The organism is Aliivibrio sifiae (assembly GCF_002954705.1).
Taxonomy (GTDB): Bacteria; Pseudomonadota; Gammaproteobacteria; order Enterobacterales; family Vibrionaceae; genus Aliivibrio; species Aliivibrio sifiae_A.
The window spans coordinates 1,164,627-1,222,297 of the sequence record NZ_MSCO01000002.1; the positions used below are offsets into that span (position 1 = coordinate 1,164,627).

A 57,671-nucleotide genomic window follows, 5' to 3' on the forward strand; every position below is an offset into this window, starting at 1 on the left:
GGCGCAAGTTTAACCGAAGTGATTTTACTTAAATCTATCTTCAAAAACCAAATGATTGCGGCATTTCTAATAGTAATTTTAGGTATGGCAGTAAGTGCTGGTTATTTATATCAATTTATCTTTTAAACTAAAAAGCTGTTTACTGATAACAATGTCTAATCCTTGATATGAAAAAAGCCGTCTTCAAAAAGAAGGCGGCTTACATTATTGTTGAAATTTTAAATAATTAGTTAGGCAAAAGCTCTTTCCCCTTGAGACACATCAGACCATGCTGTTGTTATCGCTACACGAGATTGACTATTGAGATTGTCGATAAAACCATTGTCACCAACCTGGGGCTCAAAGCCACTCATGGCTTGCACCAGTGCATCAATCGCATTATCAGATAACGAAGTATATTCTCGTTCACCTTCAATATTTTTCTCACCCATCGCTATAACGACTTGTGCACGATTATCATTGAAATAACCATTGAAGGTTACAGAACCGATGTGTTCAAACTTCGCTTGGTCAGTATCGCTCACAGGATCACGCAAGATAGACAGTTTTAGATCATAGCCACTGCGTTCTAACCACAATTTCTGCCAGTCAATCCCATTGAAAACAATGTTGTCTTCGCTGCGAATGTCTTCAACGAGGTTGTCAATGACGTCACCACTTACAACAAAGCTATCTACACCAGTGCCGCCCTTAAAGGTATTTTGGAATCCACCAAGTACCATCATGTCACTTCCTTCTCCACCATTGAACTGGCTAAACTTAGAAAGCGCAGCAGCAATTAGGTGATCATCACCTTCGCCACCGTTGAGCACCGCGTTATAACCCATTAACTTAACAACATCATTGCCGCCACTAGCATTGATACGGTTGTAATTACCAAAGACATTGGCGAAGTCATTACCAGCCCCCAACTCAACTTGGTTAGTATTACCAATCGTAACTGAGTAGTCTTGGTCGCCGCCTGTATCAACACGGTTATAGTTACCAGATGTGACGACATAATCACGGCCAGTTCCAGTGTCAATCTCGCCACCTTCACCAAAGACAAACGACTCATCATCACCCCCGCCCAAGAACACGTGATTGATTCGTCCAGCAACGACGGCAGTATCATTTCCTTCGCCACCGAACATCATATTTTCACGTCCCATTAGCACGCCCATATCATTGCCTTCACCGCCGGTAAAGATATTAGATGTTCCTGTTGCATAGTAGACATCATCACCTCGACCACCCCAGAAGTTATTGTTATCTCCTAGATACGCGCCGAGATCTTTACCATCACCACCCCAATTGAAGTTGTAATTACCTAAAGAAACGTTGATGTCTCCATCGCCTTGCAAATGGCCGCTATTACGAAGGAAATCAAATATTTTCTCCTTCATATTCAGTAGATCAGCCGTCAGGTTTTCTTTTAAGTTTTCCACCAGAGACTTCATTTCTGTTTGCTTATTTTCACTGAAAATAGTCGCAAACAAATTAGGTAGATTTAGCGAATTAAAACCAAATGCACGGTCTTCTTTAGCAGAACTATCTGCCGTTATTGCATCGCCGTTATCCTGAGCTCCAGTAACATTAGTGCCATTAACAGAAACGGATGAATTATCTTCTTCCTCTTCCGGTGCTTTTTCTTTCAAGCCGTGTGTTTCTGCGAACGTCTTAATACCGTCAGCACCCATATTGACGCCCGACTCTAGGCTGTCTAGCAACTTGGCTGGGTCAACGAAGGCTTGTAATTGATCGCCACTAAACTCACCAACAACTTCCAGCATTTCTTTTAGGATTGCGACACCATCTACTGATTCGCCTGTACGAGACACAATATGTCCTGCTGCTGTGTAATCCACACCGAAGATATCACCTAACGTCGTCTCTGTACCTACATCGGCAAGTTGGCCTAGGAGCTTGTTTTTTAACTGACGAGGAAGATCTTCGGGGCTGTAAGTAAACGTTGTTTTAGCTTGCCCCGTTGTAGAAAATTGTTGAGTCATAAGACCAAACAACGAACCCAAGTTGGTATCAAGAATCGACTGAATATTATCACCGAACATAAAGTTCCAGTTACCCGTCGTCACTTGAATATCAGCACCTTGGCCACCAACAGCAAAGTTAAACGTTAGCTTCTCATTCGCTTGACGGAACTTATCTGCACGACTCATTTTACTTGAGTCAGAGTTATCACTTCCGCCTAACCACTGGTTATATTGCTTGTTTAACGTCGCTTCAGCGTCATTTTTCAAGCCACGGCTACTGCGTTCATTTTGAGAATCCAAATCAACCAAGCTTGTGTAATCAACACTGCTACTCTGATCTAAGCCAGACATATCTTTAACGAACTTTTTAGCCCCAGATAATGTCCACTGCTGCTCTTGAGCGGCTAACCAATCTTGACCTTCACCTGAACTCGCTATGCTTTTTAACACACCGGAGATTCGAGAGGCGCCGTCAAACGGATTAACCAGAGGAGGCGTAGGAATTGATTTATCCATCATCACAATAAGATCGTTACTTTGCCCTAAATTGAAGCTCACGTTGCGATTACCGATGAACATCTGTGCGCCTTCTAGAGCTTGATACCCACCAATATCAAAGCTGTGTTTACTTTCCCCATCACCAACATGAACCATCACATTGTTGTCACCAAAAGCTAGAGATTTAAAGCCACCTGTACCTACTTTAATACCTACGTTCGAAGTACCCCAGTTAACCGCGGTAAACTCACCATCACCAACATTGACTTGAATATTGCCAGAATAGCTGAGCTTATTACTGCTACTATCAGATGAAGTGGATTCAGTCTCATTCTTACGTTTTTCTGGGGCATTAAACACCTCGCGATTATTGCCAATCGCACCGTTTTCCGAATCATCAACATCTCGAACACCCACGCGAGAAAGATTGATATCGCCTTCTGCTATGCCATTCCTGATACGCTCATCTTTTGTTGTCACTTCACCTTCTTCATTCCAACTAAGTGTGACTTTATTACTTTCAGCCTTCTGTACCCAATTACCATTTTCATCACGGGTATGTTTACGACCAGTGACATCAACTGCAATATCTGAGCTACGAACAGAAACATCGCTGCGAATACCATTCGTATCCATCGATTCAATAAACAGTCTTCCGAAGCCTTTCTGTTTATCATCACTGATTAACGAACAACCCACTACACTAATATGCTCAGGTTTAGTGTTCACATTTTCCGCTTCGCTAAACTCTTGATTGAATTTAGCCAGTTTCACGGCTAACTCATCGGCGCTGTAACCACTTAAATGCGTATTATTGTTTTCAGATTCATTTCGGCCATGCCCAACCAATTGCCAGCGTAATTTTCCAGATAACGTAGACGGGTCACCGTAAACCACACGATAGTTACCGTCTGAATCGAGTTGTACAACCACGCTGCTATCAGGGTGTTTTCCTGCTAGATTTTCCGCAGCTTTAGCAACCGAAGAATCATTCTCCATTTGAACAATTATTTGGCCATCAAAGCGAGTATCACCCCCATCAGATTGCGGAGATACAGCAATACGTTCCCAACGGTTAACGTCTTTGTTTTTAACCGTTTCATCCGAGCCATTTAAGCTCACTTGGAAATCAATCTTAGGTTTATTCACCGCAGTTGTGTCTGGTTTTGGTTCTTCACCGTCGCGAGAAAGATCGCTTTTGGTGCCTTTTAGTACTTCGCTTGCATCAGCTGATACGCGGTCTGCGTCAAACAAACCAGATACGATTTGTTCAGCGTATTGGCTCATTAAGCGATTACTCGCCTCGTGTCCATAGAAGGTTTGCTCACCGGTTACGTTAAAGCCAGATACCGCTAGCTTGGCACGAAGCTTCTCACCTTCACCGCCTAAACCTTCATTATCCGTTAAAAGCATGATCGGTGTATCTTTCGATAAACCTTTCAAGTTTTTCTCTACGGAGAACTGGCCATTAACCGCCTTAGACAAAGCTCCAACAATCCCTGCCGGATTCGCCACTTCATGTGCAGTGATCGCTTTGGTCATACTTGGCATTGGTCTATCCAATAACAAGCCAGAGACCGCTTGACCATTTTGTGCAGCAAAACGCGCGAGATCGGCGGCAATTGGACCGCCCATTGAGTAGCCGTGAATAATAATGTTACTTGGATCGATACCCTTATCATTCACGAGATACTTGAACATAGTGCGGGCATCTTGATAGAGACCTTTTTCACTCGGCCCACCATCACTTTCACCATACCCACGCATATTGACAGCCAACATATCAATATTTTGCTTGTGATAATGATTGCGAATTGCGCTCGCTTGCTCTTCTGAAGATGAACCAGAACCATGTAGAAATAACACTACTTTGCCATTTCTTTCATTATCTTTGCCTTCAGGTGCTTTAGCCCCCTGATGGAAGTAACCAGACAGGCGACCAGCTTCACCTTTTAGAGTCACTTTTTGAGATTCGCCTTTTTCGACGGCAAGCCCTAGTAATGTTTGGGTGATATCACCAACCTTACGACGAGCATCTTTAGTTCCGAACAATTCATTGTTTAGGAAACGAGTTAACGGACTTAGAGACTCTTTGTCTCGAGGTGGCGTACTATCATTTTCGATTGCAACTGTTTCACTCTGCTTATCTTTCCCAGATAGAAAATCAAGCTCTTCCGTTTCTTTACGATTCTGCTTTTTAACCGTAATTTCAAGCTGCGCTTCTTGCAGTGCTTGACCAAAGTTAAATAATTCTGTTGGAGTCCAAACACCAAACTTAGGTCGCCATGTATAACCTATTAACTTATCGGCACCACCAGCTTTAAGCACTTTCGCCACGGTACTCGAGCAATTTTTTGTTAGCAACTGGTAACGTGCATCAGGATCGTTACTTAAGCGATGCCATTCTGCTTGCATAGCTGAAGAGTCCAGACCTTCTAGGTTAATACGGAATACCCGACCTTGATCCGCTTCGCTCATTTGGAACGTTTCAATCTGCTCCAATGATCTTTCAGCAAATTGGCGAATCACATTCTCGATACGTTTTTCCATCATCGCGGGGTCGCTGGTTGCTTGCGCTTGTTTCTTTAATTCTTCAGAAAAACGGTTCGCAACGTCCGCCATTTCGTAACTGGTGTCATTCCACTGTTCAACAAAGACTTGAGACACATGTGGAGGAATACCTGCAGATTCCAACATATCCGGGTTCATCAATGCTGCCATTGCGTACGCTTCAGACACATCTTTAAAAGACGCATCAATACCTTTGACGGCCTTGAGTTTCTCGATAAAACGTTTCAGCTTCAGAGACCCATCTTTCAAGCCAAACTCATCGTTTTCTTCAGATGCCATATCATGTTCAAGCGTGCCATTTTGATGAGCAGGTTGACTCAAATCGCTCCAACGGAGCTTCAGATCCGGTTGGTCTTTTGTTGCTATATCGAAGAGGCGGCTAATATTGGATGACTTACTCCCCAAAGGCCACCAACTAACGTAATTTTTCTTGTTAGAATCAACAGCAGATTGACCTTCCAGTTGTGTTCTTCCTTGGCCAATTTGCAACGCAGCATGACCAAGAGAGCTGTGTTTACTTGGCTTCCAAATGAACATAGTACCGCTGACAGGAGAAAGATGTTGCTCAATCGCTTGGTGAACTTTGTTTAGTCCCGCGATATCAATGCCTTTACCATCCTTAGCCAATTCATTAGGCGAAAAATCAGTAAATACAGTATCCGCAATCACTTGACCATACTCTTTGCTTACAGTTGCTTTCACTTTTTCTATTGCCAAACTGCCACTGTCAAGCTTATTTACGTCCGTTAGATTTTCTTTACCTTTGGTAACCAGATCACCATTACTATCAACATACAAATGCTTATTTAATTTCAAGTTGGCATTTTCAAGCTGGCCATACAGATGACTAAAACTACCTTGTGCTTTAATTATGTTCTCAGAAACAGCAAGAACAGAGACTTCATCTACACGTGCATTTACTTGACTAAGTAACGAGTTAATAGCTTCAACTCGACCGGAATCTGGATGACCTAATACGTAACCTTCAGCCTGTTTTTGCAAGTTAACCAGTTTTTCTACTGACTCAAGTTCATAATCAGCATGCTCTAAAGTGCTCGCGTGATACTTAGCCAGAGCATCAATCACCTTCTGGTAACTTTCGCCGCGGACCTTACCGCTAACACTGGCGGTATCCAGAAGATCAGAAACAGACATAAGTTCCGTTTTTGCACTGTACTTCCACTCACCGTCTTCTTTTTCAGCAAGAACTCGAGTGTACCCTTTTTGGTGTGAGATCACCTTGTCATCGACTAGAAAGAGTTCACTTGGCAGTTGGTCGAAATTGTCAAAATTCGCTAGGATAAATCGTTCGATAGATTTTAACTTAGCTTTATCTTCTGGGTCATCGACAATGATTGTTTTGCTCTTATCATCAGTTCCCGGCCAAGAGCGCACCTCAAAGCCTACGTCGCTTTCTTGTATTAATAAGTTACGTTCAGTGCGAAGTGAATAAAACGGCAAAGAGTCACGCAACATATTGTCAATAGCGCTCAAGTTAACATCAAGGTCGACTAATGTATCTGCTTTGTACCCATCTGGATTATCGGCAAGAAGTGCGGCTTGTCGCTTAACATCTAAAGCATCAAAACGCATTTTGACCTTGATACCAGCGTCGGTCAGTCGATGACCAATGCTTTCTACAGACACGCCTTCGTATTCTGATACAGGTTTGTCAAGCAAACGAATTTCGCCAACTAAGCCTTCACGCTGCAATTGACGTAACGCCGGAAGCTCCACATTCCAGAAATAGTTCCCAAGACGCATGCCACCTTCCGCAATGACATACACATCATTTTGTGCAGCCGTCGCATAGACTGAACTCCAAAAACCTGTATTGCTGAACGTTGCTGCATCAATTGACGATTTCAATTGATTTTGCTCGGCGTTATCTGGGTCAAGGAACAGGCCGCCCCAACGCATTAAATGCTTGTTCAGGTCGATTGCAAATGCGTTGCCTTTAACATCGATGTCGTACACGACCTTTTTGCCATCAGTCTGGGCATTGTCGAGAACGTCTCGGTATTGCTTGAAGTTTTTACCAGACCAGAAAGAAACAATGCTTTTCTCTGCGTGTGGCGCTTCAAAACTATAACCATAGCTCTCAAGCTTAGTGAGAAACTCAACGCGTTTGTCCCAGTCGTAATCGAGCGTCGATTCAACAAACAACGTGGCTAATGCTTGTGCTTGATCTTTCGGTACTTGATTGTCGGTGTGTTCGATGTAACCGCTCAAAGATTGAATCATGCGCTGCTTGACTTCATCAGAAACATCAGCATCGACACGTTCAAAGCCAGGGACTGGTACATACTTGTCCGTCGCAACGTCATTATCGGTGTCTAACCAGCGATAGAGATTCGCCACTTTTTCTGCGCGAGCAGTGACAAGCGATTCAACAGAGTCATGCGAAGCTTCACCAAGCCCTACTAAATTCACCCCAGAAATGCGAACCTCTTTTCGAACCACATCCTGAGACGCAGTAGTGTCTACCACAATACTGTCAGCGTTTACTTCAGTGAACATTGAGGTGATGGTGCTACCACTGTTCTTACTGCGAATACCTGCGTTAATTTGCAGACGATTCACAGCGTTTGTCGCCCCTTCCAGCGCTTCCAGCTCTTGCTCGGTCAAGCCATCACTGAATCGACCATCAGCGTTTGTTTGACTGTCGGTGTTAACATGACTGCCCGTTTCGCCAGCCCCTTCCACGCGATGAGCGTTACCCGAAAGACCGCTGCCAGCCACGCTTTGACGGTCTGGACGATCGTATTCGTTTTGCTTTATTCCTTTCGCATCATCCTGTGCTTGATTGACAATATTTTCAGCATTCATCGCATCGAGATTGCCACGCGATTGCGCGTCGTTTGCTGCGCTGTGTGCGTCAGATTCGGCCTGTTTCGCGTCGTTAATTTTCGCCACAGCATCGACTAGAGCATCGGCAATGTCTTGCTCTACTCCTGCTCGATTTTGCTCACCTTTTGCGACACCTGCTTCAGGCTTCGCAACGGATTCTTTGACTTTGCTGTTATTGTCAGACTGCGTCTGCTTCGCCGCCGCCATCTTGTCATTGGCGAGCTGCTTAGCCTCGTCGAGCTGGCTTTGAACGCCATCTAGAAAACCACTGGCAAAATCGTTGCGCCATTGATCGCCTGACTCGCCAGTATGCGTTGCTTGGCCATCAAGCACATCAAGACCTTGCGCCAGTATCGTCAACTCGGCGGTCACGGCTTCCGATTCTTCTCTTACCGCCTCACGTTGAGCTTGACCATTATTTTCTAAGACTTGTTGGTCGGTCGACTCCAACTGACTTTGTGACCCCGCGACAGCATCGATCAGTTTCTGCTTTTCTTGTTCAAGACGTTGGCGATCCGCTTCTGCGCGCTCTTTATCTGATAGGGCATTCTGCGACGATTCCGATTTCGCCACGACATTATCTAGGATATAGCCCTGCCCATCATTGTGGCCTGTGCCTCTAAATTCGATTCGGTTACTGCCAGCATGTGCGGTCAATTTTAAGGTTTTTTGCTGCCAAGCAGAGGCATCACCAGACGATGAGAAGACGACTTCAGCGTTCCAAAGCACTTCAATGCCTTCGTTATTCGATAGACCTGCACGTTTTGCAAAATCAAAGCTCACTGCAATGACTTCACCTTCTGTAAGATCGGTCAAATCTTGATAAAGACTGGTATTGGTGTGGGTATCAAGCTCAGTGACTCGTGTGCCGTGGCCTTCGCCATACACGCCATACACGCTACCCGAGTAAGACGCTTCAACACCGTGTGTCGATTGCCAACCACTATCACCTTGTTCAAAATCACCATTCACAATCAGATTCGGAGCGTGATCAGAAGCGCCGTCAATGTTGAGGTCATTGTCCATCTCGTTGAGATCTGGGGTATCCACCTTAGTGACACTGCCTGTTAGGCTATCACCCAAGCCCGAGCCCACTTCTTCAATGGCATCCATTTGGAAACCATCCAGCTTGGTGATTTCTGGCGTTGCAATCGCACCACGACCGATGCGCGTCCCTAATGACGATGCTTCATTACCTTGAATCAAGTAATTAATCGCTTGGCTACCACCTACACCAAGTAATGATTGTTTGATGTTATCAAACAGTGCGAATAGCTTGTTGCTGCTGGTATTACTTGACGCAACCGCTAAACTGTAGAAATCTCCGTTACCAACTTTGACCGCCACGTTATTTTGTGCGTAAGAGGCATTGATGTTGAGACCGTCACCGAAGTGGATATTGGCGTTGGCTTTTCCTTTCATTACTGAGACATTGAGGCCATTACCCACTTTCGTGTTGAGATTGTATTTGCCCCAAGCCACGTTAACAGAAATACCAGTACCCACTTTGGTGTTGATGTTAGCATCACCGTAGGCAGCCGTAACACTCAAACCATCACCGTACGTGGTGGTGACATTGGCTTTGCCTTTCGCAACGGTAACCTGCATCCCATCACCAACTTTAGTAACGACGTTGCCTTTACTCCAAAGGGCATTGAAACTGTCACCATGACCCACTTGAGTCACAATGTTGGCTTCACCTTTTGCCAACACCACGTTGCGGCCATTACCCACTTTAGTAATAACGTTCGCTTTACCCCAAGCTCCAGTGTAGTCGTCGCCATTGCCCACATGAGTAATGATGTTGGCGTGACCAACCATTGCAGCAAGTGTGGTTCCATTACCCACTTTTGTTGCAACGTTGCCCTTGGCTAGCATCAGCGCCACTGACATGCCGTCACCAATGTGAGTGAAGACGTTAGCTTTTGCCACCATTAGGGCCAAAGCATCACCGTTGCCAACTTTGGTAAATACGTTACCCACGCCGCCCATCAGTGCCCAAGCATTCCCTTCACCCACCTGGGTGAAGATATTGCCCGCACCAATCATAGCTGCAATAGATGTTCCATCACCCACTTTGGTGAAAACGTTGCCTGCAGCACCCATCACACCAAGAGTTTGACCATCACCAACATGCGTCAGAACGTTGCCACCCCCAAGCATAATGCCTGTAGTGTCGCCGTTGCCCACCTTGGTTAGAATGTTCGCCCCACCAATCATGACGCCAGTTGTCGAGCCATCACCAACATGTGTAAGTACGTTAGCGCCTCCTCCCATAACGGCAAACGCATTGCCATTGCCTTTTTTGGTTAGGATGTTTGCACCACCAAGTGCGACTGCGGTCGTATTTGAGGCCGTATCATCACCGCTAATATGAGTAATGATATTGGCACCACCAAGCATACCCGCCGTTAGATCACCGTCACCCACTTTAGTCATGACATTCGCACCACCGACAAGTACAGAAGCAATATCACCCTTACCAACCTGCGTCATGACATTAAAGCCACCAACCGCTAACCACAACCCATTGCCAGATCCTATTTGGGTATGCGTGTTGTAGCCGCCTAGCATAGTCAAACGACTATTACCGTTACCTTTGTGAACTGAAATATTGCCATAAGCAAGTAAGTGAGCTAGGTACTCGCCGTCACCAATACGAACCAATACATTGACCGCGCCGCCTGCGTAGACATCCATTTTCCCTTGCTTGCTCTGATGGACTAATACGTTAGCCAAGCCAGCACCACGGAAGGTGAGATCGCCTTCATCGCCACTTTTAACAATAACGTTAGCCGCACCACCACCAATAAATTCAGTATCACCAAACTTAGAGCTGTGAAGGATAACGTTCGCAATACCTCCGCCATTAAAGTAGATATTACCGCGTGTGACATTGGATTTGATAACATTACCCCCTCCCATGCCAGTAAAGCGCACATCTCCTGAACTTTCACCACTATCAGCCGCGGATTTGATCAATGATTGTTCACTGTACTCATCGATATCTGCAACAATTTCGCTGCTACTTCTCATCGCATTCACACTGTACTGCAGATCACTCAAAGAGTAGCCACCAATGCCCATTGAGTGATATCCATTTGCAGACGAAATATCCTCATTGGCCAAATTTCCGGTGCAATTACCTTCTTTGTACCATGATCGAGCCAGGTACTTTAACTCGCCAGTTTCTGAATCATTCGCAAGTTCAACCTCGACAATTTTTGTATAAGAGCCAAGTGCTTTCGCATACACATACGTGTTTGGTTTTCTTTTTGACTTTACACCGTTTACATCAACGGTTGTGCCATCTTTATAAATGGCATGCCCCCCCATTTTTGCATCAGACAAAGTAACATCTTCTGCATCAATCAGTGCTCCATTAGCATAAGTGACCCACTCATATTCGGTAAGATTTTTTTCAACCGCATGAATCATTACAGCTTGCTGATGCTCAAGCTTAAGATCGGAAAGAGTGTAGCCTCCATTGATCGCATTGGACTTAAAACCACCCGAATAAGACACATCTAAATTAGCTAAACTTTCTAAATGATTGCCTTTCTTAAACCACGCTTCAGATAAATATTTGAGTTCCCCAGTTTCAGCATCGTTATAAAGACGAATTTTGTTGATTTTGGTATAGCTGCCATCAACGATGGCAAACAAATAGGTATTCGGTTCTTGTTGTGATTTTATCGCTTCAACAGAATGGAACTTATTGCCATTAGCAATTGATGTTCCATGCATCATCGCAGTGGTAAGTAGTACCTCATCGGCATTAGCATATTCAATACCTTGTGCATTGAAGTGATTACCAGATCCTTTTCGAGTTATTTCGTTATAAGCACCTGTTCCAGAAAAATGGATGTCACCATGCGCCACATCCGAGTAGAAGGTGTTGTAACCTCCAATACCCTCAAATCTAATATTTCCTCTCGTTTCTGCATAAATATCATCCGCTTGTCGCGTACGTTCAATGCGATTTGATGCACCCGCCCCCTGCAAAGTGATATCACCGACTTTACCTTTGCGAACGAGATGGTTATCGGCACCAGCACCACTGAAAGTGATATTACCCGTTTCCACTCGCGAGCTAATACTATTAGCTGCACCAACACCATCGAATGTCACATTACCGCGAGAGCCCTTATATTGATTAAACCAAGTTCGATCAAGCTTGTTACCAGCTCCCGCACCTGTGAAGGATAAGTTACCTTGATTTGTTTCATGCCATAGACTGTTGTAGCCACCAGCGCCACCAAATGTCACATTACCACTTAGACCTTTACGGGTTATCCCGTTATATGCAGCAGCACCGCCATAATTTACGTCACCTCGATTACCTAAATGGGCAATAGAAACTCCGCCAGCAGCACCAGCGAATGAGACATTTCCATCCCCACGTTTATTAATACCTACATACCCTGCAGTACCTTTTACATTGAGGTTACCAATAGAGTCTTCTACTCTTAGGTATGCCGCACCACCCACTACCGTATCATTGCCTTGACCAGTATAAACCGTCGCGCCAATTGAACCGACAGTGACATGGTCATCACCTCCACGAGCATGTATCTCTCCGCAAAAACCTATAGCAACAATATTATTGTTACCATCATTGGCGGAATAGTTCCCTGTAAAGAAGTATTCAACACTTCTCCAAAATGGTTTTCCCATAAAGTGTCACTCTTTTTATTGTTTAAATAGAAAACCACTGTATTTTTCTGATACAGCGATCATTTTGAACATCGACCTTGCCACGGACAGTGCAAACTTTCTGCCCCTTCCACGGAAGGAATACACGCCGTCGAAGGTCATTTACGACCTCTCGACCATGCCCGAATGGCGCAATCATCTCTGGAATATAAATATGCTGACCGGACCGCCAGTCGGATAAAGAAATTTCTCGAGCCCCTGATAGCAATGCATCTCGACTCTGCTCAGACAAAAACGCCCAATTACAAAATGCAATTGGGCGACCTTGTTCATCTTCGTAATAGCAAAACTGGTTTAGCTCAAACGCAGGCATAATACGTTGCTGCCATTCAGCAACAACGTATCTACGATGAAGAGGCGAGTGCTGACTTAACAGCATCACCCCACCAATCAATTTTTGAATTTGCGCTAAGGTAAGATTTGCTGATTGATGCGTAATAGACATATGCTCTATCTCACCGAATACAGCTATTTATTAGCTTTAGAAGCTCTCTTCTTTGGCGCAGGTTTTTCTTCTGTTTGTACTTCTTCAACCTGGTCAACACTAGACTCACCTGAAGATAAAAAACCTGCAGCAACTAGCTTATCAAATTCAGCTGACATGCGAGGGTCTTCGAGCATGTTTTTAACCATTGAAACCAGATACATGAAACCAGAAGCTGGCATATGAACCACTTGTTTAAGTTCAAGGTCATCATCATTTTCAGCCATTACACCGCTAGCCATATTTTTTTGATCTTGACCTACGAAATAAAGAGAAAAAACACCTTTATTGTAATTAACACTAGATACTGTTTGAACAAATTTCTCTGTCATAAATTCCTCGACTTTTTTATATTAGAGAGAGTAGGCACTATTTCCAGAAAGAGAAACAATCCCAACAAAAAAGGGCTCAATATTAGAGCTAATACTTTAATTATATTTTTATTGCTTGTGTGTTCTGTTTGCTACTTTTATTCACTAATCTATTTACAGTTTTATTTTTTGTTCTACTAACTGTCTTACTTTTAGGAGTCTACATTCTAAAAATAAAACTATCAACATTAGTTTTATATAAAAATAACGTAAACATTTAATTTATTAATAACCATGACCTCATCAGGCATATAAATAATTAAACCATTGAGTTAATTATACTTAATAACAATTAAACACCAATAACCAGACATAAAAAGACTTAATTTTACTTAAATAGCCTTATTTTCTATTAATTAATCTTATTTAGTTTTAATTAAAGCTAGTTATCATAAAAACAATCAAATAAAACAAACAATCAAAAATAATTATTAATATATTTGTAATCAAAATTAATGTTAATTCGTAGTTGAACGTTATAACAAGCAGTGATAGCATTCTGAACTTTAAAAAATACTGTGTAATATTGGCTAAGAAATATAACCATGACAAAAAATGAAAGCTTAACGCTGAAATGCATACAGCTTTGCTTGAGTATTATTAGTGGAAATAGAAAGAAATATAAAGATAGCACTAATATAGATAAAGCAAACACCTTCGAAGATGAGCTAGGCATAATACAAAAAGAAAATAAGGTTAGAATATCCATAAAACAATCTACATTCAAAGAAATAGATAAAGTAAAAACACCATCAATTTTATTTGATATTCAAGGGTCTCCATTCATTCTAGCAAAAGCAAATAAAGATCAATGTTTAATACAAAAACCGAATAAAGAAGCTCCGGAAATCGTCACCTACAATCAACTAGGTTCAATTTGGAATAAAAAATGGATTGAAATAAAACAATCTCAGTCTCGTTTTGATATAACTTGGTTTATTCCTGAATTTCTACAACACAAGAAAATACTATGTGAAATTTTATTATTTTCGTTTGTGTTGCAGATTCTCGCCTTAATTTCTCCTCTCTTTTTCCAAGTTGTAATGGATAAAGTGCTTGTACATCAGGCTTGGTCAACTCTTGACGTTCTCGTTTTTGGACTTGTTGTGACGAGCATTGTAGAGGTAATACTACGCGGTTTACGTGAATATCAATATACGCATACTGCCAATCGTATTGATATTCAGCTTGGACTAAAACTGGTAAAACATTTACTTGGTCTTCCACTAATGTTTTTCAAAACACGTCAAGTGGGAGCCATCGTCACGCGGGTTCGTGAATTAGATACAGTCCGAGAATTTTTAACTGGCTCAATGCTTACTTTAACGGTTGAGTTTTTGTTTATATTTGTATTTATTTACGTAATGAGTTTACTTTCGGCCCCCTTAACTTTGCTCTTTATCGCAACTATTCCCCTTTATCCATTACTCGCTTGGTGGCTAACTCCCCGAATGCAATCGGCGATAGAGAAGCAATTTACACACGCAGCTGCAAATACCTCATTTCTAACTGAGACCGTTGCTGGCAGTGAAACTCTTAAAAGCTTAGCCGTAGAGCCCACATTCACTCGTCGCTGGGATGATCAGACAAAAAATATGGTTTCTACTGGATACGTTGTTCAACAACTCAGCAATCGTTCAAGTCATGTAGTTCAGTTAATACAAAAAGTGACGAGCGTCTGTATTCTATGGTGGGGTTCCACAGAAGTGCTGTCATTAGAGATGACTATCGGCCAATTAATCGCATTTAATATGATGACGAACCACATCGCTCAACCTTTATCACGCATGGTTGAGCTGTGGGGTCAGTTCATTCAAACCCGTGTAGCACTAGAAAAATTAGGAGATATGCTCAATCTGCCTGTAGAGCAACATACTGGTGAAGATATGGTGACCATCCAAGGAGCTATCTCGTTCAAAAACATTTTATTTCGCTACCAACCGGATACTCCCCCTACCCTCAATGACTTATCACTGAATATCCAAGCAGGTGAAACTCTGGGAGTCGTGGGAACATCAGGATCAGGAAAAAGCACCTTAGCTCGATTACTATTGCGACTATACAGCCCAGAAAAAGGGGTGATAACCGTAGATAACACCCCACTAAACCAAATCAGCATTCAACAGCTACGACAACAAATCGGCATCGTACTACAAGAAAACTACTTATTTAACAAAAGTGTTTGCGAGAACCTTGCTCAATCAAAACCTGAAGCTAGTTTAGAGGAGGTGATTGAAGCCGCAAAACTTTCAGGAGCCCACGAGTTTATTATGAAACTACCAATAGGCTACGACACGATATTGGCAGAAGGTGGGCTGTCTCTTTCTGGTGGGCAAAGGCAGCGAATAGCGATTGCACGAACACTCCTTTTAGACCCAAAAATTATTATTTTAGATGAAGCGACTAGCGCTCTTGATGATGAGTCACAGACATTGATTCAATCTAATATGGCAAAAATTGCTAAGGGCCGCACGGTTATCACTATCGCTCATCGATTATCCACAGTACGAGATTGCGATCGAATTATCGTTCTTCACCAAGGGAGTATCGTCGAGCAAGGTTCCCACCAACAATTATTAAAATTGGATAAACAATACAAACAATTATGGCAGCTTCAACAAGAACTCAAAAAAGAAGAATTAACCTCATGAACAACATAGTTATACGATTATTGAATAGGTTTAAAACAAACAAAACAACAGAAAGCCATTACGAATTTTTGCCCGCACATCTCGCTTTATCACGTCGCCCACCATCACCGTTTGCTCGTATAACAGCCATCACTCTCAGCACAGGTGTCATTGTTATATTACTTTGGGCTTATTGGGGAAAACTGGACGTCCAAGCGACGGCGACGGGTCGCTTCGTTGTCCATGGTCGCTCACAAGTCATTCAGTCTTATGAACAAAGTCGAGTTCTCATCATCCACGTTAAAGACGGTCAACGTGTTAAAAAAAACGAACCACTTCTTACGCTTGATACCTTAGGCATTAATCAAGATATTATGCGTTTGATCACTCAATCAGAATTTCAAACGAATGAGCTCATCCAATATCGAACGTTAAACAACGACCAGCCCCTATCTCAAGACCTCATGTTTATAACATTGCCAGAGGAACAGCGAACGTTAATCAAGGAAAACCATTTCAGCGAAAAGCGCGAATATGAGTCAAACCTTTCCAGCATCAACGCTGAAATGCAGGTAAACACAACATCACAGGACGCTCGCCAAAGTGATATCAACGCCTTAATTAAATTGAAAAAAAACATTAATAAGAGACTCGCAGCACGAAAAACACTAAGTCAAAATAAAGTCATTGGACAAGTCGAATATCTAGAACAGGAAAAAGAACTATTAGAAACAGAGCGTCAAGTTTCTCAACAACGAGCAGAATTAAAAATTTTAAAATCACAATATTACAGCCTCGAGGAAAGACGAACCAATTTCACAGCACAAAAGCAAAAAGAATGGCTCGAAAAACAAAAACAAGCGAAATTGCAATTAGTAGGATTAGATCAAGAACTGTCTAAGATTCGTGAGCGTGAACAATTAGAGATCATCCGTTCCCCTGTTGATGGTACGGTTCAACAGCTCAGTATTTACACGCTAGGAGCAGTGCTTCAACCCGCACAAAACTTAATGATTATTGTACCAGAGAATGTCGTACAGCAAGCCGAAATACAAATTCTTAATAAAGACATAGGGTTTGTTTATCCTGGACAGTCAGTGATGATCAAAGTAGATGCGTTTCCGTATACCCGCTACGGTACTATCGAAGCCGAACTGTTAAGTATTTCTCGTGATTCAACTACAGATGAACGCTTAGGGCTCGTTTTTCCAGCCCAAGTTAAACTCAAAAATAATAATATATCAATTAATGGCCAGCACGTTGAACTAACACCAGGTATGTCCGTCGTTGCCGAAATAAAAACAGACAAACGTCGCATTATCGACTATTTACTTAGTCCGATACGTGAATACCAAGCTGAATCGCTAAGAGAGAGATAAGTATGGATACAATATCACCAACAACAAACGACGCTTCTGTCGCTCTAGATAACTACGGAATCGAAGCCGTTGTTTATGCTGGCAACCATTTTCACAAAAAGTCGACAAGTACACAGCTTAAACATGCATTAGGTGTAAATCATGCCAATTTAAGTGATATGGAAATAAGAGAAGCAGCAGAACACATTGGCTTAAAAAGTCAGGTAACAAAGGTACAAGTAAGCGACCTAAACACGCTTCCTTTACCTCTTCTCATTGAAATCGACAGTGGTTGGAAGGTACTCACCAAAACAACCGATGGTTCTTCTTTTTTATACGATCCAGCCACTCAATCAGAACAACCTAAAGAAGTCAGTTCGAATAACCACTTATCGACTTATAAAGTGATTCTAGTAGTCGATGAAAGACTAAGCTACAAAGAAGTCAAATTTGGTCTTAGTTGGTTTACTCCATCTATCTGGCGACAAAAGAGTCAAATACGTGATGTGTTCTTCTATGCCATTGCACTTCAAATATTCGCATTAGTAAGCCCAATACTATTTGAGAATGTCATCGACAAAGTACTGGTAGGACGAAGCCTATCCAGCTTGCATGTACTTGCAATCGCCATGCTCGCATTAGCCATCGCGGAGCCTGCATACAGCTACTTACGCAATACCGTTTTTGGCCATCTTGCTAGTCAAGTTAATGCCGAATTATCAGGGCGGCTTTATCGTCACTTAGTCGGCCTACCGCTCACTTACTTTAAACAGCGACAAACAGGGCAAATAATTGCGCGAGTTCGTGAAATGGCACAGATCCGTCAGTTCTTGACTGGTTCAACGTTAATGCTATTACTCGATTTGATTTTTGTGACGGTTTTTATCGCCGTCATGTTTCATTATGCCAGCCCCCTGACTTGGTTAGTTATAGGCTCATTAGTCATCTATTTCTTATTTTGGCTTATCGCTGGCCCCTTAATAAGAAAGAAAGTAGAGTCAGAATACGAATCAGATGCAAACGCCACAACCTTTCTAACCGAAGCGGTGACTGGCATTGAAACAATCAAAACTACAGCAACTGAACATCGATTCTTACATCAATGGCAACGTATACTCAGCCAGCAACTAAACCGCAGTTTTGAAGCTAAAAAAACAGGATTAATTGCAGGGCAAAGCATCGCTCTTATCCAAAAAATCACAGCGGCATTACTGCTGTGGTGGGGAGTCACCGCAGTACTAAATGGAGAATTAACACCAGGACAATTGGTCGCTTTCAATATGTTAGCAGGTCATGTAACTCAGCCCGTTCTTCGACTGGCTCAAGTTTGGCAAGATTTTCAACATACTCTCATCGCCTTGAAGCGAGTGGGTGATATCCTTGACGAGCCAAAAGAAAACAGTAAACAAGGATTGGCTTCCGTCCCAGAACTCGATGGTGGCATAGAATTTAGCAACATTCGTTTCCGTTACCATGAAGATACTCCGGAAGTGTTAACCAATCTATCACTCAAGATTAAACCAGGTCAATTTATTGGTATTACAGGGCCATCCGGCTCAGGGAAAAGTACGCTCACCCGCCTGCTGCAACGCCTGTATGTACCTCAACATGGTCAAGTATTAGTAGATGGAATGGACCTTGCTATAGCCGATCCTACCTCTCTACGTCGCAATATGAGCGTTGTTTTACAAGAAAGTATTCTTTTCTCGGGAAGCGTAGCTGACAACATTCGGCTAAGTAAACCACAAGCTTCTGACGAGGACGTTCGTTACGCTGCACAACTTGCCGGTGCTCTAGAATTCATTAAAGAGCTTCCTCACGGTTTTAATCAACCAGTTGGTGAGAAAGGCGCTTCTCTGTCAGGTGGTCAACGTCAACGTATTGCATTAACAAGAGCCTTATTGGTAAACCCTAAAATTTTGTTACTTGATGAAGCAACTTCTGCTCTCGACTATCACTCTGAAGCTGCCATCATGAGTAATATGGAAGAAATCTGTCGAGATCGCACCGTAATTAGTATTGCACACCGCCTTAACACCATTCGTCATGCTGATAATATTATTGTCCTTGATAAAGGCCAAGTATGTGAAAGCGGAAGTCACAATGAACTGCTCGAGAAAGACGGACTTTATGCCAAGCTCTGGAAGCAACAAATAGGCGCTTAATTGAAAAGCAGATATCGTCAATGACACAAACAACAATTTCAACAGCGCTTGAGTTAGGCTTTTTGCAAATAATTTGCAACAAGCCTACTATTTTCTTTTCTAATGAAGCCAATTTACACAGTACATTCCATACTAGGTTATCCCATTAAGTGCAGCATTAGCGTCTTGGGCGGTAATGGCATTTCTAGTTGTAATTCTAGGCATGGCAGTAAGTACTGGTTATTAATATCAATTTATCTTCTAAAGATTAAGCACCTCAAAAAATAATACGCAATACTAACAAAGCCATATCACTCAATTTGATATGGCTTTTTGTCTTTAACATCATCTATTTCTTGATAAAACTTTGATGACACTAACGGTTACTCTTTCTTAATTCCAATTTCATTTCGTTTTGCACTACACTTCGTCTTCTACTTACTTTAATCGAGAAGAGGTACCATGAAGATCTTAACTATAGACAAAGACACGTATCGTAAAAAAACTAACTTGGTCATGGTAGGTTTTGTAGGCTGCCTTGCCGTATTAGCCATTTTATTTGGTTCGATTCTTATTGCGTTATTTGGCTCAGAAGGCATTACTGAATCAGGTTCTACTGGCAATTTTCACCTGAATGTTCTTGGTGTTATCTTAGCTGTCATAGCAAGCTCTTTTATCATGAATAAAGTCAAAAGCCATCCCTATTTTGATGAGATAATGTACGTATGGAAATTAAAACAAGTCCATAATCGTATTTATCGTAAGCTGATAAAAATTAAAGAAAAAGCGGCAAGAAATGATCATGATTCACTGTTGGTCCTCGCTTTCTACTACACCACCCAACAACAAGTATTCACCTTAGATAACAACACGCTTACCATTACCGCGGTTCAAAAAAGCTTAAATGAAGTATATGAACAAGCCGCAGAGATGAAGCTTACGCTTGATCTTGATGAATTTGATACAGACTTACTCGATAAGTACTAATCATATTGTATGAAATCTCAATCTTGACCTATGTCAAATGGTTACAAGCTGTGTTTTAATTCCTAATACTTATCGAGAGTAGTATCAACACATAATAAGGAACGACATGGAAATCACTAATGTTAGCTTCATTGGCTTAGGCGTAATGGGCTACCCAATGGCTCGTCACCTGCAAACAGCAGGTTTCTCAACAACGGTATATAACCGCACTGAAGAAAAAGCAAAACAATGGGCTGCGGAATACCAAGGCCAATCTGCATCAACGCCACGTGAAGCCGCTGAAAAATCAGACATCGTATTTGTTTGTGTGGGTAATGATGACGATGTTCGCAGTGTGATTTATGGTGAAAATGGCGTACTTGCAGGCCTAAAACCAGGCGCTATTTTAGTTGATAACACCACCACATCAGCCACTCTAGCGGTTGAACTGGCGAAAGCGTGTGAAGCACAAGGTAACCAATTTATTGATGCGCCCGTTTCTGGTGGTCAAGCTGGTGCTGAAAACGGTGTATTAACCGTAATGTGTGGCGGCAATGAAGAAGCATTCAATACAGCAAAACCTGTGATTCAAAGTTTTGCAAAAGCGATTACCCTTCTTGGTGAAAATGGCCAAGGTCAACGCTGTAAAATGGCGAACCAAATCTGCATCGCTGGCGTATTAAAAGGTCTAAGTGAAGCGCTTATTCTTGCTGAAAAAGCCAACCTAGATATCGATCTAGTCGTTGAAACACTAAAACACGGTGCCGCAGGTTCATGGCAGATGGAGAACCGTGCAAGCACTATGGCGCAAGATAAATTCGACTTCGGTTTTGCCATTGATTGGATGAGAAAAGATTTAGGTATTTGTTTAGATGAAGCAAAAGCAAATGGTATTAAATTACCACTGACAGAAGAAGTCGATCAGGAATACAAAAACCTACAAGAACAAGGTTTAGGTCGAATGGATACGTCAGTGCTTATCAAGGCAATTAAAGCAAAAGTGTAACCCACAAAAAACTATATTAACGTAAAGGGTGAAGATAATTGTCACCCTTTTTTATTGTAAACTCACCACTCAATCTCCCTCGTTTTTCTCCTCTTGTCATGAGCTTACCTAAACTTGTGATCTAAGATTACTTTTGTTTACCCTACTCATTTTTTCCTTTTCTTCTCTCTCGTCCTACAGACCGTTATTGCCTTCACATTTTTAACTTATCAAAGACCATGAATACCTTGGATATCGTTGCGGTAGATAACATTTATCTATGTGATATGCATTTTTTCTATGGCTCGCCTTTATAAATTGCATTTCACCACCTACCTCCAAAGTCCTATGATTATCTCAATGAAGTTAGCCTTATAAACAGGTCAACATGTATCGCAGGAAGCACTCTAGAGAGACCGCTTAATACTAAATATAAGCTGTTGATACCATTAAATTATACCAACGTGATTTTATCGGTTTAAAACTCTATCCCTTTTCAGGAGCAATAAAATGATTAAGAAAATATCGCTTGCCGTTTCAGCCGCCCTACTATTAAGCAATACCGCAATGGCAGCAGAAAACATTGTTATCGGTGTAGAAAAAAGCTACGTACCTTACTTCACCGAACTGGCTGAACAGTTCAACCAAGGCAAAGATTTTAAAGTAGAAGTAACTGCAACAAGTATGTTTGATTTACTAGCTGCACTGCCAACTCAAAAAGGCAATATTGCTGATATTTTCATGATCCCAAATGACCGAATTGGTGAATTAGCGGATCAACATTTAATTGCACCAACCAATTTCACTGTTAACGGTTATACCGATGCAGCAACCAACGCATCAACCTATAACGGTCAAACCTACATGCTTCCAATGTCTACAGATACAACATTGTTTCTATACAACAAAGACATGATAAAAGAAGCACCAAAAACACTGAAAGAAATTCCACCATCAGAGTGGGCTGCGAAGTTTACTGATTTCTACTTCACTGGCGGTCTATTTATGTCTAATGGCGGCTACATTTTCAAAGACAATAACCCACAAGACATTGGTTTAAATACACCAGACGCAATCAAAGCAGGCTTAGCGGCTCAAGGGTTATATAAGAGTGGTGTGAGCCATTGGACACTAATGCAAGATGACACCGTGGCTTATGACATCATGATGAAATACTTCATGGAAGGTAAGTTAAAAGCAATTATCAACGGACCATGGGCTATTGCTGATATTGAAAAAGCAGGTATCAACGTTGGTGCTGCACCAATTCCAAGTTGGGATGGCAGTCATCCATATAAAGCCCTAACAGGCACAAAAGGGATGACCGTAAATGGTTACAGTGATAATCAAGAAGGTGCACGCGAGTTTATTAAATTCCTAGCAACGCCTGAAAATGCAAACAAATGGTATACAGACACTCGTGAAGTTTCACCTAGCTTATCTGTTAATTACAAAGAAGGCTCTCTACACAAAGCTATCTTTGATGCGACAAACATCGGCCAACCTATGCCAAGCATTCCAGAGTTCATGAAAGTATGGGGACCAATGAAAACGGGTCTTGCTCAAATCGCACAAGGTCAAGATGTAAAAGCGGTACTAGACGCAGCCGTTGATACTATCGAAATTGATATCGAAGACATGTAATCCCCTCTTATTCGATTTCAATTTATCTGCACGATGTCGAGAATATTCGGCATCGTGCAATACAAAGACATGACATATCTACACAACAACTAGATAAATAAGTAGGTTATTTACATGAGTCAACAGTTTGTATTCTGGCTTTCTATGCTGATTCCAGGTAGTGGACACCTTGCACTACGTCGAATGCGAGAGGCTTTATTTGGGTTCTCTATATTAGCCTTAGAGATATTGGTATTTATTCAATTCACCCTTCCTAACTTCCGTCTTTTAGCTGTCGAACAACCGAATGGAAAAATCACTATTGGCGCAGAACGCTTTGTCGATGATTCTTTCCTTATCATGGTAGGTTCAACCGTTGGCGCAATGATGATCTTAGTCTTTTTCGCATTGCATTACGCTTTTGCTCGCGATGCAAAAGACGTAAAACGACAAATAGATGAATCTGGTTTTGCAATTACCTTTACTGAGAAAGTACGCGGATTATCACACGAAATCGTACCTAATCTAATTACCGCACCTAAATTCATATTGCTGTTTGTGTTTGCTCTACTGCCTGCGATCGTTTCCATTGTCGTGGCCTTTACTAACTTCAAACGCCCTGTTTTACCACCAGCGTTTCTTATTGAGTGGAAAGGCTTCACCAACTTTGAGCGTTTATTTACTAACGAACGTACTGCTGCTGCATTCCAAGAAACCTTATCTTGGACATTAACTTGGACTTTCTGTGCTTCTGCCCTGACGATTGTTCTAGGTACAGTTCTTGCCGTTGTCGCTAATAATAAACACATCAGAGGGAAAAAATTCTTCCGTACTGTGTATATTTTACCTTGGGCAGTTCCTGCTTTTTTAACTATTCTTGTTTTCCAACTTTTCTTCTCAAAGATTGGTGGAATGAACACCATGGTTATCCCGTTTTTCACAGGTAACGAATACGATGTAAGCACAGCTATTGGCTTCTTCCTAAACGCAGATTACGCCAAAATCACCATCATCTTAATTCAAGCATGGTTAGGCTTCCCTTACGTATTTATCTTGGTGACAGGCGTATTACAAACTATCCCCGATGACTTATATGAAGCGAGTGCCATCGATGGTGGTAATGCATGGACCAACTTCTTCGACATCACTCTACCCTTGATATTAATAAGTGTTGCTCCGGTATTTATTACTCAATTTACCTTCAATTTTAATAACGTCACCATCGTTTACATGTTAGGTGAAGCAACAGTTCAAACGGTGGGCTCAATCTACAAACCACTCGATACGATTTCATCTCTTGGTTTCCGCTTAATGATGGATGCTAAATACAACGAAGCGGCGGTATATACCTTAATCACCAGTACTGTTGTTGGTGCCGTGGTCTTGTATTCATGGTTGAAAGCGGGTGCCTTTAAAAATGAGGAAGTGATGTAATGGACAAAGCAATCCCTTTAGCACGCCAAATCAAAGCGAAACGTTTTAATCGTCATGTCATCACTAAGAACATGGGTGTGGCTTTTTGTTATGCGTTTTTGATCTCGATGGCAGTGATCATTCTATACCCGATATTAGTGACATTAATGAGTGCGTTTAACGTCAGTAACTCACTGTACTCTACGTCGTTCTTCCCTGAAAATTTCAGTTTAACGGAGAACTTTGTTCAACTTTTTAATGATACGCCTTATTTAAGCTGGTATCGAAATACCTTCTTAGTGTCGATAATCACCATGATCCTCTCTACGTTTATCGTGACAATTTCGGGGTTTGTTTACTCTCGTTATCGCTACCAATCACGTAAGAGTGCATTAATGTCATTACTGATCATTCAAATTATCCCATCAGGCAGTGGCTTAATTGCTCTGTATGCGATTGCGAACTCTATCGGTATTTACAGTTCTGCCAATGCCACACTTTATACGTATATCTTTATGATCCTCATCTATACAACAGGTGGTATCACAATGAATACGATTTTAATGAAAGGTTATTACGATTCGATTCCTCGCGCATTAGATGAATCAGCAAAAATTGATGGTGCAACTCAAATGCAGATCTTCAAAGAGATACTGCTGCCATTAGTTAAACCAATGATCATGGTTATCGCTATCTTCTGTTTCTTAGGTCCAATTGGCGACATCATCATGCCTAAGTTCCTGATTGCAAGTATGGATTCAGAAGCAAAAACGCTGGCAGTTGGCCTTATGGGTCTTATCAATAACATCAAAGAATCAAGCTACAACGTATTCGCAGCAGGCGCGGTCTTAGCAGCAATTCCGCCTGTTATCGTTTTCTATAAATTTCAAGATTATATCGTGGGCGGCTTAACGTCTGGTGGAGTAAAAGGCTAATGAGCAAAATTTCATTAAGAAACATCAATAAAAAATACCCTAATTCTGATACGTGCTCGGTACGTGATTTCAATCTAGACATTGAAGAAGGTGAATTCATTGTTCTTGTCGGCCCATCTGGTTGTGGTAAATCCACCACGCTACGTATGATTGCAGGGCTAGAAGACATTACCGATGGCGAATTCATCATCGATGGCGAAGTCGTAAACGATGTTAGCTCAAAAGATCGTGATATTGCGATGGTATTCCAAAGCTATGCGCTTTATCCACACATGTCGGTTCGTGACAACATTGGCTACGGCTTAAAGTTGCGTAATTACCCAAGTGATGACATTAAAAGCTCAGTTGATAACATCTCAGAAGACCTATTCTTAACGGAATATCTTGAGCGAAAACCTAAAGAGCTATCTGGTGGACAACGTCAGCGTGTGGCATTAGGCCGCGCTATGGTTCGTACCCCAAAATTGTATTTGATGGACGAACCACTAAGTAACTTGGATGCAAAACTACGTACCACAACTCGTACTGAAATATCTCGCATGCACAGAGACAAAGGCGCTATCACCATTTACGTAACCCATGATCAAGTTGAAGCAATGACCATGGCAGATCGCATCGTATTAATGTCGATGGGTGAAGTTCAGCAAATTGGCTCACCAAAAGAGTTATTTACTAACCCTAAAAACTGTTTTGTTGCCACTTTCATGGGAATGCCATCAATGAACCTTATTGAAGGAACCTACGAAGGCGGCCAATTCATGTGCCACTCTTTTACTATTACCTTGAATGAAAGTGATCAAGAAATTCTAAATAACGCCGGTTACAACGGAAAATCGGTCACATTAGGCGCTCGTTCAAGTGCCATTCGTTCTGGCAAAAAATACCGCGATGCATTCCCTGATTGTTGTTTTGAAGTCACCGCACTTAACAGCGAATACTTAGGCGATGCGATCAACGTGTTCTTTAATGCCGCACCAATGAACATGTTTGTAGGCACACTGGGCACCGGCGAACCAGATGTTGAGATTGATGAAAAAATCACCTTAGTTATCGACAATACCAAGCTGCATTTCTTTGATACTAAGACGGAAGAATCCATCAAGTACTCAATCAAATCAGCTGAATTTAAGAAATAGAACACAGCCAACGTTATTGCCCTCACCTCATTGAGGGCAATGAACCGTGCTTTATAGGTCATATTCACATCGTAAAGAAAGGAGTCACATTTTGAATTTTCGCGGCCAACTTCAACGCATTCACGACTATATGCTTCATATTGCTGTCGCTGTCGTTATTTTCATTACCGGCTTTATCATTGCTTACAGCAGTCTTCCTAAGCCATCGTTTGACTACTCAACATTTACAGAGCAGCAACAAAATTTTAAGCAATGCGTTAATAATGATGAGCTATTTGCGTTAGCACAACAGTTTGAAAATGACTATTTAACCCTGCCATTAGAAGTCATTAATGCCCAATACAAAGCACTGCGTGACCAGATCCCAAGTAATTGCGGTTCGTTTCATGTAGAAAGCAGTTACGAACAACTGCAAGAAATGGCATTACCTGTATTAGCCGAAGCCCAGCGCTTTTATGGCACTCAAAACGTAAAAGCCGTGAATGCCGTATATACCACGCCTTCTCAATACAACGCACTGCTTACACAGCCTCAGCCTTATCTGTTTTTCATTTCTGATAATGAGCAAGAACGCATTGCGGCATTCAAAGTAACACCGACTAAAGATGACGTCCAAATTACATCACTTTGGGGATACGAAGAGAGCCAAGATCTCGCGTACACCCAAGGTGAAGTACAAAAACTGTTACTCGTTTATAACGAAATTAAAAGCTAACTATAAACTCCCTTGTTAATTTAACACCTACAGAGTAGATAAACTAAACACGGGATAACATTTGATATTTAATTGTAAGGTTCACATGAAAATCTCTCTTTCTAAAGCAAATTTTCGCGATATGGATCGCCTTGAAGAATCGAACTACCTGCTAACGAATGGATTAGGTGGTTATTCTTCTCTTACCCTTGCAGGCTCTTGCAGTCGAAGTGATCATGCGCTGTTTATGGCAAGCCTGGTTGCACCAAACAATCGCTTTAATTTTATTCGTCATTTAGATGACCGTATTACGTTACCGAGTGGCGAAGCTCACCCACTCTCTTCGCAAGCCAATGTAAATCCGTATGATACTGTGGACTCAACACTGCTGTTTGATAATTTCACTCAAACCCATCTTCCAGAATTTACTTATCGTATCCGTGGTATTGAAATCACCAAAACGATTGTGATGGCTCAAGGGGTAAACCGTCTTGCGGTTAAATATCAAATATTCAATCCATTGAAACAAGCATTTACGTTGAATGTAACACCAAAATACCACTTCTGTGCAAAAGGACAGAACCTATCAAGACAGCAAGAATTTACGCATCAAGAAGGTAAAATCAGCAGTAACGGTCAAGCTCTCACTTATCGTCACAATGGTGCTGATTCAGCATTAGATACCCCTCGCTATGAGTCTGGTCTTTACTTCTCTTATGATGCTCGCGATGGTCGCCCTGCGACAGATGCACAAATGGCACTTCACACTATGGCTTTTGTTGGTACTGAAACAAGTGAACAGTTTTATATTATTTTTGAAGCAGAAGAAAAACGCGCCATTTCTCTAGAGATGCAATCTGTCGATGACATGATCAACGCTGAAATTGAACGCCAACAAACCTACATTGAACACTCGAAACTACACAGTATTTTTGGACAGCAACTAGTTCGTGCCAGTGAGCAGTTTGTGGTAGATCGTGACTCTACCGAATCCAAATCCATCATTGCGGGCTACCCATTCTTTGCCGATTGGGGCCGTGACACCATGATTGCATTATGGGGTTGTAATTTATCGACCAACCAGTTTGAAGACGCAAGACAGATCTTCCGTACTTTTATCCGTTACGAACGTCGTGGTGTACTGCCTAACCTTTTCCCTGAAGCTGGGGTTGAGCCAATGTATAACACCATTGATGCCTCGCTACTCTTCATTGTTAGCTTATATGAATATTACCAAGCAAGCGGCGATCTAGAATTTATCCGTGATGAAGCATACGAGTGCATGACTAACATTTATCAGCATTACCGTAACGGTACTGACTTTGACATTAAAATGCTTGATAACGGCTTGATCAGCGGCGGCAGCGGTTTTGATCAGCTGACTTGGATGGACATTCGTTACGGCGATATCGTACCAACACCAAGGCACGGTTGTGCAGTAGAAATTAACGCCCTTTGGTTTAATGCATTATCTATTCTTGATTTCTTTAATCAAAAACTGAACAAACCAATGCCAGAATTACCTGCACTGGTAGAGCAAGTAAAAACCACCTTTAACGATGAGTTTTACAACAAAACTGGTTATTTAAATGATTGGATTAAAGAAGGTGAAGTAAACCAACAAATTCGCCCAAATCAAGCTTATGCCGTTGGCCTTCCTTTCCCAATATTAAGTCAAGAAAGAGCACGTTCGGTCATTCTTACCATTTATAAAGAGCTATATTCACCATTGGGTTTACGCTCGCTTGCAATGAGTGATCCTGAATTTAAAGCCGTGTGTACAGGCTCGCATTTTGACCGAGACATGGCCTACCACCAAGGCACCGTTTGGGGCTTTATGATTGGTCAATTTTTAATGGGGATCTTACGTCAATTCCCACAAGATAAAGACTTAGTTCGTATTGTGGAGCAGTTTATTGAGCATAACCAAGATGGCCTATATGAAGGTTGTATTGGTCAACTTGCCGAGATTTATGATGGGTATAAACCAAACCAATCTCGTGGATGTTTCGCTCAGGCGTGGAGTGTCAGTGAAGTGTTACGTGTCGTGAAATATTACGAAGAAATACACCAAAAATAGAATTTCATATTTAAATAATTATACCAACCTGAGTGGCTATTACGTCAGATAGTTATTCTGGTTGGTACTTTCATTAAACGGTAGCAATCATGATCACAAAAGCAGCGATCTATCATAGATCTCACTCAAGTTATTCTTATACTTATGATAAAGAAACACTTCATTTACGTATTCGCACAGCAAAAGGCGAAGTCAATAACGCCACATTACGAATTGGTGATCCATACGATTGGACATCCGGTGGCGGTGGCGGCAACCTAAATGCAGAAGATGCAATGGGTTGGAGTGGCGGCGAAAACTTTGCTATGGAAAAAGAGAGTGAAACAGAATTGTTTGATTACTGGTTCTGCGAAGCACAACCTCGTTTTTTCCGCGCTCGTTATGCTTTTATTTTAGAAGGTAAAGAGAACGAAACACTGCTCGTTACTGAAAAACAAATTTTCACTATCACTGATGATGCAGACCCAGTATTAAGCCAATTACTCAACTTTTACTGCTTCCCATACATGAACCCTATCGATGTATTTAGCCCACCACATTGGGTAAAAGAGACTGTTTGGTATCAAATATTCCCTGAACGCTTTGCCAATGGTGATCCCTCAATCTCACCAAGCAATGCACTTCCTTGGGGCTCTGAAGATCCAAAAACCAACAGTTTCTTTGGGGGTGATTTACAAGGCGTCATTGACCATCTTGATTACCTGCAAGATCTTGGTATTACTGGCTTATATTTCACGCCAATTACTGAAGGCAAAACGAATCACAAATACGATACTGTTGATTATCTAAAAGTTGACCCTGCCTTTGGTGACGACGACACGGTAAGAACCTTAATTGAAGAAGCTCATAAACGTGGTATGAAAGTCATGTTAGATGCCGTATTCAATCACATTGGCGCTGATTCTATTCAATGGCAAGATGTCATCAAAAACGGCAAAGATTCAAAATACATTGATTGGTTTTATGTTGAACAATTCCCACCGATCGACGAGTCTAAAAAAGATCAACACAGTAAAGAGTATCTCAACTATCGCGCCTTTGCCTTTGCGCAAAACATGCCAAAGCTAAATACTGAGAATCCAGAAGTAATCGAATATTTACTTGAAGTGGGCCGATACTGGGTGCGCAATTTCAATATCGATGCGTGGCGCTTAGACGTTGCAAACGAAGTTGACCAACGCTTTTGGCGACGTTTCCGTGATGAGTTAAAAGCCATCAAACCTGAGATCTACATCTTAGGTGAAGCGTGGCATGATTCAATGAATTGGCTTGCAGGTGACCAATTTGATGCCGTAATGAATTACCCATTGTCTGATGCCATGATAGGATTTTTTGCTCAAGGCAATCTCAGCGCCAATCAGTTCAAATACGCGGTAAATGATGTCAATACAAGCTACCCGATTGCGGTTAATGAAGTGGCGTTTTCATTGTTAGATAGCCATGATACGGCTCGTATTCTTCATCGCTGTTCTGGCAATAGAGGGAAAGTAAAACTGGCCTATTTATTCCAATTTACTCACAGTGGTACGCCTTGTATTTATTATGGTAGCGAAATTGGTCTAGATGGCGGATCCGATCCATTAAATCGTAAATGCATGATTTGGGATGAGAGCAAACATGATATGGACATGAAACAGCATATTATGCAGATCATCAAATTACGCAAACAATACCCTGCGCTGCGTGCTCATCACATTAATTGGTTAATGAGCGATGATGAGCAGCAATGTCTTATCTACCAAAAAGTCTTAAAAGACGAGTGCATTACTGTGGTTATGAATAACAGTGCTAACACGATTGATATTACTCTTCCTGAGGAATTATCGAATCATAATGTCATTGATATTTATAACGAAACCGCTTGCAAATTAGGAGACTCGTTAACATTGGCATCCTTTAGCTTCGCCATGTATCAAAACGAGAAGTAATCGCTAGATATCAAATAGTAAGCCACATAAAATAGCTCTTTCTTATTCAAGCAAAGAGCTATTATGTTTAAATTAATGATTCAATTCATTCAAGTAGCTAAAACCCAAAACATCACCCAAGCCGCTAATAACCTCTGTTTAAGTCAACCGACATTAAGCCACAACATGCAGAAGTTAGAAGAGAAGCTCGGCAGTAAATTGTTTAATCGTAACTCAAAAGGGATCACCCTAACATCTAGTGGCGAGTTACTTTACGAACAAGCAAAAATGATGCAAAGCCTCTATGAAAACACCCTCAATAAATTAGAGAAGAATAAACTCAGGCATCAAACCGAACTCAAAATTGGTTGTGGTGATGCATGGTGGCAGCTGTTTATTCGAGATTGCGTACAAGATTTTAGAGAAACTTACCCTCACAGTAATATCTCTGTTGATGTAGGGAATCACCTGCAATTGATGAACTTATTGCTCAGTGATGAAATCAGCATCTTTGTTGGCCATGAAATACTCGGCCTAGCACAATATGAAGACATACTGTTTCATCCTCTTTTCCAATGCAGTGAAGAAGTCTACGTAAGAAAAGGACATCCTTTACTAGAAATCACCTGTAGCAATGAAGATATTGCACGCTTTCCATCAGTTGACTTAGGGGCTACAAAAAAACGATTTACGCATTTAGTTCAGCAGCAAAATGAAGAGTTAACGACCTTTCAAAAACGTCATTATTTACAAGAAAAGGTTATCTACAATACCAACTCACTGTTAACTGCGATTGATTTATTACAAAACAGTGATGCGATTTTGCCTTATCCAATGACGATGAGAGATTACTTTGGTGGTTTTGATATTGTGCCTTTACAGATGAAAGAGTGTTTCAGTAAAGCAACGATTGGGGCTTACTTACATAAAGATGGTCAGCAAAATAAACAAAGTACTGCGCTGTTAGAAAAGTTTAAAGAACTGATTAACAATAACCCCAAAATTATACCAAGTTAATAGGCTTATCTGTCATTCTTAATGGCATAAAAAAAGGAGATCATACGATCTCCTTTTTTAGTTTCCAGTACAAACTAGATCAATTCATTAGCTCGTCAAATTACACTTTAAAGCGAGATAGAGACATTTGCAGTGTTGTTGCTAATTGCGCTAGCTCAACACTTGATTGTGCTGTTTGCTCTGCGCCTAACGCCACTTCACTTGCTGATAAGCTCATGCTTTGAATGTTACGGCCAAGTTCTTCTGTTACTGAATCTTGTTGGCTACATGCACTCGCAATTTGAATACCGGTATCTGCCACTTTCATCATGGTTTCTTCAATCATTTGGATTGATTGACCCGTTTGAACACTTTGCTCTACACAAACACGGATCTTAGAACAACTTTGATCTGTTGCATTTTTAGCATGTGCCGCACTTGCTTGCAGTTTCTCAATAATCTCAACGATTTCACTGGTTGATGATTGAGTACGACCCGCAAGAGAACGAACTTCATCCGCAACCACCGCAAAACCACGACCTTGCTCGCCAGCACGTGCCGCTTCAATTGCTGCATTCAATGCTAATAAGTTTGTTTGATCAGCAATACCACGAATAACTTCAACCACAACACTGATGTTGTTTGATTCACGCTCTAGCTCTTCAACCAACTCGCCCGCTTGTTCAATCTCACGAGAAACCACTTGGATTTGCTCAATGTTCGACTGAACGTCTTGGTTACCTTGTTTTGCTTCTTCAGACGCTTCTAAAGCAGACGTAGACGCTGTTTCAGTATTATTTGCTACTTCTGCTACGGTTGCTTTCATTTCTTCCATTGCAGCAGCTACCGTTGTAATGTCAGATTGTTGCTGTTGCATACCACGAGCAGATTGCTCAGAAATCGCGCTCATCTCTTCTACAGCAGCAGACAGTTGAGTTACCGCTGAAATCGTATCTTCAATAAGAACACGTAGCTGATCTTGCATTTCGATATTGGTATCAGCCAATTCACCTAGCTCATCATTGCCAATTTCATTACGTGCAAGGCGGAATGTTAAATCGCCAGCAGCAATCGCTTTAGATTGTTCTACAACTAAATTTAATGGGCGACAAATTTGACGAGCTAAGAAGAACGTAATAAAGATCATAAATGCAATTAATGCAGTAAATGACACTTTCGTTGCCATGGTGACATTATCTACGCTCGCCATAATCGTTACACGGTTGTTCGAAATAAAACCTAGATTCGTTTTAACGAGTTCATCCATTGCAACTCCTAACTCATTAAACTGATCAATTGATTGTGATAACTCAGTTTGAGCTTTAGCCGTATTTTTATTGTTAATTTGTAGTTTAAAGTCTCTTAAAATAATTAGGTAGTCTTTCCATCCGTTTGATACTCGATCAAAAACACGGCGTTCATCACTACTTGAAACCGTAGCTTCGTACTTATCCAATCCAGATTTAATGTCTTTCTCTTGAGAGTCTAATGTAGATATAAGGCGGGCTAATTCACTCACTTCAAGAGTCAATGCTGCATATTGGTTTCGGCGGTAAGTATTCATTTCAAAATATATGTCTTCAACGGACAATACACTTGGTACAGTAGAATCAGTGAAGTTAATTACTTGTTCTTCTACTTTATTTAATTCTTGTAATAGGAAAATAGCAAACGCTATCATCACTAAAGCAATTGCTGAAAATACAACGGCAATTTTATTACGCACTGCTAAATTTTTATAACTCATGTTTTGACAACCTTTAGATAGTTCTTCATAACTCATCCATGAGTGTTATTTTATAGAGAAAATGACTTAACTCTTTTACCTTATAACTTCAAATCGACGAGAAAATAAAATAAAAATCGATAAAAGTCACACATTTTTATAAACCTAATGTATGTAACAACAAAGCATGGTTTGTAATTAAAATAGGCATAGCAAACCATTGCTAAAGTAGAAATGTAAGAAAATGAGTGAGCTGTGCTTTATTAGGTTAATTTATTACTCATTTTATTTTGAAAAGAATAACGCTTTACTTTCTAATTAGCTCAACAGTCAAAATAATACCGTCAAGATGTCATTAACAAGTCGATGATTCAGTAAAATAAATTTTAGCATTTTTATTAAAAAGTAATCAGTTCGTCACCAATATCTTTACACCTGATATTAATTCCAACATTTTTCAAATAAAAAAGGAGGTCTACTGACCTCCTTTTAAAATAAAACTATTTTTACACTACTTTAATTACACTTTAAAGCGCGATAAAGAAGTTTGAAGCATCGTCGCTAAGTGCGCTAGCTCAACACTAGATTGTGCTGTTTGATCAGCCCCTAATGCCACTTCACTTGCTGATAAACTCATGCTTTGAATATTACGACCAAGCTCTTCTGTTACTGAATCTTGCTGGCTACACGCACTCGCAATTTGAATACTTGTGTCCGTCACCTTCATCATAGTCTCTTCAATCATTTGGATTGATTGGCCCGTTTGAACGCTTTGCTCTACACAAACACGGATCTTAGAACAACTTTGATCTGTTGCTGCTTTCGCGTGTGTCGCGCTTGCTTGCAGTTTCTCAATAATTTCAACAATCTCAGTAGTAGATGATTGAGTACGACCCGCAAGAGAGCGAACTTCATCAGCAACTACAGCAAAACCACGGCCTTGCTCACCAGCACGCGCCGCTTCAATTGCCGCGTTTAATGCAAGTAGGTTGGTTTGATCAGCAATACCGCGAATAACTTCAACCACAACACTGATATTGTTTGACTCACGCTCTAACTCTTCAACTAGCTCACCCGCTTGCTCAATATCGCGAGATACCGTTTGAATTTGGTCAATATTCGATTGAACGTCACGGTTACCTTGTTTTGCTTCTTCAGACGCTTCTAAAGCAGACGTAGAAGCCATTTCAGTATTATTTGCTACTTCTGCTACTGTTGCTTTCATTTCTTCCATTGCAGCGGCTACCGTTGTAATGTCAGATTGCTGTTGTTGCATACCACGAGCAGATTGCTCTGAAATCGCACTCATTTCTTCTACTGCTGCAGACAACTGAGTTACCGCTGAAATCGTATCTTCAATAAGCTCACGTAATTGATTTTGCATTTCAATATTAGTATCAGCCAGTTCACCTAGCTCATCATTACCAATTTCTTCACGTTGAAGACGGAAAGTTAAATCACCCGCCGCAATCGCTTTAGATTGCTCAACCACTAAATTTAGAGGACGGCAAATTTGGCGAGCTAAAAAGAAAGTAATAAAAATCATGAATGCAATTAATGCAGTAAATGACACTTTGGTTGCCATTGTTACGTTATTCACACTACCCATAATTGATTTTCGGTTGTTAGCAACAAAACCTAAGTTAGCCTCAACTAACTTATCCATTGCAGCACCAACTTCTTCAAATTGACGCAATGAATCAACTAATTCAGCTTGAGCTGACGTTTTTTCGCCATTACTGATCTTTTGAGTAAAACCATTTAAAAGACGTAAATATTCTTTCCAACCATTATTAACACGGTCAAATACACGACGCTCATCAGCACTTGTTACCGTTGCCTCATATTTCTCAAGATCTTCTTTTATCTTATTTTTTTGACCAGATATTATAGACAATAAACCAGGCAGATCTTTATCTTGATATGTTAGTGCAGCATATTGATTTCGACGATATGCGTTCATTTCAAAATAAATATCTTCTACAGATAAAACACTCGGTACAGTAGAATCCGTAAAATTAATCACTTCTTCTTCTACTTTGTTTAATTCTTGTAATAGAAAAAAACCAAACGCTATCATGACTAAACCAATGCCGGAAAAAACAACGGCAATTTTCTTTCTTACTGCTAAATTTTTATAACTCATGTATTAACACCTTTGAATAATTATTTAATGACTCGTTCCATGAGTATTTTTTATAGAGATAATTTTTAACTCTTTTATCTTATATCAACAACAGTCCGAGAAAATAAAATAAAAAATCACAAAAGTCACACTATTTTATAACGCACGATTACGTTAAAAAAAACAACATAAAGTAAGTAAACAAAGACAGTATTCTATTTTTAATAGATAGATGTAAAAAATGAGCAATCAACTAACGTATTACGCTAATAAATCACTCATTTTAATTTAATTAAATGTTAAGTTATTTCTTAATTGGCTCAATGGTCAAAATAATACCGTCAACAGACACAACATGGACTAGCGTACCCTTTGGAATATCTTGAAAACTTTTTGCAGACCAAGTGGTATCTCCTAAAACAATTCGGCAAGAACCCGCAATAACATCCTCTTCCAAGCGAGAGGTTTGTCCTATTAATTGCTTATCTTTTTGGTTTAAGGCTCGTTTAGCATCCGATGACCCATCTTTTTTATGCTGATATCTCCACCACAACCACGTTGCAAAAAGAGAAAAAACAGCAAAGCTTACCCATTGTAATTGCCAACTGAGTGGAACAACAGCATACAAGACACCAACAGTAACAGCAGATAGCCCTATCCATAAAAAGTAGCCAACCGTTCCCAATAATTCACCAGCAAGTAGCAATAAACCAAGCGTTAACCAGTGCCAATGATTCATTTGCTCAAAAAATTCCATAATGAACTCCTATTTAGAACCCTCTTTATCCACTTTAAACATCTCAGCAATCCCTGCAACTGAACCCATTAAGCCAGATGCCTCTAAAGGCAGCATAATGATCTTGCTATTCTCTGCCTGACCTATTGATTTTAGTGCTTCAGTATAACCTTGCGCAATAAAGTAATTCACCGCTTGCATATCACCTTGAGCTATCGCATTTGATACCATTTCCGTTGCTTTTGCTTCCGCTTCAGCAGCACGCTCACGAGCTTCAGCTTGAAGAATGGCTGCTTGCTTATCACCCTCTGCTTTTAAGATCTCAGCTTGTTTATGACCTTCTGCTTTTAGGATCTCAGCTTGACGCACCCCTTCCGCCTCTAAGACGTCAGCACGTTTATTACGTTCAGCTTTCATTTGAGCGTTCATCGCAGCGGTTAGATCTGCTGGCGGTTGCACATCTTTAATCTCAATACGCGTAACTTTTACGCCCCACGGATTGGTTGCTGCATCAACAATTGCCAATAATTTCACGTTAATCATGTCACGTTGACTCAACATTTCATCAAGCTCCATAGAACCTAACACTGTACGCATATTCGTTAATGTTAAATTACGAATAGCATGCTGAAGATCACTCACTTCATACGCTGCTTTTGCTGCATCGACCACTTGCACAAAGCACACCGCATCAATCGTTACATTTGCGTTGTCTTTTGAAATAACTTCTTGTGCAGGAATATCCAATACCTGCTCCATCATATTTATTTTCTGACCAATCGTATCAATAAATGGAATGATCAAATTCAAACCGGGCTGTAACGTCTGGGTATAGCGACCAAATCGTTCTACTGTCCAATTATGACCTTGAGGAACGGTTTTTACACCCAGCGCAATTAATATGAGTACAAGAAATACCAGTACCCCAATTGTTATTAACGTATCATATGCCATTATGTTTCTTCCTTGTCTAATTGATAATTATCTAAATATATCTATGTCTTACAAATAAACGTTCATTTTTCAATCATACCTAAATTTATTATAAATGTATGGACACATTCGGCAGTATTAATGAAAAATAAGACTACCTCTTACGAAATAGTCTTATTTTATTGCAGTAAAAAATGTAGAAGTAACTAAATATTAATATTTAACTTGGTAATTAAGTGTATAGGTTCGTCCTCGACCTTTATAATCATAAGCTGCTGCATCATAGTGGCTAGAATATAGGATTTGAGCACGTTGACCCCATGCGGTTGTATAGTCTTTATTAAATAAATTCTGAATACCAAAACCTAAACTACCTACAGGCAACTCATAGCTACCGACTAAGTCAAAGACGGTGTAACCAGATAACTCATTATCATCCGCATCTTTATAGTCAAACATCGTTTGGCTCTGAACTTTAACCGCAAGATCCGATTCGTACCATCCTACCCATGAGCTTGCTTTTGATGTACTTGCCTCACCCGCACTTAAATCATCCCACTTACCGTCAGTTTGAAGCTCTGAAATGACGTAATGGCCTGAAGCACCTAGCTGAATGTTATCCATCACCCAATAAGAAACTAACGCTTCAGCACCATAAACACGTTTTTCATTATCAACGTCTTCAATTAGCAATGTCTGCTTATTGTATTTAACCGATTTATCTGACTGTGAGAAATACGCTGCTGTTTGAAAACTTAATGCATCTTGCTCAGTTCTAAAACCAATTTCATAACTATTGGTTTTAATCCCTGACATTTTCGAACCTGACACATTGATGCTGTCCTGAAGCGCATAATGTCCACTGGCGTCAACTGCGGAATAACTTCCTTGTCCATAATATTTCGCAGGATCAGCAAGATCGAACCCTTGTGAAAAGCTTGCCCATACCTGTGAATCAGAAGTGAGCTTATAGATAGTGCCTAAATTAAATAAACCTACAGAATAATTAGTTTCTCCCCCAGGAACCGCATCAGCAGAAGAGCCATTCCCTGCGGCAATTTTCTTTTGAATTTTATAATCAACAAAATCATCGATCTTATTGTTCATATATTGGTAACGGTAACCCCCTTGAATTGACCAATCATCGGTAATATTCATATCAGCTTGAATAAACCCAGCAACCGAGCCGACCTCTACCCCAGGGTAGCGCCCTACTTCAGCGTAAGTTTTATTCACTAGATTACCTGAGTTATTGGCAATCGTTGGATCAAATAACGCTTGGTTACTGTCGAACTTATCCATGTAAGCATCGACACCATACACCAAGTTCACTTTACCAAACGATTTAGCTAAAGCGGTTTTTAAAGAGATAACATCGGTCGTTTGTTGTGAAGCACCTTGGTAATAAGGCGTATAAGTTTGATCTTCTTTTCGATAAGAGGCTTCAACCACAAGTTGGTGACTAAGAAATTCAGAATCACTGTAAGCCGCACTTAACATGATACGCTCTGTACCGTGTTGGCGATCAGATTCGAAGCCTTTACGTACATCAATAAACTTATAATTTTTAATATAAAGACCGTATGGTGAGTCTTGTTGGCTATCGTAATACTGCGCTAAAAAGTTAATATTTTTAGTATCAGAAATAGAGACATCAACCGTACTTTGTAAGTCTATCGTTTTATTATATTGCAGTGAACCTTGAGATATATCAGGCGTAACGATGTCACCTTCACCATCATAATATCCTTGAGTTTCAGTATAAACAGCAGACACTCGTGCTGCTACATTATCAGTTCCACCAGAGATAGATTGCGCCACTTTGTAATCAAAGTCATCACCACCATTCAATCCAGTCGTGCCACTGACATAACTTTCAAACTGCAATTCATCACTGTCTGATTTCTTCGTGATGATGTTAATCACACCACCAGTCGCACCCGCCCCATAGATAGAGGTGGCACCAGACAGTACCTCAATACGCTCAATATTAAATGGGTCAATCGCATCTAACTGACGACTAATCGGACGCGATGATTGAAGCGACACCCCATCAATCATAACGAGCATTGCACGACCGCGTAAGTTCTGACCGTAGTTGGTTCTTGCACCACTACTCACATCTAATGATGGAATGGTTGCTGATAAAATTTCACCTAGTGTTTTACCACCACGATATTCTTGTTCAATTTGTTCGGAGTCAACAAACCAAACTGTTCCTGGGATCTCACTGATAGCTTTAGGCGTACGGCTTGACACCACCACCATCGTTTCTTCTGTATTTTTATAGGCCTCTGCTTGAGCCGATACTGATACAAAAGTAGTTGCTGTTGCCACTGCGATAGCCACTAATGTGAGCGGATAATTCCCTTTTTTAACGTTCATTTATGTTCTCTTTTATTATATTGATGTCGCACCTAAATGAATACGAATGATAAAAATCCGTATTCAACTATTTATTACTTAAAAAATAATACTAATTAAAAAATAAGTGCCGGAGTGCTAACAAAGCTAAGCATTGACCAATTCGTCAACGACCGACTCAGAAATCCAATCAATCATTCCTTTATCAGAAGTAATGTCGTATATCTCTTTTTCTGATAATCGATTGATAATACTGGCACTTCGCCACGCCATTAAGCTAAGTTGAGGTTCCGCAATACCATGACTATGCATGCCTGCATTTACCGCAAATATCTTATTTTTCTTGCTGCCTTTCCATTTCAATTCAAAGTCAGGCGTAAGCTGGTAACGCCCCTCGTTATCTAAATCCAATAGGGGAAGGATCGAGTTTAAACAAGCAGGATAAGGAGATTTAAATCCCGTAGCCAAAATTACAATATCTGCTTGATGTACTTCTAATTTTTGGCTTAACGCATTCTGTACTTCCAGAGAAAAACCTGATGAAGTCTGTTCTAATTTATCCATCGTTCGATGTGGTAATAAACGCACCCATTTATCTTCTTTCATCACATCAAAACGATGATATAGCTCTCGATAGATATCCAATAACGCTAATTGAGTAATGCCATCTGATGTCAATTTCTGAGCTGTGATCTCTGAGTGCTTTACTTCAGGGTTAAGCTGAACAAACGCATTTACGTAATCAGGAGTGAAGAACTCATTAGTAAATGATGCTTCATCAAGAGGTTGGAAATTAGAGCGACGAGACACCCAATCTAATGAGGCAACCTTACCCCATTTCTCACGTAATACGTTTAAGAAAATATCAGCGCCACTTTGTCCACCACCCACAATCATAACTCTTTTACCGGTGAAATCACGATCACGCAGGCCCATTTCAGCGGCATGAAAAACGGTTGGGCCGATATGCGGAATTGCACATTCTGGAATAAAAGGGACTTTACCTGTTCCTATGCAAAGATTTTGCGCTTCATATATTCCACCACTGGTTTGAATTTCAAAACTATCGCCATTAAATTCGACATTCTTAACTTCAGTTGAAAACTGAACATTGCTGAGCTGTTGAGCAACCCAAGACAGGTAATCAGAAAACTCATGGCGACTGATGCAACTCAGCTCTGCAGATAAAAAACGATAAAACTTTTTATTTTTCACTAAGTAAGACAAAAAGGAATAAGGACTTTCAGGACATACAGCGCTGACTAAATCCTTTAAAAACATGGTTTGCATATTGGTGTTATCAAGCAACAAGCCAGGATGCCAAGCAAAAGAATCTCTACTTTCAAAAAACGTCGCTTTGATTTGCTTTTTAGGCTCTAAAAGAGAAGCAACACTCAAGTTAAACGGGCCAACTCCGATACCTGCCAAATCCAATCTGGTATTCATACTATTATTCTCCATTTAATATTATTGTTATTTATTTAATATTCGTGTTATTTGATGTCGTAAATAAGGGGTTATCTAATTGATCATCCATATCTGGAAGCATACGAGATGCACTAGAATCCGTACTGTGCCTAAACTTAGCGAGATTAAGCCCAATTCGTAATATCCTTGGTTTAAACAGATCTAAACGCTCAAATCTATCTTGATAGCCAGGATGTGCTTCCACATACGCTTTAATTCGTAATCCAAGTAATTGATAAAACTTCGTTTCAGGTAATCCTAGTGTTTCAACCAATGGTGAAATAAAGCGAAGTACCGTAACAAAATGTCCAGTTTGTAAATCATGAATAATCAGCTCTTCAGGTAAAGAGACCGTGACCTCTTTTATCAAAGGAGCTAGCCCTTCTTGCTCTGGAATGTCTCGGGCAATAAAACGCATATCTCCTTGAAAATCTTTTAATAAAATTCGTTTTGGTTGAGCATCTTCCATCACTAACGTCACATTTTGACCGTGAGCAATTAAAGAAACTCCGTATTTACAAAGTAAGTGATAATAAGGAATAACCACTGCATCAAAGAGCTTAGTTAACCACTCTTCTATTGATAACCTTGAAGCGCTAATGTATTCAGAAATTAATGGAGCCCCCTCTTCATCCGACTCCATCAAGGCTGCCATTAAAATTGCCGTTTCATTATTAGAAAGCTTAGATTGAGCCGATTCTCGCCATATCACACCAAGTAACTCATGGTAACGATATGGAGCATCAACCAATAACTTATAATCTGATTGAGCGACAAAACCCGCCGCAGGTTCTTGCAGTATTTCTGCTTGCTTATCAATAAACAACTCGTCTGACTTAAAGATGGAGTCAAGCCAATCAGACGCCATTGGACCCGCTAAAATATAGCGCCCCGGAATACCTCGATAACAAGAGGTATTCATAATGGTTAAAGGTAACTTAATGTCATAGCTATCTGGTCTTGTGGTGTTACTCAATGTTCGAATTGACAACTGAGGCAGAAATTCATCACCGAACTCACCTAAATAGATCAGCGTTTTCTCTGCCATTTCTCGTGCGAATAATATCGATAACTTTTGACGCCACTGCCAAGGATGAACAGGGACATAAATATAATCACTGATATCTACATTAAATGACGAAAGTAATGCATCCATTTCATACAATTCAGTTTCATTAACGGCTGATTCGATTAACTCTTCCCACTCTACTTTATGGTTTGTTGCTTTCTGTAAAATGGAATGATGCACAGCAACCCAACTTAATTGAAAAGCACGCTCAGATTCTGGCGCATATAATGCGAGATCATCACTTCCCCACCCTCTTCGCCCTTTATTAAAAGCAAACTTAGGATGCCCATCAAACAAAAGCTGTTGCTGCTCACACGACAAAAAAGCAAGTTCTTTCGCCGACATATTCGCTTTACGTAATGCAAGTTTACAGTCACCAAGTAACGTCGCATTCAAGTCTTCAAAATGCTCTGCTAATACATCATCATCGATACCAATTAAGCATTGAATATCACGCATAAATTGCGTCGCGGTGATATCAGAACGCTTTCCATTGGCTTTACGTTCTAATGAAATAGGGTCAATGACGATTTGTCCCCAAATATTGAGCTTCCCTGAAAAATGATATCCAACACTTTGAGAGAGGATGAATGAAAACTCGTTATCATTTTCTTCAATTTTAAACGCTTGTTCATACGCCAACTCACTAATTAGCTTCGCCACCATTTTACGATTAACCGAAGGCCAGTGAGCATGTAATGCTATTTGGTCCATCAGTATTGCTCCGTAAAAAAGGCTTTTCGTTCAAGCATCATTAATGCAGACCGCTTATGAGGAAAATTAAACTCGAAACATTTCTTATACCCAATCTCTTGAATACGATTGAATAAACGTTGGTTATCCGCTCTCGGCTCTAAAACAATGCGTTGGGTTCTTACGTCATCCACAAACAAATAATGACTAATTGCCCTCATCCAACAATTGAAATAATCAGGACCTCGAAACGCCTGCTCACCCACTAAAAGATGGATACCTCGATCATAAGGCTGAACATCATAATAAGGGCTTAACCTATCTTCACTAACCCAATACGCTTCAACATAACCAAAAGGTTCGCCATTAAACTCACCAATTAGCGGAATAATATGATCATCACTCAAACGGTCTTTAATAAATTCGGCAAGCTTTTCATAACTCCACGCTTGCTCCCAAAAATTAGCGACTCTAGGATCATTCATCCAAGCGGTAAAACGCTCAATATCTTTATCGAGATCAAACAATCTAAAGCTAATTTCCGCATCAATATTATGATCATAACGTTGATATACCTTACCTGTTGGCATTTCAGGACGAACAGGGTGATGTCGATATTGCAACAGTGATTGCACCTCTACCCAAGGGAATAACGTCGAAGGGGTATGCAAATGCCACGGTTGTGTTTGTTGATAAAAGCATTGACGCAACAAGCTGTTCTTATAAAGTGACGGCAAAGACTGAGTTAACTGACTTGGTATTTCTGACTCAATAATAAGCTCATTAACCGCCTTATTCGTACTGAATATGTGATCAATTTCTTTTAAACATTGAGCAATAAGCGATGAGTCTTCAACATCCTGTTTTGATAATGTAATCGCAATGGTTGGATTAGCATTTAAGCTTAAGAGTAGCGTCTTATAATTAAACATTCATAGCATCCTTTACATGAACTAATGGGTTAGGTAAATCAAAATAGATAACGGCAGGATCAAGAATTGAATTCTCATTCATGTTCTGTAAATAACAATAGAAGTTGCCTTTACAACACAAGGCTTCACTGTCTAATACATAATTTAAACATTGTTGATCTCTAACGCCTTTATCCCTCAATACTTCCAATTGCTTACGCAGCTCTTTCACTAAAGTCTTTTCACTGACATCACAATAAGAAGCGATAGACGCAATAACATTGAATGTTGAATTGATAATGAGGTAATAAGCAAAATAACGACGGACTTTGTCATTATTCCAATAGTTTTCAATATCTTGCTTGGTTTGATTTAATGCTTCAGGAAAACGTTCGAACGCCAAATCAGTGTATCCTGTTCCTTGACAATCACGATAGTACATACCAATAGGAAACCCTCTTTTTAACTGCATAACAATATTCTGCTGATGAGCTAAAAAGACAACGCCATAATTCGCTTGAAGAGTAAATAATGGAACAACGGCATATTGGCAATAGGCGCTAAACCACTGTTGAGCAACTTGAGATAACGACAGTCGACTTGAATCAGCGTAATCTTTGATTCTTTTCGCTAACAAACTCTCGCCGCCATAAGGATTTTGCTGGGTTAATGTCGCTAACACCACCGCCTCTTCTTCCGGTTTTTCACTTAATGGATTATCACGAAACACCACAAGACTCTCATCTATCACATCGCCATTTCGATTCATTAAGCCAAGATAACTAGGCTCTTGCATGACTTGAAAACCTTGTTCATTACCTAATTCAGCGCTGATTTCTGTGTCTGTAAACAACTGATTTAATCTGGTGCCTCTTACCACTTCTTTAAGTGATAGATTACGAATAGAATTCGTTAGTTTTACACTGAGTGAAAACTTCAACATATAAGGCAATGTCGGAGAATAAAGCGAGCGAGTTGATGACGTTGGGTACCAAGTTGCACCTAATGAACCTAGCTTTCTGATTAGTCCCGCCTCTAGATAAGCTTGAATGTCTTCTTGCTCTTGCAACACTGTCCATTGCCATGGGTGAACAGGGAATACACTTTCGTCTTTATTAATACCCCCACTGATCGCTAACGTCAGTAACTGATCTTTAAAGACTAATTCATCCAATCTCTCAGCTGCAGTCTGGTCTCCTGAAGAACCAGAAATAAGAATAGAATGATTAACCGCTAACCAAAGAAGGGAGAACTCACCGCCGAGCTCTGGAGAATATGTTTTGGCATCTTCAGTACTGAATTGTTCTCTGCTTTTTGGTGCAGGATGAAAAGAATGCCCGACCAACAGGCCCTGTTCCGCTTGCTGAAAATTAAGCGCATCTAAAAATAACCTCTCTGCATAAGGGCTTCTGCTAACTCCTGTATAGGTGTTTGTATAACTCTCAGTCACTCGATCTCTGAAGACATCTTTCTGCTCTTCAGAGATAACACCTACCAATGCTGGCTGATCTAAAACTCGACGTAATATTTCTTCAAAGCCAATAGCAACGGTCTCTTCTGCATATAAAACAGCAGGGAAGCAGTATTCATGCAAACCAACCGAAGAGGCATAGCTCAACGGAATATGTATCTCATATTTACTTCCTAATGGAATTAAATAATAAGTATCATATTGATTTTCAACAATTTGGATTGCAGAACATTCTCGTGCTAAAGAATTAAGAAAACAGGCAGCAGGAACGTCATTACCGCCGTTTATTATGTAGTCTAATTGATCATTCGTTTTCATAACACTTCCATTGTTTTTAACTAACAGATGCGAATGCTAATGATTCTCATTAAAATGATCAACTAATTTTTATGAAATTTATAAAATATATAAGTTTCTTGAACCCATGCTTTATATTTATGTAATTTTATAGGTAACAAGACGATAAGTACTTATTTATCAAAAATTAAGATAAGAGTATTACTTCCTCATTAAATATAAAAAATACATTCCACCAAGTAATGATGCTAATAAACCTGCCGGAAATTGCCATGGAAACCACACCGTTCTACCAACCCAATCGGCAACAATCATTAAACATCCTCCTAATAAACAAGCCGTTAATAGCTGGTGAGAGGCTCGATATTGATGAAGAGAGCGAGCCATGTGTGGTGCTAACAAGCCAATAAAACTGAGTGGGCCAATTACAATGGTACACAGGGTGGTTAATGCAGCAACAAGAAGCAATAAACACACTCTTACTTTACGACAATGCAATCCGACACTGGCCGACGTTATTTCGCCTAAACCAATAATATCTAGCCATCGGTGACTGCGCATCGCTACGATAAAAAATAGCGTAACTCCTATACCTAACAGATAAACATCACTCATACTAACTAAGTAGGTAGAGCCGGAAAGCCATGTTAATAGCGCCATTACATTATCTTGACCTGATGACATAGCAATACGTAAAAAAGCATCTAGACCCGCACTCAAGGCGATTCCCGTTAATAACATTTGAGCAGGTGCAAAATTTTGTTTTCTTCCCATCAGCCAAATAATACCAGTGACAGATAATGCCCCCACAGTACCCAATAACATTTGTTCATGTCTTTCCGTTGCAACGCCAAACATAGCTCCGAGCACCAGTGCCAATGCTGCCCCTGAACTGATGCCTAAAATCTCAGGGCTTGCCATTGGGTTGGTAGATACTCGTTGAATGACAGTCCCAGCAATAGCGAGTCCCACGCCAGCTAAAAATGACACAAACACTCGCGGGAGACGTAATTCAACTATCGATGAATTTAGCGAAAGCACCCATCCAGTTTGCCCTTTACCAACAAACACAGCGATAATAAACAAGACAGCAACCAGAGCAGATAAAGACAATACTATCTTCTGTAATGGCCTATATTTGTAACCCACTTGAGCAGTTTCTCTGATTTTCATATCCGATTGAAAAACTTTCCGATTTAACAACCAAAGAAGAAATGGAGCCCCTAATAACGCCGTCATTGCACCGGTTGGTAATAATTCACCTCCAACGCCTGAAAATGGTTGAATAACCAAATCGGCAAGTAATAACATCACGCTACCAGTCACACCACTGACAATAATCTGTGATATCAGTTTTCTTGCTCCACACATACGAGCAATAGCAGGAGCGACAATTCCAACAAAACCAATTAAACCAACTTCGCTCACAACCGCGGCTGTAATAAATATCCCCAACGTCAGTGAAATCACCTTAATTTGTTTAGTATTAATGCCGATTGATGCCGACACTTGATCACCTAATTGCAGTGCGGATAAAGACCTTGAAAGTAATAAAAGAGCCAAAATTGGCAATATAATTAATGGAAGCAGTGTTTTCACACTCGACCAACCATTTTGATTTAACATCCCTGCCCCCCAAACAAACACACTCGCTAATTGTTGTTCATTTAATAGCAATAACATGGTGTTGAGTGAACCAAAAAATAAGGTGATCACCATACCAGATAGCACCATGTGAACCGGTGAAAAGCCACGCTTAGCTGACAGTAAAAACACCAGACCCGTAGCAAAACCGCCCCCTAAAAATGCAGGAATAAACCCGCTAATCATGCTATTTACTGGTAAAAATAAGATCCCAAGAACCATACCTAACTCAGCCCCCGCAGCCACCCCAAGAGTGGTAGGTGAAGCAATAGGATTACGTAATACAAACTGCATCACACAACCAGCAACAGCAAGAGCAAACCCACACAGCAAAGCAATAGCAAGACGCGGAAGATAGGTAAGGTGAGTAATTAAATGTTGGTAATTTGATGAATCATAATGAAACACGGTTTGCCATAATAAACCGACACCTTGAGAATAAGGTGCAGTCCATTGTAATAAGCCTAAAATAGACATGATTAATAATGTTACAAAGCCAATACGGATTTTCATGGCTTGCCGCGGTAAATCTGGGGAATGATTTGGTATCAACATAACGACTTTTTTACGCTTATTGAGTAAGTTGTTGGGTAATATTGTCACTAAAGCGTTGCGCTGAAATTAATCCACCAAATGTCCAGATAGCAGGAAGTTCATATACCGAATCCGTTCTAGAAAAAGCCATTGCTTGCCATAATGCTGATTGGGTTAATTGCTTCTTTTCTGCCTCTTTTAATGGACCGAAGATCAATACGTTTGATTGCTGATGCCGTGCTAACGCTTCAAGTCCTGCGGTGGTAAACCCCCACATATTCGTCGCTTCATGCCATGCGTTAACTAACCCCATTTCATTTATCGTCGCTTGAGCTAATGAACCATCACTGTGGATTCGTACGGTTCTATCATTAATAAAGCGAATAAAAAGAAGCGGTTTATTATTTGTTTGAAGACGATGGATTTTATCGCCATTCTCACTTAGTCTCTGCTCTGTCTTTGCTATCACGTCTTGAGCTTGTTGCTCTTTATCCAATAAATAACCAAGCTGAAGCGTTATCTCTTTTGCTGAAACTAAAGGCATTTTTTTATTATTGTAAACCGTATAAACCAATGTTGGAGCAATCGCATTCAGTTTATCGTACATCGGTAACATATATTGACTGATCAAAATAACATCCGGTTTCAACTCTGTAATTAACTCTAAATTAGGCTCACTTCTTGAACCAACATCGAGTACAGAATCATCCAATTCTGGCTTTGTAACCCATGATTGATAGCCTTGCACATCAGTAATACCAATAGGATTAACTCCTAAGCTTAATGTCGTTTCTGTTAATGTCCAATCAAGTGTAATCACTTTTTCTGGTGTTTTTGCTAACTGAACCAACCCTAATTCATGCTTAATCTCCATTGCCTTTACCGATGAAATACAGCACATCATTATCACACCAAAAATCTTATTCATCTTTCTTCCTTGCCTTTCTTATTTAAACAATTACTGAGGGTTACGGGATATAGCTGATCGGTTGACCGGTTTCAGGATGAGGAAATAACGCTAATTCCATTCCATAGATTTGTTGTAATGTGTCTTTATTCATTAAACACTCAGGAGCGCCTTGAGCAATAACATCACCTGAATGTAATGCGATGAGATAATCACTAAATTTGGCTGCCATATTGACATCATGCAATACCATAATGACCGTCAGCCCTAACGTTTTATTTAAGTCTCGGATTAACGTTAATAACTCATATTGATGAGCAACATCCAGTGCAGAAGTAGGTTCATCAAGTAGAATGCACTGACTTTGCTGGGCTAATAACATGGCAACCCAAGCTCTTTGACGCTCTCCACCTGATAAGGTCGCGACAAAACGATCACGGAATAAGGTTAATCCTACTTTTTCTATTGCATCATCAACTAATTGATAATCTTGCTTACTGTATCGCCCAAGTGCCCCTTTCCATGGATAACGACCAAAACAGACAAGTTCACGAACAGTAACACCATCAGTTATGGGTGGATGCTGGGGAAGATAGGCAACATTAAGAGCAAACTCTTGATGAGATAAGAGATTAACGGCTTTGTCATTAAAAAGAACCTTCCCTGCCGTGGGTGTATTTTGACGACTAAGTAATTTAACTAATGTAGATTTCCCACACCCATTATGCCCAAGTAACGTTGTCACTTTTCCTTTAGGGAAAAATAAATTAGTCGCATGGAGGATCTTCTTTCCGTCAATTTCAAACGACGCATCAACAAGTTGGTACATAAGGTAAGCTAATTATCCAGTCAGTGAGTAATGCGCAGAACTTTAACACAAAGAAATAGTAATGATAATTGTTTTTATTCTCATAAAATAAAAGTAGGATACGTGAGATTCATAAATTCAAACAGGAAGTTCGAATGACTCTCTTCACAAGAATACACAATTCAAAAATTCAATTAATGATCATAGGGTTAATTGCTGCATTAATGGGTATTGGACAAAATGGCTTATTAGTCTCTTTACCCTTTTTAGTCAGTCACTCCGCCTTCCCTCTTCCTACTTGGTCCATCGTTATTGCGATCGGTAGCTTTTTATTCTTACCCGCTGCGCCATTTTGGGGAAGGTACAGTGATAAAAAAGGGCCTAAAAATGTAGTATTACAGGCGCTTTGTGGCATGAGCGCCAGCTTTTTACTCTTGCTCTCTTTTGCATTTCTAAGTGGTCAGCACCCAGAAGAAGCACACTATTGGTTAATTGGTTTAGTACTCGCAAGAATAATTTATGGTTGTACCGTCGCAGGAATGGTTCCCGCAAGCCAGCACTGGGCGATTCTTATTTGCGGTGAAAATAACAGATTGAAAGCCATCACCTCTGTCAGTATTGGGCTTAGTCTAGGTCGCCTTCTTGGTCCTGTATTATCGATTGTTTTATTAAAGCTAGGTCCCTTCTCTCCATTAGCTATGATGGTAATTTTTCCTTTTCTAGCTCTGCTAATCGCAGCTTTCTTGCCAACCCCTGCAATGATAGAAAAACCAATACCCAATATCACCACTACGCATTCTTTTATCCCAAATCTAAATTTGATGCCTTATTTACTGACTGGTTTATCACTTTGTTTAACTATTGCATTATTGCAGTACAGCTTCTCACCATTAATTGAAAGTATGACGCATTGGAGTACAGATAAAATAAGTGATGCAATAGGGTTATTACTCACTATCAGCGCAGCCGTCACACTCACGACTCAGGTTGCTGTCGTTAAAAAGAAAAAACTTCAATTGTCAGCCATGCACCAACTCGGTTCACTCTTATTATTGACTGGTTTTCTTTGCTTTCTAATTGATAATATTTGGGCTATAGGTATAGCAATGGCGATCAGTGCGTGTGGAGCTGCTTTACTCGTACCAGCTTATACATCAAAAGCCACGGCAATGAATCCTAACAATCCAGGAATTGTTGCAGGTTATATTTCTATGTCACACACATTAGGTTACGGCATTGCGTCATTATTGGCTTATACCTCCACACTCTCGCCTATTTATCCTATCTATGTTTGTGTTCTATTTTCCAGTGTCATTTTAGTGATTGCTTTTATGAAACCACAAATAACAGAGGTAATCGAAATGGAAAAATAACCTTATAACCCTTTATTATCTGGGTGACGCGGACAATCATCGCACAACTTTCTGCCATTGCATTTATACACCAGACAACAACTGGTACGAACGAGTTTCAACTGGTTACTAACAAGGTCCACTTTTAAACTTGATAAATGCTTATTAGGTAGATTAAAAGCGTTTAACCATAACTCAGCCTGCGCCATTAAATACTCATTGGATAATTCCGGTTGAAACGTCTGTAGTTTAAGAATGCAATTTAATAAGCCATCAGCAAGTAGGTGATTTGTAAACCCCGGACGAATACGAGTCCAAAGAGAGATCGCCTCTCGGTACGAATCAAATAGTGACATTAATTGTAAAGCAACATCAGGAACAATCTCTTCAGGTGAGCCAAACGTCAATTCTGAATCGTGGAATGTGAACCCTGCGATGAAGTTAGATTGAACCAATTGGCTCATGTTTTGAATATCAGGAATGGCGTGAAGTTGATAAACAGAAATAAAACTAATATAGATTGGCTGCCAACAAAGTAAATCCCATGTTCGAGTTAGCCAATATGCATTACCGGCTTCTTCTGAATCTTGAGATAAACGCTCATAAAGCGCTTCAATAACGTTACTATTATCACGAGAAATATGGATATTATATTCATCATCCATAGAAACTTGTGATGAAAGTTGTCCAGATAAATAGGGAGTTACTTGTTTAGACAACGAAAAAAGTAACTCAAAGGTATCATTATTTGACATAAAAATGGCACGTTATCCTACAGCAAAAAGGGCCGTTAGAGTAACGAACCAAACTTACAAATGCAAATAGTTATCAGTACAGTTTGTTTTTGAATCGCATCGCACACAGTTGCGACCAGATTCTTTCGCCTCATATAAGCGATTATCAGCAATACCAAGCAACTCTTGAATCGTCATTTTAGGGTCCGTAATAGTACTCACCCCCATACTGCAAGTCATTGTTAGCTCAGTATCATCAATCAGAACAGAGATCTCTCGAACGACTTCTTGAAGCTTTTTAGCCACGACAAGCGCTTGAGTGCCATTTTGCTCAGGAACTAAAATCACAAACTCATCACCACCAAAACGGCCCAAGATATCTGAATCACGTAAATTATTTAAACACGCCTCAGCAAAAGCGGTGATCATAATATCCCCTACTTCATGACCGTATTGATCGTTATATTCTTTAAAATTATCAATATCGCACATGATAATAGAGAAAGGCTTTCTTTGACGGCGATAAGTAGCAAGAACCTGCGACGCTTTTAAATCAAAAGAGCGACGGTTGTTGACTCCAGTAAGGTAATCATAATACGCCAACTCTGAATATTTCTCTTTTTGTTCTTTTGTTCGTTTCACGTAATGTAAATTAAACAATAAAAGACCAATAATGACAAAGAAACAACCCACGATGGTAAGTAAAGAAACCGACACCATGGTTCGTAAATAATCTTGCTGCTTTGTTACGACAATAATGAAAGGAAGATCTTTAATTTTACGAGCGTAAATTGTATCTATATTGCCATCATTATAAATATCTGAATTAAAAACGACTTCACCATGTTGGTAAAGCGCTTCCAAAACTTCAGGTTTAATCTTTGCGACATTAATCCTTTTACCAATACGTTCATTTCCTTTTGGCACTGAGGACAACAATTTAAGATTAGAACTTAGAATCGCAATACCAATAGAAGAAGGTAAATCCAATTGGCTAATAGTCGAATTAAAAAAAGTTAAATTGGTCGATATACCGACCATTCCCAAAAAATCGTTGCTTTCATTTGTTATCTTATGGCCTTGAACGACAACATTTCGCTCCGCCAAATCAGTGAAAGGTAAAGTTACTACTGTTGTTTTTTCTGGATGCCCTTTAAGTACTCTACAATATTCTCGTTGAGATAAATCAATATTAATAAAAGCCTTGCTGTGAGTTAACAGACAGTCTTGATTGATAATAAAAGCACTGGTTGCGTTAGGGAGTGCTTCTTCTTTTTCTCTAAGATAATAAAGTTCACGTTGGTAATCTTTAGGATTATTATCTGCCGAATGCAGGCCACTAAAAGAAAGATCAGCAACCATATCCTCTAAGACAAGAGATGAGTCGTAAAAAGATTTCGTTAACCAAAGATCGACAAAGCTCGCATTAAAGTGAAGACGATCAATCACTCTAACTCGATCACTTTTATAAGCGTTGTAAATATATGATGCAGAAAGAAAAAAGATAAGGAATCCAATGATCATTGAGCTATACACAAATGCGCTTCTTTTCCTCATACTCTTCCTATATTTTGGGGAAAACTTTATTTCGTGCCGGAATATAACATAGGTAATAAATTTGTAAAATCAATGCTAATGATCATATATTCATTTATTTACCTAAATTTTCATTGTTTTAACGCCTGTCGTTTAAATAATAACCATTCTTATTTAGTGCCATTCTACTCAAGCAACAAGCATTAATCCCCCTAATGAAACACTTCTGATTAGAAATTTACTCTGCTCCCTTTATTTGCTGCTTTTATAAACAGAAAAAACGTGATCTAACTTGCTTTTTAGCCCTCTTCTTATTACTCTGCCATCCATTAGGTAATTCTTACCTTGCTTCTACTTGTTTATAGGAAATCACCTTGAGCCAAACATCTTTCTCATCATTAGATCTGAACCCATCTCTTCTTCAAAACCTAGAAACTTTAGGCTACAACGAGATGACACCAATTCAAGCTCAAAGCTTACCATTCATGCTGAAAGGGAAAGATGTCATTGCCCAAGGGAAAACGGGTTCAGGTAAAACAGCAGCGTTTGGTTTAGGTCTACTCGCTAACCTAGATGTAAAACGTTTTCGCGTTCAATCTCTGGTTCTTTGTCCTACGCGTGAATTGGCTGACCAAGTTGCGGTAGAGATCCGTAAGCTTGCTCGCTCTATCCATAATATTAAAGTACTGACTTTGTGCGGGGGCGTTCCATTTGGTCCACAAATCGGCTCACTTGAGCACGGCGCTCATATCATCGTTGGTACCCCTGGTCGTGTAGAAGAACACCTACGTAAAGGTTACTTAAACCTAGACAACCTAAATACGTTTGTACTAGATGAAGCTGACCGTATGTTAGAAATGGGCTTCCAAGACGCAATTGATATGGTATTGGATCACGCACCAGCTAAGCGTCAAAACTTACTGTTCAGTGCGACGTTCCCACCACAAATAAAATCTATTGCTGATCGCATCATGAATGATCCGATCATGGCAAAAGCAGAAGATAAAGTAGAAAATACTTCTATTGAGCAGCATTTCTATAAAGTAGACGATTTTGAAGACCGTTTAAAAGCACTTCAAATCTTATTACTTAAGCACCGTCCAGAATCTACCGTTATCTTCTGTAATACAAAACGTGTTACTCAAGAAGTGGCTGACGAGCTTCGTCACTTTGATTTCAGCGTAACTGCACTTCACGGTGATTTAGAACAACGTGACCGTGATAAAGCGTTAGTTCGTTTTGCTAACAAGAGTACCTCTATCCTAGTTGCTACTGATGTTGCAGCTCGTGGTCTTGATATCGAATCTCTAGATGCAGTAATCAACTTCGAATTATCTCGTGATCCTGAAGTTCATGTTCACCGTATCGGTCGTACTGGCCGTGCTGGTAAAAAAGGCATCGCATTAAGCTTATTCAATAACAAAGAAACTAACAGTTTTGCTCAAATTGAAGACTACATGAGCATCACTATTAATGATGAGCCGCTACCAAGCGAAGATTACCTAAATGAGCGTCCTCACTACCCAGAAATGGTAACGCTTTGGATTGATGGAGGTAAGAAAAACAAATTACGTCCTGGTGATATTCTTGGTGCATTAACCGGTAAAGACGGCGTTGATGGCAAGAAAGTAGGCAAGATCAACGTGTTTGATTTCCACGCTTATGTTGCTGTTCATAGCTCAATTGCTAAAGCAGCACTGGATAAGATTGCAACAGGTAAAATGAAAGGCCGTACATTCCGTGTAAGCCGTATGCGCGGTTAATACCATACATAATATATGTAACCTCAGCGAATACGTAAATCGCTTTGCTGAGGTTATAACAAAAAGGCCGAGTAGATAGCTTCTACTCGGCCTTTTTAATTACGCGATGTTCTAGCGCTAACTATCTGAATACTATTTATACCGCTAATGGCATTTCGCTTGATGGCGGAATTGAATGTACTTTACGTAATCCATACACCGCAAGCAATGACATTAAAAACATAATCAGTCCTACTGGCATTTGGCTGTTAGCTGGGATCATTGATGCAACCATTGTAGCTAAGCCTGCACCTAAGTTCTGCATTCCACCCAATAGCGCACCGGCCGTTCCCGCATGCTGTGGAAAAGGAGATAACGCACCAGTCGTAGCCGCAGGAAATAGAATACCCGCACCTAAAAAGTACAATACTGCACCACCAATCAATGTTGACGCTGTTGTTAGTCCCATAATGCCAGGAACAAGAACAATCGCAGCACCAAGAACAATAGATACCAACCCTACATCTAATGATTTCTTCTCAGACCAACGCTTTGCAATGACGCTTGATAATGCCGCACCCGCTAAGTAACCAGGAATAGGCAAAATAAACAAAATGCTTACGGTTGTTGCTGGCAGTTTAAGCTTCCCACCTAATAGCACACCCGCTGCCGCTTCAAATACAGCCACACCAGCAAACGTTGCAACTAAGCAAATTAAATAGCCTTGGAAACGATGCTCAGACAACACATGACGGTAACTCTTCCATACTGGCTCTTTACGGCGAACTTCTAGTGGCAACGTTTCTTTCATTGACGTTGTCATTATAATCAATACCGCAATACTGAACAAAGCCAAGAACAAGTAGCTTGAACGCCAGCCAAACGCCTCTGTTAAATAACCACCCAATACAGGAGCCAATAATGGAGAAAACATCATACACATACTGATGATGCTGTTTGTTCTATGTAACTCTTCACCAGAGAAGCAATCACGAGGGATCGTGCGACACATAACCCCTGCTGCACCAATACCTAAACCTTGAACAAAGCAACCTGCCAAGAATAATGTGTAGTCATGAGCAAATAAAGCAAGTAACGTCCCTACAATATAGAGAGTTAGGCCTGATAAAATGACAACACGGCGACCAATACGATCAGAAATTGGGCCATAGAAAAACTGTGATAAACCATAAGGAATTAAATACACAGCCATAACTGCTTGTAATGATGCAGGACTTACTTTGAATTCACTTGCCATGTAACCAATAGACGGCACATACATAGTTTGGCTCATTTGACCAACAGCAACTAAAATAACGATCAGGAAACTGAACGTCGCAAGTGAATACGACTTTTGCATGACTGCTCTCCGAAAAACAGCAAAATATTAATAATATAAGTTAAATTAAGTGAATTAATTACAAAATTTAAAAAAGAAAAGAGAGCGAAGTGGCTCTCTATAATGAGGCGGATAATAAGGTGATTAGCTGAAACAGGCAACCAAATTCAGCCTTCTTTCAGGAGAGATTTTTTATGCTATTTGGATTAGTTTTTCTAATGAAAATTGCATAATAATAAAGACAATTACATATCCTAATTTTAAATATAGAAAAGCAAGACAAATACGTTTATCTCACTTATCTCTATAAATTAAGAGAAACCTTCAAAACAACACCATTTCGGCCTTGATTTTTAGCTTCGTAGAGCGCTTTATCTGCCCTATCTAACCACTTAGCGATTGATTCCTTAGGAGAACGGACTTCAGAAATACCGATACTGCTTGATATACATATTTCACCTAATGATGTATCAACCCGTATCATTCTTATTTTTTCTAATAAAACATTAATATATCGCTCCGCTTCTTGACCATTTTTATTAGGTAAGAGCATGACAAATTCATCATAAAGAGCGAGTTTAAAATAATGGTCATTCTGAGAAAGTACTTTAGATAATAAAACCGTATTTTTCATTAATAACGCAATGACAAACGAAATAATTAGGATGAAAAAGATAATTGAAATATATGCATAATCTGCCCAAAAATACTTAGGTTTTGATACGACCAAAATAAAAGGATAGCTAGGCAGCATAAAAAATCCGATATTGGTTACCCAATATCGGATTTTGAAGGTTTTTAACGATCAGTCAAATGATCCGGAAAATTTCTTAACTGATCGGCATTAGCTAAGTTAGCTGGTTTTTTTAAAATTCTAGAGCTTATTTACCACTATTTTTGTGGTTGAGGCTTACGTGCTGGACGTGGCCCCTGACGGCGTGGTTTTGTTCCAT

Annotated in this window: 36 protein-coding genes (2 of these 36 cut by a window edge); 16 read left to right on the forward strand and 20 right to left on the reverse strand. The window is 40.2% G+C overall.

What is annotated here, in order from left to right; translation table 11 throughout:
* Window positions 1-126: the 3' portion of a permease gene (locus tag BTO22_RS16200; RefSeq protein ID WP_105056363.1), read on the forward strand. The gene continues 795 nt to the left of window position 1, outside the view; 126 of the gene's 921 nt are visible here — the last part of the coding sequence; its start codon lies beyond the left edge, outside the window; it ends in the stop codon at window positions 124-126.
* Window positions 127-230: 104 nt separating this feature from the next.
* Here BTO22_RS16200 and rtxA read toward each other — a convergent pair whose 3' ends face one another.
* Genes rtxA through rtxH form a run of 3 tightly spaced genes read right to left on the reverse strand, consistent with a single transcriptional unit; the run spans window position 231 to window position 13,424 of the window.
* Entirely contained in the window at window positions 231-12,569 is a 12,339-nt protein-coding gene (rtxA, locus tag BTO22_RS20435; RefSeq protein WP_105056364.1) for an MARTX multifunctional-autoprocessing repeats-in-toxin holotoxin RtxA, read from the reverse strand.
* A 22-nt stretch (window positions 12,570-12,591) separates the two neighbouring features.
* The gene (gene rtxC, locus BTO22_RS16210; protein ID WP_105056365.1) at window positions 12,592-13,053 is read right to left on the reverse strand and encodes an RTX toxin-activating lysine-acyltransferase RtxC; all 462 of its coding nucleotides are present in this window, start codon (window positions 13,051-13,053) and stop codon (window positions 12,592-12,594) included.
* Window positions 13,054-13,076: 23 nt separating this feature from the next.
* On the reverse strand, window positions 13,077-13,424 hold the full coding sequence (gene rtxH / locus BTO22_RS16215; RefSeq protein WP_105056366.1) for a protein RtxH: 348 nt from the start codon (window positions 13,422-13,424) through the stop codon (window positions 13,077-13,079).
* Window positions 13,425-14,008: 584 nt separating this feature from the next.
* On the opposite strand from rtxH, the gene BTO22_RS16220 reads away from it, so the two are divergent.
* The 13 genes from BTO22_RS16220 to BTO22_RS16280 all read left to right on the forward strand — a co-directional run bounded on the left by BTO22_RS16220 (window position 14,009) and on the right by BTO22_RS16280 (window position 32,351).
* On the forward strand, window positions 14,009-16,114 hold the full coding sequence (locus BTO22_RS16220; RefSeq protein WP_105056367.1) for a peptidase domain-containing ABC transporter: 2,106 nt from the start codon (window positions 14,009-14,011) through the stop codon (window positions 16,112-16,114).
* A complete protein-coding gene (locus BTO22_RS16225; protein WP_258132643.1) occupies window positions 16,111-17,472 on the forward strand; it encodes an HlyD family type I secretion periplasmic adaptor subunit in 1,362 nt (453 codons plus the stop codon). Before BTO22_RS16220 ends, BTO22_RS16225 begins: the two co-directional genes overlap by 4 nt.
* 2 nt (window positions 17,473-17,474) lie before the next feature.
* Window positions 17,475-19,616: a type I secretion system permease/ATPase gene (locus tag BTO22_RS16230; RefSeq protein WP_105056369.1), complete on the forward strand. Its 2,142-nt coding sequence runs from the start codon at window positions 17,475-17,477 to the stop codon at window positions 19,614-19,616.
* Between the two features lie 441 nt (window positions 19,617-20,057).
* Complete coding sequence (locus BTO22_RS16235; protein ID WP_105056370.1) at window positions 20,058-20,582, forward strand: DUF3087 domain-containing protein; 525 nt, start codon at window positions 20,058-20,060, stop codon at window positions 20,580-20,582.
* Window positions 20,583-20,688: 106 nt separating this feature from the next.
* The gene (locus BTO22_RS16240) at window positions 20,689-21,567 is read left to right on the forward strand and encodes an NAD(P)-dependent oxidoreductase (protein ID WP_105056371.1); all 879 of its coding nucleotides are present in this window, start codon (window positions 20,689-20,691) and stop codon (window positions 21,565-21,567) included.
* A 489-nt stretch (window positions 21,568-22,056) separates the two neighbouring features.
* Window positions 22,057-23,190 (forward strand): sugar ABC transporter substrate-binding protein, encoded by a 1,134-nt coding sequence (locus BTO22_RS16245; RefSeq protein ID WP_061003494.1) that lies wholly within the window; start codon window positions 22,057-22,059, stop codon window positions 23,188-23,190.
* Window positions 23,191-23,304: 114 nt separating this feature from the next.
* On the forward strand, window positions 23,305-24,603 hold the full coding sequence (locus BTO22_RS16250) for an ABC transporter permease subunit (RefSeq protein WP_061003491.1): 1,299 nt from the start codon (window positions 23,305-23,307) through the stop codon (window positions 24,601-24,603).
* Window positions 24,603-25,517, forward strand: coding sequence for a sugar ABC transporter permease (locus tag BTO22_RS16255; RefSeq protein WP_061003489.1), 915 nt, complete (start codon window positions 24,603-24,605; stop codon window positions 25,515-25,517). The genes BTO22_RS16250 and BTO22_RS16255 overlap by 1 nt, the downstream gene beginning before the upstream one ends.
* Window positions 25,517-26,653, forward strand: coding sequence for an ABC transporter ATP-binding protein (locus tag BTO22_RS16260; RefSeq protein ID WP_061029779.1), 1,137 nt, complete (start codon window positions 25,517-25,519; stop codon window positions 26,651-26,653). Before BTO22_RS16255 ends, BTO22_RS16260 begins: the two co-directional genes overlap by 1 nt.
* A gap of 91 nt (window positions 26,654-26,744) precedes the next feature.
* Window positions 26,745-27,368 (forward strand): hypothetical protein, encoded by a 624-nt coding sequence (locus tag BTO22_RS16265; protein ID WP_181044673.1) that lies wholly within the window; start codon window positions 26,745-26,747, stop codon window positions 27,366-27,368.
* 85 nt (window positions 27,369-27,453) lie between these two features.
* A complete protein-coding gene (locus tag BTO22_RS16270) occupies window positions 27,454-29,427 on the forward strand; it encodes an amylo-alpha-1,6-glucosidase (protein ID WP_105056372.1) in 1,974 nt (657 codons plus the stop codon).
* Window positions 29,428-29,516: 89 nt separating this feature from the next.
* Entirely contained in the window at window positions 29,517-31,355 is a 1,839-nt protein-coding gene (locus tag BTO22_RS16275; RefSeq protein ID WP_105056373.1) for a glycoside hydrolase family 13 protein, read from the forward strand.
* Window positions 31,356-31,418: 63 nt separating this feature from the next.
* A complete protein-coding gene (locus tag BTO22_RS16280; protein ID WP_105056374.1) occupies window positions 31,419-32,351 on the forward strand; it encodes a LysR family transcriptional regulator in 933 nt (310 codons plus the stop codon).
* A gap of 100 nt (window positions 32,352-32,451) precedes the next feature.
* Here the strand turns inward: BTO22_RS16280 and BTO22_RS16285 are convergent, their stop codons facing one another.
* The 12 genes from BTO22_RS16285 to BTO22_RS16340 all read right to left on the reverse strand — a co-directional run bounded on the left by BTO22_RS16285 (window position 32,452) and on the right by BTO22_RS16340 (window position 50,036).
* Window positions 32,452-34,077 carry a methyl-accepting chemotaxis protein gene (locus BTO22_RS16285; protein WP_105056591.1) on the reverse strand — a complete coding sequence of 542 codons (1,626 nt, stop codon included), beginning with the start codon at window positions 34,075-34,077 and terminating at the stop codon, window positions 32,452-32,454.
* A 499-nt stretch (window positions 34,078-34,576) separates the two neighbouring features.
* A complete protein-coding gene (locus tag BTO22_RS16290; RefSeq protein WP_105056375.1) occupies window positions 34,577-36,202 on the reverse strand; it encodes a methyl-accepting chemotaxis protein in 1,626 nt (541 codons plus the stop codon).
* Between the two features lie 283 nt (window positions 36,203-36,485).
* Window positions 36,486-36,938, reverse strand: a complete 453-nt coding sequence (locus tag BTO22_RS16295) for an NfeD family protein (RefSeq protein ID WP_105056376.1) — start codon at window positions 36,936-36,938, stop codon at window positions 36,486-36,488.
* 9 nt (window positions 36,939-36,947) lie between these two features.
* Entirely contained in the window at window positions 36,948-37,871 is a 924-nt protein-coding gene (locus BTO22_RS16300) for an SPFH domain-containing protein (protein WP_105056377.1), read from the reverse strand.
* Window positions 37,872-38,063: 192 nt separating this feature from the next.
* On the reverse strand, window positions 38,064-40,235 hold the full coding sequence (locus tag BTO22_RS16305; RefSeq protein WP_105056378.1) for a TonB-dependent receptor: 2,172 nt from the start codon (window positions 40,233-40,235) through the stop codon (window positions 38,064-38,066).
* Between the two features lie 126 nt (window positions 40,236-40,361).
* Window positions 40,362-41,675, reverse strand: coding sequence for a lysine N(6)-hydroxylase/L-ornithine N(5)-oxygenase family protein (locus BTO22_RS16310; RefSeq protein WP_181044674.1), 1,314 nt, complete (start codon window positions 41,673-41,675; stop codon window positions 40,362-40,364).
* A 16-nt stretch (window positions 41,676-41,691) separates the two neighbouring features.
* Window positions 41,692-43,464, reverse strand: a complete 1,773-nt coding sequence (locus tag BTO22_RS16315) for an IucA/IucC family protein (RefSeq protein ID WP_105056380.1) — start codon at window positions 43,462-43,464, stop codon at window positions 41,692-41,694.
* On the reverse strand, window positions 43,464-44,375 hold the full coding sequence (locus BTO22_RS16320; RefSeq protein ID WP_105056381.1) for a GNAT family N-acetyltransferase: 912 nt from the start codon (window positions 44,373-44,375) through the stop codon (window positions 43,464-43,466). Before BTO22_RS16320 ends, BTO22_RS16315 begins: the two co-directional genes overlap by 1 nt.
* Complete coding sequence (locus BTO22_RS16325; RefSeq protein ID WP_105056382.1) at window positions 44,368-46,143, reverse strand: IucA/IucC family protein; 1,776 nt, start codon at window positions 46,141-46,143, stop codon at window positions 44,368-44,370. Before BTO22_RS16325 ends, BTO22_RS16320 begins: the two co-directional genes overlap by 8 nt.
* A gap of 180 nt (window positions 46,144-46,323) precedes the next feature.
* Window positions 46,324-48,279, reverse strand: a complete 1,956-nt coding sequence (gene fhuB, locus BTO22_RS16330) for a Fe(3+)-hydroxamate ABC transporter permease FhuB (RefSeq protein WP_258132645.1) — start codon at window positions 48,277-48,279, stop codon at window positions 46,324-46,326.
* Window positions 48,280-48,337: 58 nt separating this feature from the next.
* Window positions 48,338-49,228 (reverse strand): iron-siderophore ABC transporter substrate-binding protein, encoded by an 891-nt coding sequence (locus BTO22_RS16335; protein ID WP_105056384.1) that lies wholly within the window; start codon window positions 49,226-49,228, stop codon window positions 48,338-48,340.
* A gap of 40 nt (window positions 49,229-49,268) precedes the next feature.
* Window positions 49,269-50,036, reverse strand: a complete 768-nt coding sequence (locus BTO22_RS16340; protein WP_105056385.1) for an ABC transporter ATP-binding protein — start codon at window positions 50,034-50,036, stop codon at window positions 49,269-49,271.
* A gap of 134 nt (window positions 50,037-50,170) precedes the next feature.
* On the opposite strand from BTO22_RS16340, the gene BTO22_RS16345 reads away from it, so the two are divergent.
* A complete protein-coding gene (locus BTO22_RS16345; protein ID WP_105056386.1) occupies window positions 50,171-51,388 on the forward strand; it encodes an MFS transporter in 1,218 nt (405 codons plus the stop codon).
* Between the two features lie 2 nt (window positions 51,389-51,390).
* Here the strand turns inward: BTO22_RS16345 and BTO22_RS16350 are convergent, their stop codons facing one another.
* Window positions 51,391-52,122, reverse strand: a complete 732-nt coding sequence (locus tag BTO22_RS16350) for a siderophore ferric iron reductase (protein WP_105056387.1) — start codon at window positions 52,120-52,122, stop codon at window positions 51,391-51,393.
* Window positions 52,123-52,176: 54 nt separating this feature from the next.
* Window positions 52,177-53,658: a sensor domain-containing diguanylate cyclase gene (locus BTO22_RS16355; protein ID WP_105056388.1), complete on the reverse strand. Its 1,482-nt coding sequence runs from the start codon at window positions 53,656-53,658 to the stop codon at window positions 52,177-52,179.
* 353 nt (window positions 53,659-54,011) lie between these two features.
* Here BTO22_RS16355 and dbpA point away from each other — a divergent pair, with 353 nt between their 5' ends.
* The gene (gene dbpA / locus BTO22_RS16360) at window positions 54,012-55,400 is read left to right on the forward strand and encodes an ATP-dependent RNA helicase DbpA (protein ID WP_105056389.1); all 1,389 of its coding nucleotides are present in this window, start codon (window positions 54,012-54,014) and stop codon (window positions 55,398-55,400) included.
* A gap of 136 nt (window positions 55,401-55,536) precedes the next feature.
* On the opposite strand, the gene emrD is transcribed toward dbpA, so the two are convergent.
* The 3 genes from emrD to BTO22_RS16375 form a co-directional block, all read right to left on the reverse strand.
* Window positions 55,537-56,739, reverse strand: coding sequence for a multidrug efflux MFS transporter EmrD (gene emrD / locus BTO22_RS16365; protein WP_105056390.1), 1,203 nt, complete (start codon window positions 56,737-56,739; stop codon window positions 55,537-55,539).
* Between the two features lie 283 nt (window positions 56,740-57,022).
* Complete coding sequence (locus tag BTO22_RS16370; RefSeq protein WP_105056391.1) at window positions 57,023-57,472, reverse strand: GGDEF domain-containing protein; 450 nt, start codon at window positions 57,470-57,472, stop codon at window positions 57,023-57,025.
* Window positions 57,473-57,609: 137 nt separating this feature from the next.
* Window positions 57,610-57,671: the 3' end of a DEAD/DEAH box helicase gene (locus tag BTO22_RS16375; RefSeq protein WP_105056392.1), read on the reverse strand. 1,444 nt of this gene lie beyond the right edge of the window; the window shows 62 of its 1,506 coding nt (coding positions 1,445-1,506); its start codon lies beyond the right edge, outside the window — the gene reads right to left on this strand; its stop codon occupies window positions 57,610-57,612.

Bases quoted from the DNA above. Each gene is read 5' to 3' on its own strand.
- BTO22_RS16305 (WP_105056378.1), bottom strand. From the start codon at position 40,235: ATGAACGTTAAAAAAGGGAATTATCCGCTCACATTAGTGGCTATCGCA.
- BTO22_RS16300 (WP_105056377.1), bottom strand. From the start codon at position 37,871: ATGGCATATGATACGTTAATAACAATTGGGGTACTGGTATTTCTTGTA.
- BTO22_RS16345 (WP_105056386.1), top strand. From the start codon at position 50,171: ATGACTCTCTTCACAAGAATACACAATTCAAAAATTCAATTAATGATC.
- BTO22_RS16350 (WP_105056387.1), bottom strand. From the start codon at position 52,122: ATGTCAAATAATGATACCTTTGAGTTACTTTTTTCGTTGTCTAAACAA.
- BTO22_RS16325 (WP_105056382.1), bottom strand. From the start codon at position 46,143: ATGAAAACGAATGATCAATTAGACTACATAATAAACGGCGGTAATGAC.
- BTO22_RS16315 (WP_105056380.1), bottom strand. From the start codon at position 43,464: ATGGACCAAATAGCATTACATGCTCACTGGCCTTCGGTTAATCGTAAA.
- BTO22_RS16340 (WP_105056385.1), bottom strand. From the start codon at position 50,036: ATGTACCAACTTGTTGATGCGTCGTTTGAAATTGACGGAAAGAAGATC.
- BTO22_RS16285 (WP_105056591.1), bottom strand. From the start codon at position 34,077: ATGAGTTATAAAAATTTAGCAGTGCGTAATAAAATTGCCGTTGTATTT.
- BTO22_RS16290 (WP_105056375.1), bottom strand. From the start codon at position 36,202: ATGAGTTATAAAAATTTAGCAGTAAGAAAGAAAATTGCCGTTGTTTTT.
- BTO22_RS16220 (WP_105056367.1), top strand. From the start codon at position 14,009: ATGACAAAAAATGAAAGCTTAACGCTGAAATGCATACAGCTTTGCTTG.
- BTO22_RS16270 (WP_105056372.1), top strand. From the start codon at position 27,454: ATGAAAATCTCTCTTTCTAAAGCAAATTTTCGCGATATGGATCGCCTT.
- BTO22_RS16275 (WP_105056373.1), top strand. From the start codon at position 29,517: ATGATCACAAAAGCAGCGATCTATCATAGATCTCACTCAAGTTATTCT.
- rtxA (WP_105056364.1), bottom strand. From the start codon at position 12,569: ATGGGAAAACCATTTTGGAGAAGTGTTGAATACTTCTTTACAGGGAAC.
- emrD (WP_105056390.1), bottom strand. From the start codon at position 56,739: ATGCAAAAGTCGTATTCACTTGCGACGTTCAGTTTCCTGATCGTTATT.
- BTO22_RS16280 (WP_105056374.1), top strand. From the start codon at position 31,419: ATGTTTAAATTAATGATTCAATTCATTCAAGTAGCTAAAACCCAAAAC.
- BTO22_RS16240 (WP_105056371.1), top strand. From the start codon at position 20,689: ATGGAAATCACTAATGTTAGCTTCATTGGCTTAGGCGTAATGGGCTAC.
- BTO22_RS16245 (WP_061003494.1), top strand. From the start codon at position 22,057: ATGATTAAGAAAATATCGCTTGCCGTTTCAGCCGCCCTACTATTAAGC.
- BTO22_RS16355 (WP_105056388.1), bottom strand. From the start codon at position 53,658: ATGAGGAAAAGAAGCGCATTTGTGTATAGCTCAATGATCATTGGATTC.
- rtxH (WP_105056366.1), bottom strand. From the start codon at position 13,424: ATGACAGAGAAATTTGTTCAAACAGTATCTAGTGTTAATTACAATAAA.
- BTO22_RS16225 (WP_258132643.1), top strand. From the start codon at position 16,111: ATGAACAACATAGTTATACGATTATTGAATAGGTTTAAAACAAACAAA.
- BTO22_RS16250 (WP_061003491.1), top strand. From the start codon at position 23,305: ATGAGTCAACAGTTTGTATTCTGGCTTTCTATGCTGATTCCAGGTAGT.
- BTO22_RS16230 (WP_105056369.1), top strand. From the start codon at position 17,475: ATGGATACAATATCACCAACAACAAACGACGCTTCTGTCGCTCTAGAT.
- BTO22_RS16255 (WP_061003489.1), top strand. From the start codon at position 24,603: ATGGACAAAGCAATCCCTTTAGCACGCCAAATCAAAGCGAAACGTTTT.
- BTO22_RS16295 (WP_105056376.1), bottom strand. From the start codon at position 36,938: ATGGAATTTTTTGAGCAAATGAATCATTGGCACTGGTTAACGCTTGGT.
- fhuB (WP_258132645.1), bottom strand. From the start codon at position 48,279: ATGAAAATCCGTATTGGCTTTGTAACATTATTAATCATGTCTATTTTA.
- BTO22_RS16260 (WP_061029779.1), top strand. From the start codon at position 25,517: ATGAGCAAAATTTCATTAAGAAACATCAATAAAAAATACCCTAATTCT.
- BTO22_RS16310 (WP_181044674.1), bottom strand. From the start codon at position 41,675: ATGGAGAATAATAGTATGAATACCAGATTGGATTTGGCAGGTATCGGA.
- rtxC (WP_105056365.1), bottom strand. From the start codon at position 13,053: ATGTCTATTACGCATCAATCAGCAAATCTTACCTTAGCGCAAATTCAA.
- BTO22_RS16235 (WP_105056370.1), top strand. From the start codon at position 20,058: ATGAAGATCTTAACTATAGACAAAGACACGTATCGTAAAAAAACTAAC.
- BTO22_RS16335 (WP_105056384.1), bottom strand. From the start codon at position 49,228: ATGAATAAGATTTTTGGTGTGATAATGATGTGCTGTATTTCATCGGTA.
- BTO22_RS16320 (WP_105056381.1), bottom strand. From the start codon at position 44,375: ATGTTTAATTATAAGACGCTACTCTTAAGCTTAAATGCTAATCCAACC.
- BTO22_RS16370 (WP_105056391.1), bottom strand. From the start codon at position 57,472: ATGCTGCCTAGCTATCCTTTTATTTTGGTCGTATCAAAACCTAAGTAT.